General features: G+C 42.1%; 62 protein-coding genes, 1 pseudogene and 1 riboswitch (1 of these 64 cut by a window edge). Of the genes and pseudogenes, 49 read left to right on the top strand and 14 right to left on the bottom strand.

Annotated elements, in window-relative coordinates:
- From ACFPU1_RS00350 to ACFPU1_RS00310, 9 genes are all read left to right on the top strand, one after another.
- On the top strand, window positions 1-790 hold the 3' portion of the coding sequence (locus tag ACFPU1_RS00350; RefSeq protein WP_385938216.1) for an NAD-dependent succinate-semialdehyde dehydrogenase. It extends 632 nt beyond the left edge of the window; only the last 790 of its 1,422 coding nucleotides appear in the window; the start codon falls outside the window, past its left edge; it ends in the stop codon at window positions 788-790.
- Window positions 791-965: 175 nt separating this feature from the next.
- The gene (locus ACFPU1_RS00345) at window positions 966-2,420 is read left to right on the top strand and encodes an aldehyde dehydrogenase family protein (RefSeq protein ID WP_385937154.1); all 1,455 of its coding nucleotides are present in this window, start codon (window positions 966-968) and stop codon (window positions 2,418-2,420) included.
- Window positions 2,421-2,490: 70 nt separating this feature from the next.
- Window positions 2,491-3,855 (top strand): purine-cytosine permease family protein, encoded by a 1,365-nt coding sequence (locus tag ACFPU1_RS00340; protein WP_054636141.1) that lies wholly within the window; start codon window positions 2,491-2,493, stop codon window positions 3,853-3,855.
- Window positions 3,855-4,673 carry a carbon-nitrogen hydrolase family protein gene (locus ACFPU1_RS00335; RefSeq protein ID WP_385938213.1) on the top strand — a complete coding sequence of 273 codons (819 nt, stop codon included), beginning with the start codon at window positions 3,855-3,857 and terminating at the stop codon, window positions 4,671-4,673. The genes ACFPU1_RS00340 and ACFPU1_RS00335 overlap by 1 nt, the downstream gene beginning before the upstream one ends.
- A gap of 495 nt (window positions 4,674-5,168) precedes the next feature.
- Complete coding sequence (locus tag ACFPU1_RS00330; RefSeq protein WP_385937151.1) at window positions 5,169-5,396, top strand: hypothetical protein; 228 nt, start codon at window positions 5,169-5,171, stop codon at window positions 5,394-5,396.
- 143 nt (window positions 5,397-5,539) lie between these two features.
- Window positions 5,540-5,845 carry an antibiotic biosynthesis monooxygenase family protein gene (locus ACFPU1_RS00325; protein WP_054636145.1) on the top strand — a complete coding sequence of 102 codons (306 nt, stop codon included), beginning with the start codon at window positions 5,540-5,542 and terminating at the stop codon, window positions 5,843-5,845.
- Window positions 5,842-6,195, top strand: coding sequence for a hypothetical protein (locus ACFPU1_RS00320; RefSeq protein WP_385937148.1), 354 nt, complete (start codon window positions 5,842-5,844; stop codon window positions 6,193-6,195). The genes ACFPU1_RS00325 and ACFPU1_RS00320 overlap by 4 nt, the downstream gene beginning before the upstream one ends.
- 19 nt (window positions 6,196-6,214) lie before the next feature.
- On the top strand, window positions 6,215-6,874 hold the full coding sequence (locus tag ACFPU1_RS00315) for a cobalamin B12-binding domain-containing protein (RefSeq protein ID WP_385937145.1): 660 nt from the start codon (window positions 6,215-6,217) through the stop codon (window positions 6,872-6,874).
- Window positions 6,861-7,619: an STAS domain-containing protein gene (locus tag ACFPU1_RS00310; RefSeq protein ID WP_385937142.1), complete on the top strand. Its 759-nt coding sequence runs from the start codon at window positions 6,861-6,863 to the stop codon at window positions 7,617-7,619. Before ACFPU1_RS00315 ends, ACFPU1_RS00310 begins: the two co-directional genes overlap by 14 nt.
- 48 nt (window positions 7,620-7,667) lie before the next feature.
- On the opposite strand, the gene ACFPU1_RS00305 is transcribed toward ACFPU1_RS00310, so the two are convergent.
- The gene (locus ACFPU1_RS00305; protein WP_385937139.1) at window positions 7,668-8,552 is read right to left on the bottom strand and encodes an STAS domain-containing protein; all 885 of its coding nucleotides are present in this window, start codon (window positions 8,550-8,552) and stop codon (window positions 7,668-7,670) included.
- A 141-nt stretch (window positions 8,553-8,693) separates the two neighbouring features.
- Here ACFPU1_RS00305 and ACFPU1_RS00300 point away from each other — a divergent pair, with 141 nt between their 5' ends.
- Complete coding sequence (locus tag ACFPU1_RS00300; protein WP_054636150.1) at window positions 8,694-8,951, top strand: DUF2573 family protein; 258 nt, start codon at window positions 8,694-8,696, stop codon at window positions 8,949-8,951.
- Between the two features lie 109 nt (window positions 8,952-9,060).
- Here ACFPU1_RS00300 and ACFPU1_RS00295 read toward each other — a convergent pair whose 3' ends face one another.
- Window positions 9,061-9,396, bottom strand: coding sequence for a spore coat protein (locus ACFPU1_RS00295; RefSeq protein WP_385937135.1), 336 nt, complete (start codon window positions 9,394-9,396; stop codon window positions 9,061-9,063).
- Window positions 9,397-9,411: 15 nt separating this feature from the next.
- Entirely contained in the window at window positions 9,412-9,675 is a 264-nt protein-coding gene (locus ACFPU1_RS00290) for a YvdQ family spore coat protein (RefSeq protein ID WP_054636151.1), read from the bottom strand.
- A gap of 288 nt (window positions 9,676-9,963) precedes the next feature.
- Here ACFPU1_RS00290 and ACFPU1_RS00285 point away from each other — a divergent pair, with 288 nt between their 5' ends.
- From ACFPU1_RS00285 to ACFPU1_RS00180, 22 genes are all read left to right on the top strand, one after another.
- On the top strand, window positions 9,964-12,354 hold the full coding sequence (locus ACFPU1_RS00285; protein WP_385937132.1) for a 3-hydroxyacyl-CoA dehydrogenase/enoyl-CoA hydratase family protein: 2,391 nt from the start codon (window positions 9,964-9,966) through the stop codon (window positions 12,352-12,354).
- Between the two features lie 29 nt (window positions 12,355-12,383).
- Window positions 12,384-13,562 (top strand): acetyl-CoA C-acetyltransferase, encoded by a 1,179-nt coding sequence (locus ACFPU1_RS00280; RefSeq protein WP_385937129.1) that lies wholly within the window; start codon window positions 12,384-12,386, stop codon window positions 13,560-13,562.
- Between the two features lie 21 nt (window positions 13,563-13,583).
- A complete protein-coding gene (locus ACFPU1_RS00275) occupies window positions 13,584-15,368 on the top strand; it encodes an acyl-CoA dehydrogenase family protein (RefSeq protein WP_385937127.1) in 1,785 nt (594 codons plus the stop codon).
- Window positions 15,369-15,606: 238 nt separating this feature from the next.
- Window positions 15,607-15,966 carry an arsenate reductase family protein gene (locus tag ACFPU1_RS00270; RefSeq protein ID WP_054636152.1) on the top strand — a complete coding sequence of 120 codons (360 nt, stop codon included), beginning with the start codon at window positions 15,607-15,609 and terminating at the stop codon, window positions 15,964-15,966.
- 53 nt (window positions 15,967-16,019) lie between these two features.
- Window positions 16,020-16,403 carry a glycine cleavage system protein GcvH gene (gene gcvH / locus ACFPU1_RS00265; protein WP_054636153.1) on the top strand — a complete coding sequence of 128 codons (384 nt, stop codon included), beginning with the start codon at window positions 16,020-16,022 and terminating at the stop codon, window positions 16,401-16,403.
- Between the two features lie 239 nt (window positions 16,404-16,642).
- Window positions 16,643-16,752, top strand: a riboswitch (SAM riboswitch).
- A gap of 217 nt (window positions 16,753-16,969) precedes the next feature.
- Window positions 16,970-17,995, top strand: coding sequence for a methionine ABC transporter ATP-binding protein (locus tag ACFPU1_RS00260; protein ID WP_054636154.1), 1,026 nt, complete (start codon window positions 16,970-16,972; stop codon window positions 17,993-17,995).
- A complete protein-coding gene (locus tag ACFPU1_RS00255; RefSeq protein ID WP_054636155.1) occupies window positions 17,988-18,656 on the top strand; it encodes a methionine ABC transporter permease in 669 nt (222 codons plus the stop codon). The genes ACFPU1_RS00260 and ACFPU1_RS00255 overlap by 8 nt, the downstream gene beginning before the upstream one ends.
- A 16-nt stretch (window positions 18,657-18,672) precedes the next feature.
- Window positions 18,673-19,584 (top strand): MetQ/NlpA family ABC transporter substrate-binding protein, encoded by a 912-nt coding sequence (locus ACFPU1_RS00250; RefSeq protein ID WP_385937122.1) that lies wholly within the window; start codon window positions 18,673-18,675, stop codon window positions 19,582-19,584.
- Between the two features lie 256 nt (window positions 19,585-19,840).
- The gene (locus ACFPU1_RS00245; RefSeq protein WP_054636156.1) at window positions 19,841-20,218 is read left to right on the top strand and encodes a carboxymuconolactone decarboxylase family protein; all 378 of its coding nucleotides are present in this window, start codon (window positions 19,841-19,843) and stop codon (window positions 20,216-20,218) included.
- A gap of 569 nt (window positions 20,219-20,787) precedes the next feature.
- Entirely contained in the window at window positions 20,788-21,579 is a 792-nt protein-coding gene (gene sufC, locus ACFPU1_RS00240) for a Fe-S cluster assembly ATPase SufC (protein ID WP_385937118.1), read from the top strand.
- A gap of 11 nt (window positions 21,580-21,590) precedes the next feature.
- Entirely contained in the window at window positions 21,591-22,901 is a 1,311-nt protein-coding gene (gene sufD, locus ACFPU1_RS00235; protein WP_385937115.1) for a Fe-S cluster assembly protein SufD, read from the top strand.
- The gene (locus ACFPU1_RS00230) at window positions 22,901-24,127 is read left to right on the top strand and encodes a cysteine desulfurase (RefSeq protein ID WP_385937112.1); all 1,227 of its coding nucleotides are present in this window, start codon (window positions 22,901-22,903) and stop codon (window positions 24,125-24,127) included. Before sufD ends, ACFPU1_RS00230 begins: the two co-directional genes overlap by 1 nt.
- Entirely contained in the window at window positions 24,120-24,560 is a 441-nt protein-coding gene (sufU, locus tag ACFPU1_RS00225) for a Fe-S cluster assembly sulfur transfer protein SufU (RefSeq protein ID WP_385938210.1), read from the top strand. Before ACFPU1_RS00230 ends, sufU begins: the two co-directional genes overlap by 8 nt.
- Before the next feature lie 109 nt (window positions 24,561-24,669).
- Complete coding sequence (gene sufB, locus ACFPU1_RS00220) at window positions 24,670-26,067, top strand: Fe-S cluster assembly protein SufB (RefSeq protein ID WP_385937109.1); 1,398 nt, start codon at window positions 24,670-24,672, stop codon at window positions 26,065-26,067.
- A gap of 153 nt (window positions 26,068-26,220) precedes the next feature.
- A complete protein-coding gene (locus ACFPU1_RS00215) occupies window positions 26,221-27,099 on the top strand; it encodes a DUF72 domain-containing protein (protein WP_385937106.1) in 879 nt (292 codons plus the stop codon).
- A gap of 102 nt (window positions 27,100-27,201) precedes the next feature.
- Window positions 27,202-28,596, top strand: a complete 1,395-nt coding sequence (locus tag ACFPU1_RS00210) for a bifunctional metallophosphatase/5'-nucleotidase (RefSeq protein ID WP_385937103.1) — start codon at window positions 27,202-27,204, stop codon at window positions 28,594-28,596.
- A gap of 98 nt (window positions 28,597-28,694) precedes the next feature.
- Window positions 28,695-28,997, top strand: a complete 303-nt coding sequence (locus tag ACFPU1_RS00205; RefSeq protein WP_054636161.1) for a YunC family protein — start codon at window positions 28,695-28,697, stop codon at window positions 28,995-28,997.
- A 348-nt stretch (window positions 28,998-29,345) separates the two neighbouring features.
- A complete protein-coding gene (locus tag ACFPU1_RS00200; RefSeq protein ID WP_385937099.1) occupies window positions 29,346-30,140 on the top strand; it encodes a thymidylate synthase in 795 nt (264 codons plus the stop codon).
- A complete protein-coding gene (locus ACFPU1_RS00195; RefSeq protein WP_385937096.1) occupies window positions 30,137-30,622 on the top strand; it encodes a dihydrofolate reductase in 486 nt (161 codons plus the stop codon). The genes ACFPU1_RS00200 and ACFPU1_RS00195 overlap by 4 nt, the downstream gene beginning before the upstream one ends.
- 109 nt (window positions 30,623-30,731) lie before the next feature.
- Entirely contained in the window at window positions 30,732-31,583 is an 852-nt protein-coding gene (yunB, locus tag ACFPU1_RS00190) for a sporulation protein YunB (RefSeq protein WP_385937093.1), read from the top strand.
- Between the two features lie 581 nt (window positions 31,584-32,164).
- Complete coding sequence (locus ACFPU1_RS00185; protein WP_385937090.1) at window positions 32,165-33,694, top strand: sodium-dependent transporter; 1,530 nt, start codon at window positions 32,165-32,167, stop codon at window positions 33,692-33,694.
- A 5-nt stretch (window positions 33,695-33,699) separates the two neighbouring features.
- Entirely contained in the window at window positions 33,700-33,807 is a 108-nt protein-coding gene (locus ACFPU1_RS00180) for a methionine/alanine import family NSS transporter small subunit (protein ID WP_157049829.1), read from the top strand.
- A 28-nt stretch (window positions 33,808-33,835) separates the two neighbouring features.
- Here ACFPU1_RS00180 and ACFPU1_RS00175 read toward each other — a convergent pair whose 3' ends face one another.
- Window positions 33,836-34,831 carry a M23 family metallopeptidase gene (locus ACFPU1_RS00175; RefSeq protein WP_385937087.1) on the bottom strand — a complete coding sequence of 332 codons (996 nt, stop codon included), beginning with the start codon at window positions 34,829-34,831 and terminating at the stop codon, window positions 33,836-33,838.
- Window positions 34,832-35,048: 217 nt separating this feature from the next.
- Here ACFPU1_RS00175 and lipA point away from each other — a divergent pair, with 217 nt between their 5' ends.
- A complete protein-coding gene (gene lipA, locus ACFPU1_RS00170) occupies window positions 35,049-35,966 on the top strand; it encodes a lipoyl synthase (protein ID WP_385937085.1) in 918 nt (305 codons plus the stop codon).
- 39 nt (window positions 35,967-36,005) lie between these two features.
- Here the strand turns inward: lipA and ACFPU1_RS00165 are convergent, their stop codons facing one another.
- Entirely contained in the window at window positions 36,006-36,635 is a 630-nt protein-coding gene (locus ACFPU1_RS00165; RefSeq protein WP_385937082.1) for a YhcN/YlaJ family sporulation lipoprotein, read from the bottom strand.
- 184 nt (window positions 36,636-36,819) lie between these two features.
- Between ACFPU1_RS00165 and ACFPU1_RS00160 the strand changes: the two genes are divergently transcribed.
- A complete protein-coding gene (locus ACFPU1_RS00160) occupies window positions 36,820-37,101 on the top strand; it encodes a YutD family protein (protein WP_385937079.1) in 282 nt (93 codons plus the stop codon).
- A 236-nt stretch (window positions 37,102-37,337) separates the two neighbouring features.
- Here the strand turns inward: ACFPU1_RS00160 and ACFPU1_RS00155 are convergent, their stop codons facing one another.
- From ACFPU1_RS00155 to glpX, 3 genes are all read right to left on the bottom strand, one after another.
- Complete coding sequence (locus ACFPU1_RS00155; RefSeq protein ID WP_385937076.1) at window positions 37,338-37,508, bottom strand: hypothetical protein; 171 nt, start codon at window positions 37,506-37,508, stop codon at window positions 37,338-37,340.
- A gap of 176 nt (window positions 37,509-37,684) precedes the next feature.
- Window positions 37,685-37,954, bottom strand: coding sequence for a DUF3055 domain-containing protein (locus ACFPU1_RS00150; protein ID WP_385937073.1), 270 nt, complete (start codon window positions 37,952-37,954; stop codon window positions 37,685-37,687).
- A 34-nt stretch (window positions 37,955-37,988) separates the two neighbouring features.
- Complete coding sequence (glpX, locus tag ACFPU1_RS00145) at window positions 37,989-38,963, bottom strand: class II fructose-bisphosphatase (protein ID WP_100400118.1); 975 nt, start codon at window positions 38,961-38,963, stop codon at window positions 37,989-37,991.
- A 187-nt stretch (window positions 38,964-39,150) separates the two neighbouring features.
- On the opposite strand from glpX, the gene ACFPU1_RS00140 reads away from it, so the two are divergent.
- From ACFPU1_RS00140 to ACFPU1_RS00130, 3 genes are all read left to right on the top strand, one after another.
- Window positions 39,151-39,612 carry a DUF86 domain-containing protein gene (locus ACFPU1_RS00140; protein ID WP_100400117.1) on the top strand — a complete coding sequence of 154 codons (462 nt, stop codon included), beginning with the start codon at window positions 39,151-39,153 and terminating at the stop codon, window positions 39,610-39,612.
- The gene (locus ACFPU1_RS00135) at window positions 39,613-39,990 is read left to right on the top strand and encodes a tautomerase family protein (RefSeq protein WP_083465369.1); all 378 of its coding nucleotides are present in this window, start codon (window positions 39,613-39,615) and stop codon (window positions 39,988-39,990) included. It abuts the gene before it with no gap.
- 131 nt (window positions 39,991-40,121) lie between these two features.
- Entirely contained in the window at window positions 40,122-40,886 is a 765-nt protein-coding gene (locus tag ACFPU1_RS00130; RefSeq protein ID WP_054636169.1) for a TIGR01457 family HAD-type hydrolase, read from the top strand.
- Window positions 40,887-41,140: 254 nt separating this feature from the next.
- Here the strand turns inward: ACFPU1_RS00130 and ACFPU1_RS00125 are convergent, their stop codons facing one another.
- Window positions 41,141-41,635 carry a phosphatidylglycerophosphatase A family protein gene (locus tag ACFPU1_RS00125; protein WP_100400114.1) on the bottom strand — a complete coding sequence of 165 codons (495 nt, stop codon included), beginning with the start codon at window positions 41,633-41,635 and terminating at the stop codon, window positions 41,141-41,143.
- 160 nt (window positions 41,636-41,795) lie between these two features.
- Between ACFPU1_RS00125 and yutH the strand changes: the two genes are divergently transcribed.
- The 4 genes from yutH to thrB all read left to right on the top strand — a co-directional run bounded on the left by yutH (window position 41,796) and on the right by thrB (window position 46,402).
- Window positions 41,796-42,827 carry a spore coat putative kinase YutH gene (yutH, locus tag ACFPU1_RS00120; protein WP_385937067.1) on the top strand — a complete coding sequence of 344 codons (1,032 nt, stop codon included), beginning with the start codon at window positions 41,796-41,798 and terminating at the stop codon, window positions 42,825-42,827.
- 291 nt (window positions 42,828-43,118) lie between these two features.
- On the top strand, window positions 43,119-44,414 hold the full coding sequence (locus ACFPU1_RS00115) for a homoserine dehydrogenase (RefSeq protein ID WP_054636172.1): 1,296 nt from the start codon (window positions 43,119-43,121) through the stop codon (window positions 44,412-44,414).
- A gap of 1 nt (window position 44,415) precedes the next feature.
- Window positions 44,416-45,486 carry a threonine synthase gene (gene thrC, locus ACFPU1_RS00110; protein WP_385937063.1) on the top strand — a complete coding sequence of 357 codons (1,071 nt, stop codon included), beginning with the start codon at window positions 44,416-44,418 and terminating at the stop codon, window positions 45,484-45,486.
- Complete coding sequence (gene thrB / locus ACFPU1_RS00105) at window positions 45,476-46,402, top strand: homoserine kinase (protein ID WP_054636174.1); 927 nt, start codon at window positions 45,476-45,478, stop codon at window positions 46,400-46,402. The genes thrC and thrB overlap by 11 nt, the downstream gene beginning before the upstream one ends.
- A gap of 216 nt (window positions 46,403-46,618) precedes the next feature.
- Here the strand turns inward: thrB and ACFPU1_RS00100 are convergent, their stop codons facing one another.
- Window positions 46,619-46,858, bottom strand: coding sequence for a NifU family protein (locus tag ACFPU1_RS00100; RefSeq protein WP_054636175.1), 240 nt, complete (start codon window positions 46,856-46,858; stop codon window positions 46,619-46,621).
- A gap of 175 nt (window positions 46,859-47,033) precedes the next feature.
- On the opposite strand from ACFPU1_RS00100, the gene ACFPU1_RS00095 reads away from it, so the two are divergent.
- Window positions 47,034-47,348 carry a DUF1462 family protein gene (locus tag ACFPU1_RS00095; RefSeq protein WP_385937060.1) on the top strand — a complete coding sequence of 105 codons (315 nt, stop codon included), beginning with the start codon at window positions 47,034-47,036 and terminating at the stop codon, window positions 47,346-47,348.
- A gap of 59 nt (window positions 47,349-47,407) precedes the next feature.
- Here the strand turns inward: ACFPU1_RS00095 and ACFPU1_RS00090 are convergent, their stop codons facing one another.
- Together ACFPU1_RS00090 and ACFPU1_RS00085 are read right to left on the bottom strand one after the other, a co-directional pair.
- On the bottom strand, window positions 47,408-48,481 hold the full coding sequence (locus tag ACFPU1_RS00090) for an NAD(P)/FAD-dependent oxidoreductase (RefSeq protein WP_385938207.1): 1,074 nt from the start codon (window positions 48,479-48,481) through the stop codon (window positions 47,408-47,410).
- Window positions 48,482-48,883: 402 nt separating this feature from the next.
- Window positions 48,884-49,051: pseudogene (locus ACFPU1_RS00085) on the bottom strand (TetR/AcrR family transcriptional regulator); the annotation flags it as partial.
- A gap of 331 nt (window positions 49,052-49,382) precedes the next feature.
- Between ACFPU1_RS00085 and ACFPU1_RS00080 the strand changes: the two are divergent.
- The 3 genes from ACFPU1_RS00080 (at window position 49,383) to dapF (ending at window position 50,911) form a co-directional block, all read left to right on the top strand.
- Window positions 49,383-49,619: a YuzB family protein gene (locus tag ACFPU1_RS00080; protein ID WP_054636177.1), complete on the top strand. Its 237-nt coding sequence runs from the start codon at window positions 49,383-49,385 to the stop codon at window positions 49,617-49,619.
- A gap of 191 nt (window positions 49,620-49,810) precedes the next feature.
- Window positions 49,811-50,050, top strand: coding sequence for a hypothetical protein (locus tag ACFPU1_RS00075; RefSeq protein WP_385937057.1), 240 nt, complete (start codon window positions 49,811-49,813; stop codon window positions 50,048-50,050).
- A 9-nt stretch (window positions 50,051-50,059) separates the two neighbouring features.
- Complete coding sequence (gene dapF / locus ACFPU1_RS00070) at window positions 50,060-50,911, top strand: diaminopimelate epimerase (protein WP_385937054.1); 852 nt, start codon at window positions 50,060-50,062, stop codon at window positions 50,909-50,911.
- 170 nt (window positions 50,912-51,081) lie between these two features.
- Here dapF and mqnE read toward each other — a convergent pair whose 3' ends face one another.
- Entirely contained in the window at window positions 51,082-52,176 is a 1,095-nt protein-coding gene (gene mqnE / locus ACFPU1_RS00065; protein ID WP_054636178.1) for an aminofutalosine synthase MqnE, read from the bottom strand.
- Window positions 52,177-52,478: 302 nt separating this feature from the next.
- Here mqnE and ACFPU1_RS00060 point away from each other — a divergent pair, with 302 nt between their 5' ends.
- From ACFPU1_RS00060 to ACFPU1_RS00050, 3 genes are all read left to right on the top strand, one after another.
- Window positions 52,479-52,685 carry an aspartyl-phosphate phosphatase Spo0E family protein gene (locus tag ACFPU1_RS00060; protein ID WP_054636179.1) on the top strand — a complete coding sequence of 69 codons (207 nt, stop codon included), beginning with the start codon at window positions 52,479-52,481 and terminating at the stop codon, window positions 52,683-52,685.
- A gap of 123 nt (window positions 52,686-52,808) precedes the next feature.
- Window positions 52,809-53,159, top strand: coding sequence for a HesB/IscA family protein (locus ACFPU1_RS00055; RefSeq protein WP_054636180.1), 351 nt, complete (start codon window positions 52,809-52,811; stop codon window positions 53,157-53,159).
- Window positions 53,160-53,290: 131 nt separating this feature from the next.
- Window positions 53,291-53,485 carry a hypothetical protein gene (locus tag ACFPU1_RS00050; protein WP_385937049.1) on the top strand — a complete coding sequence of 65 codons (195 nt, stop codon included), beginning with the start codon at window positions 53,291-53,293 and terminating at the stop codon, window positions 53,483-53,485.
- A gap of 35 nt (window positions 53,486-53,520) precedes the next feature.
- On the opposite strand, the gene ACFPU1_RS00045 is transcribed toward ACFPU1_RS00050, so the two are convergent.
- Window positions 53,521-54,510 (bottom strand): NAD(P)/FAD-dependent oxidoreductase, encoded by a 990-nt coding sequence (locus ACFPU1_RS00045; RefSeq protein WP_054636182.1) that lies wholly within the window; start codon window positions 54,508-54,510, stop codon window positions 53,521-53,523.
- Window positions 54,511-54,929: 419 nt separating this feature from the next.
- Here ACFPU1_RS00045 and ACFPU1_RS00040 point away from each other — a divergent pair, with 419 nt between their 5' ends.
- The gene (locus tag ACFPU1_RS00040) at window positions 54,930-56,135 is read left to right on the top strand and encodes an NAD(P)/FAD-dependent oxidoreductase (RefSeq protein WP_385937045.1); all 1,206 of its coding nucleotides are present in this window, start codon (window positions 54,930-54,932) and stop codon (window positions 56,133-56,135) included.
- Window positions 56,136-56,251 lie beyond the last annotated feature (116 nt).

Raw genomic sequence — 56,251 nt, 5'->3', positions numbered from 1 at the left:
CAAACGAGTAAGAAAAGTTAGCTTTACTGGTTCCACGGAAGTCGGGAAGCTGTTAATGCGTGGGGCAGCTGATACGGTCAAAAAGCTTTCATTGGAGCTTGGCGGACAAGCCCCTTTAATCGTTATGGGGAAGGCTGATGTAGACACAGCCGTACAGGAAACAGTAAAGTCCAAATTCAGAAATGCAGGACAGACATGCGTGTGCTCAAACAGAATTTATGTGCATCGCTCTGTCGCGGGGGAATTTACTGAGAAGCTTAAGCTTGCTGTAGAGCAGTTAAAAGTAGGACCAGGATTAGAGGAAGGTGTTCACATTGGTCCCCTTATTAATCAGCAGGCACTAGAAAAAGTACAACGGCATGTAGAAGAAGCAAAAAATAGTGGAGCTGAAATTGTGACAGGCGGGGTATCGCTTTCTGAGCAATCAGGCTATTATTTTGCCCCTACGATTATTAAAGGTGCGACGGGGGATATGCTTTGCATGAATGAAGAAACATTTGGGCCGGTCGCACCAATTTCCATTTTTGATACAGAGGAGGAAGTAGTGGAGAAGGCCAATGATACTGACTTTGGCCTGGCTGCTTATTTGTTCACAGAGGATCTCTCAGAAGCGCTTCGTATCAGTGAAAACCTGGAATACGGTATTGTAGGGGTCAATGATGGTCTGCCATCGGTCCCTCAGGCGCCCTTTGGCGGCTTTAAAGAAAGCGGTCTTGGCCGTGAAGGCGGGTACTATGGAATTGAAGAATACCTTGAGATTAAGTATACCTCTTTATCTATTAAACAATAACAGGATGAGAAGCCTGGCTTGACCAGAGCCGGGCCCTTTCCTATCACTGGAAAAAGAAACTTCCAAAAGGGTATTCAATAGTAGATAGTGAGCTTTGTTTTATCAGATGTCTTCTATTTCTATATAAAAGACTGAAAAATCTAACAAATATTTCTATAAAAGGCAGGAAAAAGGAATGGGCCACAATTGGATAAACGGTGAGTGGGAACAAGGAAATGGAAAAAGGTTGGAAATTAAGAATCCAGCAACGGCAGAAATAGAAGAAACCGTGTTTGAAGCAGATGATCTTCAAGTTAAGAAAGCCGCTGAATCGGCATACCTTGCCTTCAGCAGCAATAGCTGGCGTTATAATTTTAAGTTAAGAAAAAAGGTTCTTGAGAAAGCTGCCAGTATTCTTGAGGAGAAGGCTGAAAAAGTCGCCACAATAGAATCAATTGATACTGGCAAGCCAATAAAAGAAGCGAGGGTGGACGTCGAAGACGTGGTCCATTGTCTCAGATACTATGCTGGTTTGATTCCTGACTCACTTTCCAAAACCCTGAAAATGGAGGATGGCACGGAAAGCGAGATAAAGAGTGAACCAATCGGAGTATGTGGTTTGATAGTCCCTTGGAATTTCCCTTTGCTGTTAGGAGTATGGAAGCTGGCTCCGGCATTGGCAGCTGGTAACGCAGTTGTTTTCAAGCCGTCTGAGTTGACCCCAATGAGTATGATAGAGTTCACAAAGGCGTTAATAGAAGCTGGAATACCCGATGGGATTTTTAATTTTGTGATTGGCGGCAGAGAGGTTGGACAAGCGATTGTTGAAAACCCAATGGTCAAAAAAATTTCCTTTACAGGAAGTGTGGAAACTGGAAAAAGAATTTACCAGAGATGTGCGGAGGATCTAAAAAAGGTTTCCCTTGAGTTAGGCGGAAAGTCACCGCTGATTGTTTGGAATGATGTTGACATAGAAAAAACAGCAGAATGGGCAGTGTTTGGGGCCTTGTTTAATCAAGGGGAAGTATGTGTGGCAGCTCCTCGTCTCCTCCTTCATCAGGATATATATGATCCTTTTAAAAAAGTTCTCCTTGAAAAAATCAGCCAGGTAAACATTGGAGACCCGCTGAAAGAAGGCACAGAATTCGGCCCGCTGATTAGTGAGTCGCATGTAAAAAAGGTCACTGCCTATATAGAAAAAGGGCTAGAAGGGGGAGCTTCCTTACTATACGGCGGAAAAGTATTAGCTGAAAAGAAAGGGTACTTCATAGAGCCTGCTGTATTTGAAGAGGTAGATCAATCAATGGAAATTGTACAGGAAGAAATATTTGGGCCTGTCATTACTCTTCAATCCTTTGAAACAAAAGAAGAGGCAGTAGAGTTGGCTAATGGCACAAATTATGGACTGGCGGCAGGAATCTTCACAGAAAGTTCCGAGCGTGGGAGGTGGATTGCAGAGAGACTGGAAGCGGGGATTATTTGGATTAACAGCTATCACACTCCGTATGTGGATGCTCCCTGGGGAGGAGTGAAGCAAAGCGGGATTGGACGGGAACTAGGTCCGGAAGGGTTGATAAGCTTTACTGAATACAAGCACGTTAATAAAAGTGTCAGTATTGATTCTCTTGGGTGGTATCAATTTAAAAGATAAATACAGAAAAAGGTTGAATCCAAAGGAGTAGTGTGTAGGAGAGGAATACTACAGACAGGATGGGATGAATATGCCAGAAAAACAAAAACGAATTGGATCCGATGACATCAGGCCATTAAAAAAGGCCGAACAAAGGGTGCCTTTTTGGGGGATTTTAGCAATATGGGTGGCAGCAAATTTTGTTATCACTACTATTTTAACGGGTATGCTGTTTATCCCTAACATTTCATTTGGCCAGGCTGTGATGGTGAGTATCGTCGGTTCTGCAATCGGTGCGATTCCTCTAGCTTTAATGGGAAGAATCGGCACGCGGACCGGTCTTCCTACCATGGTAATTACAAGAGGAGCTTTTGGCCAAAAGGGAGCAATTTTACCAGCGGTAGCTAATACTATTGTGCTTGTAGGGTGGTGCTGGATTCAAGCGTATATGGCTGGGTTAAGCCTGGATTATGCTGTTTCTACTATCACCGGCTATAGTAACATAAATCTTTTTACTATTTTGACACAGTTGTTAGTTATTTTTATTGTGATCTATGGGCTGAGGGGAATTGAGACCACCCAAAAGTTTATTTCTCTTGCCATGCTGACCTTAGCTTTTGTTGTTTTCTTTCAACTTTTCAACCTTTATAACGTAAATGATTTGATCCAAATGCAAATTAGTCAAAATCCTGAAATAACGGCAATCATAGCCTTTGATATTGTAGTAGCGACCGCTTTTTCCTGGATGTCGTCCGTCAGTGACTACAACAGAGGAGCAAGAAGTGAAAAAGGAGCTATGGCGGCCACATACGGAGGGTATGTTATTGCCTCAACGCTGGCTCTGGGACTTGGAGCGGCTGTTGGGGGATTCAGTATTCTGCAAGGAATGGAACAAACCTACGATCCTACTGTTTTACTGGCACAGCATGGGTTTGGACTCATCGCAGCCATTGTCGTATTCTTTTCAGTTCTTTCTACAAACGCAATGGCCTTATACAGCGCGAATATGTCCTTGCTAAACATTATCCCAAAGGTGGATTTCTGGAAAGCGGCTTTGGGCCTGGGAATAATAACTGTGTTAGGAGCTCTTCTCAAAGAGGCTCTAATGGCTAATTTCTTTGACTTTATATTGTTAATTGCCACTCTTTATATCCCGATTTTTGCTATTGTCCTAACCGATTATTATATTTTGAAAAAAGGACGATATGATGCCGAAGAAATTGTGGAAAATGAAAAAGGAAGCTACATGTATAAAAACGGAATAAATATCTATTCTTATGTTGCCTATATCCTTGGAGCTGGATTTGCTCTTTACTTCACTTATATTTCACCGCTTGCTATCGGCTCCACGATCTTGACCTTCCTTGTATCAGGTCTCCTTTACTGGGGGTTAATGAGAGGGAAGTATACAGTAAAAAATAGAACCGATTTTTCTGAAAGGAGCAAATCAGCGTGATGCAATCCTCACAAGTTGCATTGATTCAGGATTCCTTTTTTCTTGGTGATAAGGAAAAAAACTACAAGCTTATGGAGGAACGGGTACACGAATGTAGCAGAAAATATCCCCAGGCAGAACTTCTTGTTTTTCCGGAAATGTCTGCCACAGGATACTTTCTGGATGCTACGATTCTTGAACAAGGAGAATCAAGAGAAGGAGAAACCTTTGAAAAAGTATCTTCACTCGCTAAAAGGAAAAATGTATATATCATTTACGGTTTTCCAGAGACAGCAGAACCTGGGGAAAACAGACTCTACAATTCTATTAACGTAGTTACGCCCCTTGGGGAAAGGGCTGCCACATACAGGAAGGTGCATGTGACAGCTTTGGAGAAGGCTTATTTTAAACCAGGCTCAAACATACAGACAGTCGAAACAGAGTTAGGGACTTTAGGGTTAATGATATGCTGGGATTTAGCTTTTCCAGAAATGGCTCGACTTCTTCAAAAAAAGGGGTCTCACCTTCTTGTGGCTCCGTCTGCCTGGGAAATGCCTTATCAGTATGCTTTTAAACAGTTTGCTGCCGCACGGGCAATAGATCAGTCTCTTTTTGTAGCAGCGGTGAACCATACAGGTCAAAGTGAAGTTTTGGATTTCTTTGGTGAGTCAGTATTTTTTCTTCCAGACGGTCAACTTGCCAGCCAGGGGCCATTCAAGCAAACAGACATAGTAACAGGGCATGTAAACCGGGCGTTCCAGCGTAAATGTAAATCTGAATTTTTTTGCATGGATATAGAAAGAAGAACGGATCTCTATGATGTTATGGCTGTTAAATAATGAATATATGAAGAGCTAAAAGGCTTGGACTACACAGTTTAATAAAGGAAAAGATGGGTCCAATTATTGTAAGTTGATAATAGGGTCCTTTTTTTATTTATGAAACGATCGATTAAGCTTCCTGGGAGTGCCATTTTTTATCAACGATTAAAAGAAGTCACAAAAAAGTCGAAATATATTATTGACCTATATATAATATTCCTGTATTATTATTAGAAATAACTTAATTTTTTGTTCCGTTTTTTTCCATTTACACTCGATGGACAAATGAAAGTCTATGAACGATTTATCTCTACCAACAGATATCTAACCACAAAAAACCTCAAAATTATACTGATTTTTTAGAATATTAAAAATTCTATTAGTTTAATTAAGGAATATTTTGTTTTTAGAAGAAAAGGTTTAACAGATGCATTCTAAGGAAATATAAAATACATCTTTTTTGCAGAGAACAACTGTTCATATAATAAATTTTTGAAAGAAAGGATGACTACCATGAAAGAACAACCATTGTTTTGGGCTTTATTAATGATGATGTCGTTTGGTTTTTTATTTTTTATAGGTGCTTATCAGTTTACTGAAACAGCACAAATTATACTCCAATCTGTCGGATTTGGCGGCTTCGTATTTTCTATGCTATACGGTGTTCTGATTACACAGCACCTTGAACAGAGAAAGGCTAGTGAACAAGAGGAGCACTATATAAAAAGTCCGTTAAAATAGGGAAAAATAACCGGGGAGAAATCCTCGGTTTTTTTATGTGTAGATTTCTGCACAACTCCACGAAAGGGTTCTTTCTGCAACATATAGTATTACGTGATAGAATGGGAAATACAATAGAGAAGATAGAATAAAGGAGATTTTTCATGTACATTGTCACCTCAACTGTTACTGTACCAAGTGAAAAGGCTGATGAAGTAATAGATATCTATCGAAATCGCTCGCGAGCAGTCGACAAGGCTAAAGGGTTTCGAACATTTCAGCTTTTACAAAATGATAAGAAGCCAGGAGAGCTGACAGTCCATCTAGAATGGGAGAGTAAAGCTGATTATCTCTCTTGGGTAACAAGTGATGAATATAAGAAGATTCATGAACTGGAAAAGAAATATCCGGATAAAGAACTGGCTTCGATCGTTCCAAAAGTCGGCCAGTATAAGGTAGTAGCTGAATGAGCAACGAAACAAAAGAAAAGATTGTAAAAGAAGTGTCAGAGGCTATTTACCAAGCATACCCATATTTATGGGAAAAGTTTGGGGAACATGGCAGGATAAAAACAGAGGAAGACAACTATCATCACCTTGATCACTTAGAAACAACGTATGAATTAAGGGACATTACCGTTTTTCTTGACTACACCAAGTGGCTGGAAAACGTGTTAACCAGCCGGAATGTCGGAACTTACTTAATCATAGACAATTTTGAAAGGCTCGTAAAAGCAATTCCTGGAAAAGTGGATAAGGAAAGAGAACAAGCCTTTCTTATGTATCTGCAGCAAGCTATCCAATTGTTGAAAAACAGCTGAGAAAGCAGAGGTGACGGATGTGAGCCCACAACCAGAAAAGCTGGCCCAGCTGTTCCTGGAGGGAAAAGAAAAGCAAGCCCTGGAGTACTTGCAAGAATTATGTAACGATGATAATAAGCTTTCCCTTTATGAAGATATGATCACTCCTGCTATGTATCATATTGGCGAGTTATGGGAATTGAATAAAATATCAGTAGCTGATGAACACTTGGCTACCGGGATATGTGATATGGTTATCTCACAAATGGAAAATCTTTATTTCAGAGATAAAACAACCCTCCCTGACGAAAAAAAGGTTATGTTGTTAGGAGTAGAGGAAGAGCAGCATTATCTAGGATTGAAGATGGCTGCTTCCGTGTTTAAAGATCAAGGGTGGACGGTCCGGTATTTGGGTCCGAACCTCCCTTTACATCATGCGCTGCAGTTTATAAATGAATGGAAACCGGAAGTGATAGGCGTATCAGCTGCCCTTTCATATCGTCTGCCAAAGCTGAAAGAATTTTTACAAGCTTTTCAGGAAGTGGATTTTGAGCCTGTAATTATTATTGGCGGTCGGATGACAAAAAAGCATGACCTTGATTCTTATTCAGAAAAAAAAGTGATAGTGTTAGAAGATTTAAGAAGCCTGCAATATTGGCTTGATAATGGGAGAGAAGGAGACATGAATGCAACAAGTTAACGAGCAATTGCCGATTCCTATCTTTTTAATAGATAAAAACCTTCAAATTCTTGGCTGCTCTCCCGAAGCCGAAGAGCAATTCAATGTCAACTTCTCATTGCTGGATGTGATTGAGGGGGAGAGCAGAGATAAGGTGAAGCAGCAAGTGCACCCGGATCAGGGGAAAAGGAAGCTGGAAATAAACGTTATTAATCAGAAAGAACAAGTGTTGCTGGCTGATTTATATGCAGGCTGGGAAAGCGAGCTGCACGGGAAAGTCTTTATTCAAATAAAAGAAGAGTCGATAAGCAGGGTTACTGATATGCTGGCTGAGCTTAGAACTCGCCTTCAGGATACTAACTTTGAACTATTAAAGGAAAAAGAAAAGCTTGAGCAAGCATTGATTGAAAATGATAGGCTTTCAGCACCCTTTATAGAGGTTACCGAAGATTTGGCACTCATACCTTTGTATGGTGAGGTTCATGAGGACAAAATGAACATTATTCGAGAAAAAATTCTTACGGCTTCTTTCGAACGGCCAGTAACTAACCTCTTATTTGATTTTACAGCTATTGGAGAAATAAAGGGAGAGGGGCTGCTGGTGCTAAAAAACATGTTTCAGTCTCTTACTTACATGGGGAAGAAGGTAGTAATTACCGGAGTGACTCCTAAACAGGCTAAGCGGCTTCATGAGCTTGACGTTCATTTAAATATTACATTTATTCAGTCGTTGGAAGCTGCTGTGAAAAAAGAAAGCAAAAGCTGATTCGGCTGCAACATGCAAAAGGGTGGCCCACGGGGGCTCACCCTTTTTTCATATCGATGTCAGCTTGTAGCCTTTTTTTGCACTGAGATACTGAAGCCCAAGACGGAAATTTGAAAAAGTCTTGGCTTTAATCTGAACACCGCTTCCTACAATTTCCTGGGCCAAATGAGTGGAAAAGCCTACATAAATCGTTTCTACTCCCATTAAACCGAGAGAGGTGGTAATTAAATCAATCTGACGTGCAATTTCAACCAGTGAAAAGTCTTCCTGATCTTTTAAATGAATTCCTGTAAAGTCGATGATTGCAGTGTCGGCATTATAGGCTTTGATGTTGTTAACTACTTTCTCACGAATTTGTTCTATTCTTTCAGCGTTCAATTGCCCTGTAAGTGGGATAAGGATCGTGTTCGGAACAATTGATGGAATAATAGGAGCGGATAAATCTTTAATCAGCTGCTGGTCTTCCTGTATTTGGATAGTGGCTTTTTCAAGCTCTTCACTATAATAATTGATATATTGTTCGCTGTAAGCAATGGTAGTGATATCTATCAGATCACATATCATATCAGTGATTTTAAAAGCTAATCCATAGGACAGGTTGTTGTCTTTAATCTCTTTTTCTGCTTCTTTACAGATCACTTTCCGAAAGAGGGATAAGCTTGATAAAGCTTCGGACAAGGAGCGATCTTCCTGTACAGCCAGCATCCCTGCTTTGTCAGCCCACTCTCTTATATCGTTGTTTAATTCTTTTTTCGAAGCAACAAGGCCTTCAGCAATAAGGTTGATTAATTCGAAACGCACATGAAAGAGAGCGCTGGAACTGTCATTTGTTTCTATTGCTTTTTGCTTGTCAATTTTTTCAGTGATTACTTCTGCAAGGCCGTGGGCGTTATGCTGGAGCCTGCTTTTTAACCTTGAGAGCTCATTTTTCATGGTGTCTCCCCCAATAAAAAAAATAAAATCTAGCACTATTTTACCACAATTTTATAAAATTACAGAGAACTATTTGTCAGGTGTTTGAACAAAAGGTGTATTTAAGTGTGTAGAAAAGTAAAGTGAAAGGAGGAGGAGAAAATGGATAAACAATTTCAAGAACAGGTGGATGGATTACTAGAGAAATACACTGAACTCTTGCTTGGGGAAAGTACTCCGGAGCTTAAGAAAAAAGTGGAAACATGGGCCCTTTATATGCATATTTCTAAAAACATGCCTCCATTAACAAGACATTGGATTGAGTCTTACCCGGATGCAAAGGAAAACATGAGAGAATTGACTGGGGAAATCAAAAGGCTGAATGAAGCTAATAGAAAGAAAGGGAAAGAAGATCAATAAGCAGGACAGCCCTTCTTCCGCTCCCACCATACCAAAGAGCGATGCAGAAGGGCTGCTTTTGTCTGCATACAGTCTGACGTTCGCCGCTGTTTGCACGACTTTCTTTATCTTATTGAGTCAACCCGCCGCTAGGCAGCTGGTTGTTATAACCGGTGAACTGCTGAAAGCTCTGTTGTAATGAACTTTGCTGAGCGGCATCAAAGCTGTACCACCCTTTTTCGAACATCACATTGAATAAGTGGCGCTGTGAATCCTGAGTTTCATTCATAATGGCAGCCAGGTCCTGATAAAGAGATTCATGGCTTGCCTCATTTAAAGCGATACTGTATGAGGAAGTCATATACTTTTCCGTAGTCAAAATATCATTTAGGAAATCCCGGTCATTCATGGCAGGGGACTTAGGAACTTGAGTTTCCGGATTTTGTATCTTGCTTTGCTGTGTCATATGTGTACTGCCTCCTTATTGAGTAGGTTGAATAGGCTGATTGTTAGATTGAAGGTGAGAAAGAATTTGCTGATAGTGGCGTACGTGCATTTGTGAGACACTTTCGAGTGCGCTCTTAACATCAGTGTCCGTACACTGTTGAGCGAAATAATGGGACTTTTTGGCGGCTAAAAGATTCCATGACAACATGTCAGTAATGTAAATTTCGTCCTTTGTCGTAACGACATTCGGCGGCTGAGGCATTACCTGCTGCTGATTTTGTTCGCTTTGCTGCTGCATAAAACAACCTCCTTTTTATATAAACACGTATTTAGTTTGAGAAATGAAGGAAGAAGCTATACAAAAAAATTATAAAAGTGAATTAGAAACAATTTTCTTGATGATAACAAGAAAAACCACTTTCTTTGTTAAAGGACTCAAAAAAAAATAATTTTCTGTAAGCACAGTATTGATATAATCAGGAATATAATTTATAGTAAGGATAGAAATGAACAGCCATTCAGAAAGTGGTTAATTTTTTTGTCTATATTATGAATGAGTATTCATTCAAGGAGAGGGAGGAAGACGATGAAAGGCAGCATTAACAAAGTCGCTGTTCTCGGTTCAGGAGTTATGGGATCGGGCATTGCAGCACATCTTGCAAACATTGGAATACCTGTCCTTCTATTGGACATTGCGCCAAAGGAACTTACAAATGAAGAAAAAGAAAAAGGCCTGGAGATCGACCATAAACAGGTAAAGAATCGGTTGAGTGCCACAGCTGTGAAGAAGCTGTTAAAGCAAAAGCCCGCTCCCCTTACTGTAAAAGAAAATATTACTCTTATTGAACCCGGAAACATGGAAGATGATATGAAACGGTTATCAGAGGTTGACTGGGTGATTGAAGTTGTCGTTGAAAACCTTGATATTAAGAAAAAAGTTTTTGCTGAAGTAGAAGCTAACATCACACCAGGTACAATTGTCAGCTCAAATACTTCAGGAATTTCTATAGAAGCAATGTCTGAAGACTGCTCACCTGAGTTCAGATCTAACTTCCTGGGTACGCACTTTTTTAACCCCCCTCGTTACTTAAAGCTTCTTGAGATCATTCCTACGAAAGATACGAGTGAAGAAGTGCTTTCCTTTATGAAGGAATTTGCCGAAAATACACTTGGGAAAGGAGTAGTGGAAGCGAAAGATACCCCTAACTTCATAGGAAATCGTATAGGAACTTATGGGCTTCTTGTTACTGTTCAGGAAATGTTGAAATCCGGATTTTCTGTCGGGGAAGTTGATTCCATTACAGGTCCGGCAATCGGACGGCCGAAAAGTGCAACTTTCCGCACACTTGATGTGGTTGGATTAGATACATTTCTGCACGTTGCAAAAAATGTATATGACCAGGTGGAAGGAGAAGAAAAAGAAACCTTTGATCCTCCACAATTTATGAAAGATATGGCGGAGAGAGGCTGGATCGGAAGCAAGGCAGGGCAAGGGTTCTTTGTGAAGAAGAAGGGTGAAAAAGGCAGTGAGATATTAGAGCTTGAGCCCGAAAGCTTCGAGTATGTCCCAAGAAAAAAGCTGAAAACAGCAGCAACTGAACAAGCAAAACAGGCAAAAAAGCTCCCTGATAAATTGAAAGTCCTTGTATATGCAGATGATAAAGCGGGTCAGTTTATATGGAGTGTACTTGCACCAGTGCTTATATATTCAGCTGAAAAAGCTGATGAAATTGCAAATGATGTTCTTGCCATTGATCAAGCGATCAAATGGGGATTTGGATGGGAAATGGGTCCGTTTGAAACGTGGGATGCCATTGGTTTGGAAAAATCTGTTGAAAAGATGGAGGGAGAGGGAAGAAGTGTTCCTGCATGGGTGAAGGAGATGCTTCAGAATGGTCATACATCTTTTTACCGTGGCAAAGAAGAGTTTTACCATAACGGAGAATACAAACAGATCGTAAAGAATAAAAAAGCAATTAATTTGAAAACGCTTAAATCCGATGACTCAAATGTCATCATGAAGAATAATGGGGCTTCACTCATTGATATTGGTGACGAGGTAGCTTGTCTGGAATTCCATTCTCCAAATAATTCTATCGGTCCTGATGTGCTGCAGATGATTAACAAATCCATCGATGAAGTAGAAAAGAACTACAAAGGACTGGTTATTGGGAACCACGGGAAGAATTTCTGTGTGGGTGCTAACCTGATGATGATTTTAATGGAAGCGCAAGACGGCGGCTTTTTTGAAATCGACATGGTGATTCGCCAATTCCAAAAGACGATGGCAAGGATCAGGTATGCAAACCGTCCGGTTGTGACTGCTCCCCATGGAATGACTCTCGGAGGTGGAACGGAAATCTGTCTTCCATCAGCAAGCATTCAAGCCTCTTCAGAGACTTACATGGGTCTTGTTGAAGTTGGGGTGGGATTAATTCCTGGCGGCGGAGGTAACAAAGAGCTTTATCTCCGTGGAATTGAAAGCCTGCCGGAAGGTGCACAAATTGACTTACAGGCTGTGGCAAATGATACGTTTGAAAAAATTGCTATGGCGAAGGTTTCCACCTCAGCTGATGAAGCCAGAAAAAATGGATTTTTAAGCTCCCGAGATGGTGTAACTTTTAATGGAGATCATACGATCCACAATGCAAAACAGCATGCCATCTTTTTACATGACACGGGCTACCGTCCGCCGCAGCGTAAAAAGATTCCGGTAGTTGGGGAATCTGGGTATGCTGCAATGCTGCTCGGAGCAAAAACCATGCAGTATGGAGGAATGGTTTCTGACCACGACGTGAAAATTGCCCAAAAGCTGGCATTCGTGTTAGCTGGAGGCCGCATAGCCAAAGGAACTGAAGTAGATGAACAGTACCTGCTTGACCTTGAACGTGAAGCTTTCTTAAGCCTGGTGGGAGAGCCAAAAACCCAGCAAAGAATGCAGCACATGCTGACAAAAGGGAAGCCGTTACGTAACTAGACTATATATGAAGAATGGAGGGAAGGGTCTTGAAGGAAGCGGTGATTGTGGCTGGGGCACGTACCCCGGTCGGAAAAGCAAAAAAAGGAACACTTGCTACCATGCGCCCTGATGATTTTGGCGCTTTAACCATAAAGGAAACCTTAAAACGAGCAAATAATTTCGATGCATCGCAAGTAGAAGATGTAATTATTGGCTGTGCCATGCCTGAGGCGGAACAAGGTATGAACCTTGCACGTAACATTTCTGCGCTGGCCGGCCTTCCTGTTAACGTACCTGCGATAACTATAAATAGGTATTGTTCGTCTGGTCTGCAAAGCATCGCTTATGCCGCCGAGCGAATTATGCTAGGAAACTCTGAAACTATTATTGCTGGCGGTGCTGAGTCTATGAGTCTAATCCCGATGGGGGGGCACGTGATTTCTCCTAACCCTGCCATCGTAGAGGAAATGCCTGAATATTACATGGGGATGGGTTACACGGCAGAACAAGTAGCCAAGGAATTTGATGTCAGCCGTGAAGACCAGGATGAGTTTGCAGCTGAAAGTCATAATCGGGCAGCTCGTGCAATAAAAGAAGGGAAATTTGACGAAGAAATTGTTCCTGTGGAAGTCACCATGCGTTCAGTAGGGGCAGACCATAAGCTGCAGGAAAAAGCAGTGACATTTTCCAGAGATGAAGGTGTAAGGGAAGGCACGACAAAAGAAACGCTTGCGAAACTGCGTCCCGCTTTTCACCCAAAAGGCTCAGTTACAGCGGGGAACGCTTCACAAATGAGTGATGGAGCAGCTTCTGTCCTTGTTATGAATCGTGAAAAAGCAGAAGCGGACGGATTAACTCCGTTAGTCAAATTCAAATCTTTTGCAGTGGCTGGTGTTCGCCCGGAAATCATGGGAGTAGGGCCTGTGGAAGCCATTCCAAAGGCTGTAAAGCAAGCGGGACTTGACCTTTCCGATATTGGGCTGTTTGAGTTGAATGAAGCCTTTGCATCTCAGTCTCTCCATGTTATTCGCAAGCTTGGTTTAGACTACGATAAAGTCAACGTAAACGGCGGGGCAATTGCACTTGGGCATCCTCTTGGCTGTTCAGGTACAAAGTTAACATTAAGCCTTATTCATGAAATGAAACGCCGTGGTGAACAGTTTGGCGTTGTTACTATGTGCATTGGCGGAGGAATGGGTGCAGCTGGAGTCTTTGAGCTTATTTAATATATAGATGGGGGTATGAAAATGAGCAGCACTACAGAGTTAGGGGTTAAAGGCGGAGGATTTTTAATTGAAGAAGTAAGAGCTGACCAGGTATTCACACCAGAGGATTTTAGTGAAGAGCATAAAATGATAGCAAAAACGACAGAAGAGTTTGTTGTGGGGGAGGTTGTCCCTCACATCGATGAAATAGAGAATCACCAGTTCGACATTTCGCGCAACCTGCTGACTAAAGCGGGAGAGCTTGGACTGTTGGGAGCAGATGTACCCGAGAAGTATGAAGGGCTTGGGTTGGACAAAATCAGTTCCTCTCTTATCACAGAAAAATTCTCCCGTGCTGGAGCCTTTTCTTTAAGCCACGGGGCACATGTTGGAATTGGTTCTCTGCCTATCGTGTTTTTTGGAAATGAAGAGCAAAAGAAAAAATATTTACCTCCGCTCTCGTCTGGAGAAAAAATTGCAGCCTACGCTCTTACAGAGCCGAGTTCTGGTTCAGATGCTCTTGGAGCGAAGACCACTGCAGTATTAAATGAAGAAGGTACTCATTACATTCTAAACGGGGAAAAGCAATGGATCACGAACTCCGCTTTTGCTGATATCTTTGTGGTATACGCAAAAATTGATGGAGAAAAATTCACTGCGTTTATTGTAGAAAAAGAGTATGACGGGGTAAGCACCGGACCAGAGGAAAAGAAAATGGGGATTAAAGGTTCTTCTACGCGTACCTTAATTTTGGAAGATGCAAAGGTTCCGGCCGAGAATGTGCTTGGAGAAATCGGCCGTGGACACGTGATTGCATTTAATATTTTAAATGTAGGGCGTTATAAGCTCGGGGTAGGATGTGTAGGAGGTTCAAAACGCGGGATTGAGCTTGCGGCTGCCTATGCGAATGAGCGCAAGCAGTTTAAAACTCCGATCGGAAAATTTACTGCCATTCAGGAAAAGCTTGGAACGATGGCTGTGCAGACTTACGCGGCTGAAAGTTCCATTTACCGCACAGGCGGGCTTTTTGAAGAGCAGCTTGGCAAACTCACAGATGAAGAACAGGAAGACGGAGGAAAGGTTGCTACATCAATTGCAGAATACGCCATTGAATGCTCCTTGAATAAATTCTTCGGATCCGAGGTTTTGGATTATGTGGTTGATGAAGCTGTTCAAATTCACGGGGGCTATGGCTTTATGGCCGAATATGAAGTAGAACGTGCCTACCGTGATTCCCGCATCAACCGCATATTTGAAGGCACAAATGAAATAAACCGTATGCTGGTGCCTGGCACCATTATGAGAAAAGCAATGAAAGGAGAGCTGCCTCTCCTTGAGAAAGCTCAGGGGCTTCAGGAAGAGCTTATGATGATGATGCCGGAAGAGCCTGGTGATGCTGCTTTGGAACAAGAGAAATATCTCCTTGGCAATGCGAAAAAGATCTTCCTCATGGTGGCAGGAAATGGAGCTCAAAAGTATGCTCAAGACTTGGAAAAAGAGCAAGAGCTTCTGATAAATGTTGCTGACATTGTAAGTGATATCTATGCCATGGAGTCTGTCATCCTCAGAACAGAAAAAGCAATCAATAAAAATGGCGAAAGCAAAGAGGGCAACAAGCTTTTGCTAACCCAAGTGTTCTGTCAGGAAGCGATGAACCGGATTGAAGCCAATGCAAAAGAATCTCTGGTTCACATGGAAGAAGGCGATACGCTTCGGTCCATGCTGGGCATTTTACGGAAGCTGGTTCGTCATACTCCAATCAATGTGGTAACGAAAAAGCGTGAAATTGCTGAGCGTGTACTCAAAGAAGAAAAATACGTTGTGTAACTTTGTTATTCAATTTGGGGTTTTATAACCTCAATATAATATATCTCCTTTCTTTGAAAGGTAATCTCCTCTCTGCTAAGTGAGGCAAAGAAGTCCCTATGGGGCTTCTTTGTCCATTTAACAAGCTTTTTACTTAGTTCTTTTCCAGGTTCCTACATACAAACTTACTTATTTCTCTTTCTTTCAAAAGATAGGATATAATAAAGAGGGATTTTATCAAAAAGGGGAGAAAGTAAAAATGAGCCTGACGTATTATGGGTATCCTTCATGCGGCACATGCCGAAAAGCAAAACGTTGGATAGAAGAGCATGGTATCGATTATAATGAGTACCATATCGTCGAAGATCCTCCCAGCCGTGACCGGATCAAGGAGCTCTATGAAAAGAGCGGACTTGAGCTTCGGAAGTTTTTTAATACGAGCGGCAAGAAATACCGTGAACTTGGCCTAAAGGATAAGGTGAAGACAGCGGGTGAGGACGAGCTTCTGGATATTCTGGCTTCAGACGGTATGCTCCTCAAACGCCCAATTGTAACCGACGGAACAAAGGTGTCAGTAGGGTTTAAAGAAGAGCAATTTGAGGAATTATGGAAGAGGTAATGCCTGCCAGGGCAGCCTGCTTTCAAAAAAGAAGTTGAAATGGAGGGATAATTATGAATCTGCCAAAAGAATTAAAGTATTCAGAGGAACATGAGTGGGTAAAAGAGGAAGACGGCAAAGTCCGCATTGGAATTACTGACTTCGCACAATCAGAGCTGGGAGACATCGTTTTTGTAGAGCTTCCGGAAGAGGGAGACGAAGTAGAAGCAGACGAGCCTTTTGGAAGCGTTGAATCTGTAAAAACCGTATCTGAATTGTATGCGCCAGTAAGCGGAAAAGTAGTAGAGGTGAACGAAGACCTTGACGATTCTCCTGAATTTGTTAATGATTCACCTTATGAAAAAGCATGGATGATTGTTGTTGAGCCATCCGACAAAAGTGAGCTTGACCAACTTATGTCAGCTGAAGAGTATGAGGAAATGGTTAGCGAAGACTAATCAACGGTACATAAGCACCCTGTAAAAGGGTGCTTTTTTAATTGGTGTCAGGCACCAAGACCTTGAAGTAACATAAATCAGGCCTAACCCCTTAGATAGAGGGGGAAATATATTACAATAGGCTGTGGTGCCAGGCACCTGACCCGGTAAAATAACCCACCTTGTCATTGTATTGACACTCTCTATTTCCCGTGCTAATATTCAATTTAGTGTTGAATATTGTAGAAAATAATTTAATGCTCTTATCAAGAGTGGTGGAGGGAAAGGCCCGTTGAAGCCCGGCAACCGTCAATGTGAGTTGATAAGGTGCCAATTCCTGCAATGCCCGCTGAGCGTTGCAAGATGAGAGAAAGGCGCATATACAGGACCTTTCTGCTCACTGATAAGCAGAAGGTTTTTTTCGTTTCTGCGGTGTTTGTTACTTAAAAGAAAATTAATAAAGAAGCTGCAGAAAGCTTCTTCATTTAAGGTGCACTTGGTTCCTGGAAATCAAGTGCTTATAACGGAAAGGGAACTAAGTTTCCAGATAAGTGAAATAGGATTTAAAATACCCAAGGGTGGTCTATATGATTACGTTAAAAAACTTAAAAAAGATTTTTAGTACAAAAAGTGGAACGGTCACTGCGGTTGACGGGGTCAACCTTACAATAGAAGAAGGCGAAATTTATGGTGTCATCGGGTACAGTGGAGCCGGCAAAAGTACATTGATTCGGATGCTTAATATGCTTGAGCGACCAAGTGAAGGCGAGGTTACTGTGGCCGGCAATAATATGTCCAACTTAAAAGGAAGGTCATTAAGAAAAGCCAGGCAGGAGATCAGCATGATATTCCAGCATTTCAATCTGCTTTGGTCCAGAACGGTTGCCGAAAATATTGCTTTTCCTTTAGAGATTGCCGGAACACCAAAAGAAGAAAGGCGGTCAAGAGTTAACGAACTTATTAAGCTAGTTGGCCTGGAGGGAAGAGGGGATGCCTATCCTTCTCAGCTTAGCGGGGGGCAAAAGCAAAGAGTAGGCATTGCCCGCGCTCTTGCGAACAACCCTAAAGTGCTATTGTGCGATGAGGCGACGTCCGCTCTTGATCCAAAGACAACAGATTCTATACTGGACTTACTAGTGGATATTAATCAAAAGCTTGGCCTGACCATTGTCCTGATTACCCATGAGATGCATGTCATTCGAAAAATCTGCCATCATGTAGCGGTTATGGAAGGTGGAAAAGTGGTAGAAGAGGGCCCTGTTCTTGATGTATTCCGCAATCCTAAGCAAGAGATGACCAAAGAATTTGTAAAACAAATTACTGAACCTGAAGAAACAATGGAAGCAATTTCTGAACTGTTAAAGGGAACAGAAGGCGGCCCCATCCTAAAGCTTACCTTTGTAGGTGATGATGCCGAACAGCCTTTGATGACTGAAATCATCCAGAAGTTCCAGGTGAGTGTCAATATTCTTCAAGGAAAGATTTCACAGACAAGGGAAGGGAGCTATGGCACATTGTTTGTCCGTCTGGATGGAACGGAAAGCAATTTGCAAAGTGCTCTTCAGTTTATTAAAGAGCAGCAAGTGGAGGCGGAGGTGTTAACTAATGATTGAGACTCTGTTTCCAAATGTACATTGGGAGCGGATGTGGGATGCTACCGTAGAAACGATTTATATGAGTCTTGTATCGGTAGCAGCTACGTTTGTTCTTGGTATTTTACTAGGACTTCTCCTTTACCTTACGGGCAAGGGGAACTTGTGGGAAAACAGGTTTGTAAACAGCATTATTGCGGGTTTTGTAAATTTATTCAGGTCTATTCCTTTCATTATATTAATTATCCTGCTGATCCCCCTGACAACCATTATAGTAGGGACAATGCTTGGGCCAAGCGCGGCCTTGCCGGCACTTATTATCGGGGCAGCACCATTTTACGCCCGTATGGTTGAAATTGGACTCCGTGAAGTTGACAAAGGTGTCATTGAAGCGGCTCAGTCTATGGGAGCAAATCAGCAGCAGATTATTTTCAAAGTTTTATTGCCTGAGTCCATGCCAGCATTGATTTCCGGTATTACAGTAACAGCTATAGCTTTAGTAAGCTATACCGCAATGGCTGGAGTAATTGGTGCAGGAGGACTGGGAGATTTAGCTTTCCGGGAGGGTTTCCAGCGGAATAATCCCGATGTTACCTTAGTGGCTACCATTGCCATCCTGATTATTGTATTTGTTCTACAATGGATTGGCGATCGGCTTACACATACAATTGATAAAAGATAAAGGAGGAGAAACGTACATGAAGTATTTATTGCATGTTTTATCTGTGTTTGCATTAGTACTTGTTCTGGCAGCCTGCGGCACAGCCGAGGAGGACGATACTGCAGGAGATGGTGAGGGAGACGGCACAGAGGTTGATGTAGAAGAAGCAGAAGAGGGCGTTGAAGAAGATGATACTGATGCTACAGAGGAAGAGGAGCAGGAGCTCACAATTGGAGCTTCGAATGTCCCTCATGCTGAAATCTTAGAATTTGCATCTGATCAACTTGAAGAAGAAGGTATTACTCTTGATATTAGAACGTTTAATGATTATATCGTTCCTAACCAGGCGCTTGATCAAGAAGAATTGGACGCAAATTATTTCCAGCACATCCCGTACCTTGAGTCTCAAATTGAGGAGCATGGCTATGATTTTGAAAATGCCGGCGGAATCCATATTGAGCCGATTGGTGTTTACTCTCAGGAGTATGACAGCTTAGATGACCTGCCTGAAGGTGCTGAAATTATCATGAGCAGCTCAGTGGCTGACCATGGAAGAATCTTATCAATGCTTGAAGACGAAGGGCTTATCACCTTAACTGAAGGGGCAGGTGTGGAAGCTACCATTGATGATATTGAAGAAAACCCTAGAGACCTCAATTTTCGTGATAACGTAGAAGCAGCTATGCTTCCACAGGCTTTTGATAATAACGAAGGCGATGCTGTTCTTATTAACTCCAATTATGCGATCGACCACGGCTTATCACCAGCTGAAGATGCTATTGCTATTGAATCTCCAGATGATAACCCATATGTGAATGTGATTGCTGTGCGCAGCGGCGATGAAGATAATGAAGCAATTCAAACGTTAGTCGAAGTGCTTCGTTCTGAAGAAGTTCAAGATTTTATTCTTGAAGAATACGATGGGTCTGTTATCCCAGTTAACGAGTAATAATAGAGTGAAATGCCGGTTCCTTGAAGGAGCCGGCATTTTTTATTATTAATTTATTAAACGTATTCTTTTATTTTATATGTATGGTAAAGAAACGGTAAGGTCCTTCCTTACTCAAAAAGGCAGGGGCTGTATGTGCCTGAGAGTGAAGAATAAAGGGAAGGCACAGGCTTACAGAAAAAGAGCTCTTTGTGTATGAACATGGAATTTTTGTAAACCCTAAAGTTTGATATGGAGATTAAGGAGGAGAACGATAATGAATCAATCGCAGGATAACCAGGAAACATCACTTATTCAACAAGCATTGCATGACTACAAAGCGGGTTTAGGACACTTTACTGAGCAGATTCCTCATATTGCGCGTAAATATAATGCTTTTACTGAAGCGTGTTTTGAAGAAGGGGAATTGTCTCAAAAAGAAAAACAGCTGATTGCTCTGGGCCTGAGTGTATATTCACAAGATGAGTATTGTATTATTTATCATACACAGGGATGTCTCGATCAGGGATGCAGTGAAAAGGAGATATTAGAAGCCTTAGGAGTGACCGCTGCCTTTGGAGGCGGGGCTGCCATGAGTCAGGCAGTGACTCTCGTACAAGAAGCCATTCAGGACCTTCAGCAAAATACTCACTAATTTGAACGCCTTTTCTTGGCAGTCATGTTACAAGAAGGGCAAGGGGTGTCCCGGTTACATGTTTACTTGCGCAAAATTTTCAACACAGCCTTTTCTGTAAGGTGAAGGGTCCTAGGGAAAAATGGTTGTGAGAGTGAGCGTATAAACAGAACAGAGCGGCGGCGCCCCTCTGTTCTTTTACGTCCCTTTCTGCCTTAAACATGAAGGAACAGCTGACAGGTTTCTTAAACGCTTCTCTCCTTTTTTGCAAAGATTTGTTACAATAAAAAAATACGTGCTTATAAACATAGAATAAATCCTCACCTTCGGGCAGGAAGGCACATAGTGAGAACTTTTTTAAATATATTCAATCTTCAGGACATATGGTACGATGAAACTTCTTGGCCGCGATAGTTGTAACATAGTAGTTATTCAAGGTAAACTAGGTAAAGATTATGTTTAACAACACAGGGATAGTGGTAACTCCTTGAACTTAGTTTGGATTTGTTATAAAATTATAATGATAATAGATTGAGAATAAGGGGTATGCAAGTCACCCATTATATTTATAAATATGGAGGTATTTTTAGATGTCAGCACCTAACCTTAAGATCGAAAATCTTCATGTAGCTATTGAAGGAAAAGAAATTATTAAAGATTTTAACCTTGAAATTAACGGTGGAGAAATACACGCAATTATGGGACCTAACGGTACGGGGAAATCTACCCTCGCTTCTGCTATTATGGGGCATCCTAAATATGAAATTACGAGCGGTAAAGTCTTTTTAGGCGGAGAAGACGTTTTGGATATGGAAGTAGATGAGCGTGCAAGAGCCGGGCTTTTCCTGGCTATGCAGTATCCGAGTGAAATCGCTGGTGTAACAAATGCTGATTTCATGCGTTCAGCCATTAATGCTGGCCGAGAAGAAGGAAAAGAAATCTCTCTTATGAAATTTATCCGCAAAATGGATGAAAAAATGGACGTTCTGGATATGGACCAGGCTTTCTCCCAGCGTTACCTGAATGAAGGCTTTTCCGGTGGGGAGAAAAAGCGTAACGAAATTCTTCAGCTTCTTATGCTTGAACCAAAGATCGCTATTCTTGATGAAATTGACTCTGGTCTTGATATTGATGCCTTAAAAGTCGTTTCTAATGGAGTTAACGACATGAGAGGGCCTGAGTTTGGCTGTTTAATTATCACTCACTACCAGCGTCTATTGAACTACATCACTCCTGATAAAGTCCATGTCATGATGCAAGGACGTATTGTGAAAACCGGCGGGGCAGAACTTGCTGAGCGCCTGGAAGCAGAAGGCTATGACTGGATTAAAGAAGAGCTTGGCATTGAAGATGAAAAAGTCGGCCAAGAAACGCAAGCGTAGGAGGTTATATCATGTCAGTGGATACTAAGTTGACGTTCGACGAACAATATATCAGAGATTTTTCAAAAGGAAAGGGCGAACCTGAGTGGCTGACTGCACAACGAGTGGCTGCCTACCAGCTTGCGGAAAAGCTTGGTTTGCCAAAACCGGAAAAGACCAACATTACAAAATGGAATTTCACTGAATTTAAACATGAGGGCAAGCCTTCTGAAACTTTTGATAAAGTGGAAGACCTTGATGAAAATATTCAAAAACTTATCGATAAGAGCACTGGTGAACAAAATGTGATAGTTTATCGTGACGGAGTTCCGGTTTATAAAAATGTAAGCAGTGCTTTAGAAGAGCAGGGTGTCATTTTTACCGATATGCAGACAGCCGTTCAAAACCATGAAGAGCTTGTGAAAAAGTACTTTATGGGCAAAGCGGTTGATGTAGATGAGCACCGCTTAACTGCACTTCACGTAGCTCTTATGAACGGCGGTACCTTCCTCTATGTGCCAAAGAACGTAGAGATCACAGTGCCTCTTCAAACGATTAACTGGCAAGAGGACGGGGAAGCTGCTCTATTCAACCACGTGATTGTTGCTGCTGAAGATAACAGCAAGGTGACATTTTTAGAGAACTACGTGTCATTTAATAAAGAAGCTGCTGCTGTAGCAAATAATGTAGCAGAAGTATATGCAGGACCCGGATCCAACATTACATTCTGCGGCGTAGATAATTTTGAAAAAGGCGTGACCACTTACACAAACCGTCGTGGCCACGTAGAGAAGGATGGAAGAATTGACTGGGTGCTTGGCCAAATGAACGAAGGAAATACTGTTTCTGAAAATATTACTCTCCTCGTTGGAGATGGATCCTATGGAGACACGAAAACAGTGACCATCGGACGTGGGGAGCAGAGCCAGAACTTTGTTTCCAATATGGTTCATTTCGGCAAGAATTCCCGTGGGTATATCTTGACTCATGGGGTCATGAAGGATAAAGCAAGCTCAATCTTCAATGGGATTACAAAGATTGAGCATGGGGCAACCAAGTCTGACGGAGTACAGACAGAACGTGTTCTTATGCTAAGCGAGAAAGCACGGGGAGACGCCAACCCGATCCTCTTGATTGATGAAGATGATGTTACGGCAGGACACGCAGCATCAGTAGGGCAAATTGATCCAATGCAAATGTTCTACATGATGAGCCGCGGAATCTCCCGGACAGAAGCCGAACGCTTGATTATTTTTGGTTTCCTGGCACCTGTAGTAAACGAACTGCCTATTGAATCTGTAAGAAACAGCCTTACTGAACTTATTGAAAGGAAGGTTTACTAATGGATGTACGTGAAATCCGCAAGATGTTTCCCATCTTGGATCAGGAGGTCAATGGCCATCCTTTAGTATATTTAGATAGCTCAGCCACTTCTCAAAAGCCTGTACAGGTGATTGAGAAGTTGGATGACTATTACCGACGGTATAACTCCAATGTACACCGTGGTGTCCACACCCTGGGAACACTGGCTACTGAAGGCTATGAAGGAGCAAGGGAAAAGGTCAGGGCTTTCATTAATGCCAAAAGTACAGAAGAGATCGTGTTTACGAGGGGGGCAACAGCTGCCCTCAACCTGGTAGCTTCAAGCTACGCCCGCGACAACCTCTCAGAAGGCGATGAGATTGTTATTACACAAATGGAGCATCATAGTAATATCATTCCCTGGCAGCAGGCAGCTAAGGCTACAGGAGCGACTCTAAAGTATATTCCTATGCAGGAAGACGGATCCATTTCCCTTGAAGATGTAAGGGAAACGGTTACGGATAACACAAAGATTGTAGCTGTAATCCAGGTTTCCAATGTATTAGGTACAATCAATCCGGTAAAAGAAATTACGTCTATTGCTCACGAAAAAGGAGCAGTATCCGTAATAGATGGCGCACAAAGCATTCCTCATATGAAAGTGGATGTGCAGGATATTGATTGTGATTTCCTGGCATTTTCCGGTCATAAGATGTGTGGGCCAACTGGAATCGGGGTATTGTATGGTAAAAAGCAGTGGCTGAATAACATGGAGCCCGTTGAATTCGGCGGCGAAATGATTGATTTTGTTGATTGGCAGGAATCTACCTGGAAGGAGCTTCCGTGGAAGTTTGAAGGTGGAACCCCAATTATCGGAGGAGCCATTGGGCTGGCAGCAGCCATTGATTTTCTGAACGAAATAGGGCTTGATAATATAGAAGAGCATGAAACGAAGCTCGTCAATTATGCAATCGAAAGGCTTCAAAACGAAGTGAAAGGATTGCAGATATATGGACCGAAAAAACGGGCGGGGATTGTCACTTTTAATGTAGACAACGTCCATCCTCATGACCTGGCAACAGTTCTTGATTCTGAAGGAATAGCAGTCCGGGCAGGCCATCATTGTGCCCAGCCGCTGATGAGGTGGCTGAAAGCGACAGCAACTGCCCGTGCCAGCTTTTATTTATATAACACCGAAGAAGATGTTGATGCTCTAGTGAAAGGCCTAATAAAAACAAAGGAGTATTTCGGTGATGTCTTTGCATAGTAACAATCTAGATACCCTATACCGGCAAGTCATCATGGATCACTATAAGAATCCCCGAAACCGCGGAGGTATTGAGGGAGATACGTTAACAGTGAACATGAATAATCCTACATGCGGAGACCGCATCGAACTTCAAATGCAAGTGGAGGATGGAAAGATTTCTGAAGCTAAGTTTTCAGGTGAAGGCTGTTCGATCAGTTTATCCTCTGCTTCGATGATGACTGAAGTAATTAAAGGAAGACCTGTCGAAGAAGCGCTTGAACTAGCAGATATTTTCTCCAAGATGATGCAGGGAGAAGATTATGATGATGAAAAATTTGACCTTGGTGATATAGAAGCCCTTCAAGGGGTTCAGAAGTTTCCTGCACGAATTAAATGTGCAACCTTAGCATGGAAGGCCATGGAAAAAGGATTAAATAACGAAGAAGAATAGGAAGAAGGCGTTTTGTACCTGAAGAAGAAAGTTAGGTACAGAAGGCTGACTTCGGGACTTGTGATTTTATAAGCATGCATCGCATGCTACTTTTAAGGAGGGTTTTCACATGGCTAAGAAAATGCCTGAAATCGGCGAATATAAATACGGCTTTCATGACAAAGACGTATCGATTTATCGTTCAGAGCGCGGGCTTACTGAAGAAATAGTCCGTCAAATTTCAAAAATTAAAGAAGAGCCGGAATGGATGCTGAACTTCCGCTTGAAGTCTCTAGAGCAGTTTTACAAAATGCCTATGCCTCAGTGGGGCGGAGATCTTGCAGAATTGAAGTTCGATGAGATCACTTATTATGTTAAGCCTTCTGAGCGTTCCGAAAAGTCTTGGGATGAAGTACCGGAAGAAATTAAAAACACGTTTGATAAATTGGGGATTCCTGAAGCAGAACAGAAATACCTTGCTGGTGTTTCCGCTCAGTATGAATCAGAAGTGGTATATCACAATATGCAAGAAGACCTTGAAGCTCAAGGAATTATCTTTAAAGATACGGATACAGCGATGAAAGAGGACGAAGAAATTTTCCGTAAGCACTTTGGCACAGTGATTCCTCCATCGGATAACAAATTTGCTGCCTTGAATTCAGCTGTGTGGTCCGGCGGATCCTTTATCTATGTTCCAAAAGGTGTAAAAACGGATACACCTCTACAAGCTTATTTCCGTATTAACTCTGAGAACATGGGTCAGTTTGAGCGTACGCTTATTATCGCGGATGAAGACAGCTCTGTACACTATGTAGAAGGATGTACAGCGCCTGTATATTCCACAAACTCTCTGCATAGTGCAGTGGTTGAAATCATCGTTAAAAAAGACGCTTACTGCCGTTATACAACCATCCAGAACTGGGCACCTAACATCTTTAACCTGGTAACAAAGCGTGCAGTTGCTGAAGCTGGTGCTACCATGGAGTGGGTTGACGGTAATATCGGTTCAAAGCTGACGATGAAGTATCCAGCTGTCATTATGAAAGGCGAAGGAGCAAAAGGTACAATTCTTTCCATTGCCATTGCCGGGAAAGGGCAGCATCAGGATGCCGGTGCAAAGGTAATGCATTTAGCACCGAATTGCTCTTCAACCATCGTCTCAAAATCAATTTCTAAACACGGCGGTAAGGTAACGTATCGCGGAATTGCTCACTTTGGACGTAAGTCTGAAGGATCCAAGTCCAAGATTGAGTGTGATACTCTTATCATGGACAACGAGTCTACCTCCGATACAATTCCTTACAACGAAATTCTAAATAACAACATTACTCTTGAGCACGAAGCGACAGTTTCTAAAGTGTCAGAGGATCAGTTATTTTATTTGATGAGCCGCGGAATTTCTGAAGAAGAAGCGACAGAAATGATCGTAATGGGCTTTATCGAACCATTTACAAAAGAACTGCCAATGGAGTATGCGGTAGAGATGAACCGTCTTATCCGCTTTGAAATGGAAGGTTCCATCGGGTAAGTCCATTATGACGGCAGCCATGGAAAAGCGAACCCAGATGGGTTCGCTTTTTCTTATGTTCAAGACTTTCAATTTAAAAAAACAGGTGTATGTATTATACTGCTAAGGGAAAATGAGTGGGAACGATAATCAGCTAATTTGGAGGGGCAATCTATGATTTACGTTGGAGTCACAGGCTGGGGGGATCATGACACCCTTTACAGCAAGGGAACGCGCCCAGGTGAGAAATTAAAAGAGTACGGCAGTCATTTTCCTACTGTTGAAGTAGATGCATCTTTTTACGCGGTGCAACCGCAACGAAACTATGAAAAATGGGTGAGGGAAACACCAGATAATTTCAGATTTGTTGTGAAAGCTTATCAGGGCATGACAGGACATGAACGAAAAGAGATCCCATTTGCTTCAAAAGAGGAAATGTACGAAGCATATCTTGAGTCACTAGAGCCGGTCATTGAGAGCGGGAAGCTTGCGATGGTACTTTGCCAGTTTCCACCCTGGTTCGACTGTAATAAAGAAAATGTAGAGTTCCTCCGCTACACAAAGGATAAATTAGGAACACTCCCGGCAGCTTTGGAATTTAGGAATAATACCTGGTTTTCACCAGAATATTATAATAAGACCTTAGAGTTTATGGAGCGTGAAGAGTGGATTCACAGCATTTGTGACGAGCCGCAAATTGGAGAAGCTTCCGTGCCGACTGTTTTGCACCCCACTCATTCTGAAAAAACTCTTATACGTCTTCACGGAAGGAACCATGAAGCGTGGAAAAAGCCAGCCAAAGGAGATAAGTGGAGAGAAACTCGCTATCTTTATAATTATTCGAGGAATGAATTAAACGAATGGCTGGAGAATATTGATAAAATAAAAGACGAAACCAAAGATATTTATATGCTCTTTAATAATAATTCTGGCGGAGATGCAGCACCAAATGCAAAATCGTTTTTGGAGCTGGCTGGAATCTCTTATGAAGGACTGGCTCCAAAACAGCTGAGCTTGTTTGAAGATCATAAAGGAAGTGGGAAGAGTCCTTGAGAGCACTAATGAAAGGATGGCTGTTGTTTTGCTCTCCCTCTCATGACTCTGGCTAAGAGTGTAAGGGAAAGGGCATGATTTGAAAACGAAGGCGGTGAAGCTATGGCAGACTATCCAATTTATATTTACCATACTAACGATTTACACAGTCACTTATCTCAGTGGCCTTTGGCTGCGGGATTTTTGAATCATCAGGATAAGTATCATAAAACTCGTAAAGAAACAGCTCTATTCTTTGATATAGGAGATCACGCAGACCGGGTACACCCTATTACAGAAGGAACAAAAGGCAAGGGGAATGTCAGGCTGCTGAATAAAACGCCTATCCACCACGTAACCATAGGAAACAATGAAGGAATCACTTTTTCAAAAGAAGATTTGGATCATTTATATGATGATGCAGACTTCAATGTTCTCGCAGCTAACTTGTTTGAAAAGGATGGAAGTCGCCCCAGTTGGGCCAAGCCCTATGATTTCATAACTGTTGAAAATGATACGGTGATAGGCATTATTGGAGTAACAGTTCCGTTTTATCCATTCTACGACCAATTGGGCTGGCAGATAAAGGACCCGGAGACTCTATTACCATCGCTAGTGAGCGAGGTGAAGCAAAAGGCTGATATTATTATTCTCTTGTCTCATCTTGGCTATCATAATGATGAGAAAATTGCCCGGGAACATAAGGATATAGATGTAATCCTTGGCGCTCATACTCATAATCTTCTAAAAACAGCACAGAATATCAATGGCACACTAGTGGCTCAGTGCGGAAAGCACGGTTACTATGCGGGACAGATACGTTTGCTTGTTGACGAGGAAACAAAAAGGGTGAAACACAAGGAAGGAGGAGCCATAGAGGTCAGCCATCATCCTATGTGTGAAGAGACGCAAGTACTTATGGAAGAGCTGCAGATAGAATCAAGTAAGGTTATGGAAACTCCCATTGTTGAACTTAAGCAGCCATTGGAAATTTCATGGACAGAACCTTCACAGTTTGCCGATATGCTGGCAACAGGTGTGCGAGAATGGTGCGGAACTGAACTAGCGATGATTAATTCAGGGCTGCTTCTTGAATCATTATCTCCAGGTGTGATTACGAGAAGAGAGCTTCATCGGCTCTGTCCCCACCCAATCAATCCTTGTATCGTAAAAGTTAAGGGAGCAGTATTAAAGGAAACAATCCATGCAGCATTTACAGAAAAAATGATCCACCTTCCATTAAAAGGATTCGGTTTTCGCGGAGAGATGCTGGGGAGAATGGCTTTCAGCGGAATGGAAGTCCATACCACACCTGGAAGCAATGGGCAGACGCGTGTAGATGGTATCTACATCAATGGCAAAGCTATCGAATTACAGGAGTATTACTCGGTAGCGACTGCTGACATGTTTACGTTTGGTCCCTTGTACCCTGGACTGTCCCAGGCTGAATATAAGGAATACTTCATGCCGGAGCTAATGAGAGATATTCTGGCAAAAACATTAAAAGATTACGCATAGAACCTTTCTCTTTTGAAAACACCTTCTCTGATGGCACGAGAGATGAGTACTCTGCATATAGTAGGGGCGAGAGGTGTATAGGAGGGGGGCGTTAAATAATGATGAAAATGGAGCCTGTTGAAATACAAGGAAAACTCTTTAAAGCTGTCACTGTAGACTTACCGAAGACCAAACTAATGGCAGTGACGAATGAAAAAGGATATATTATGTGCGGAGCACTGGACGTAGGCTTATTAAACGCCAAGTTAAAAGATCGAAAAGTCATAGCTGGCCGAGCCGTGGGAGTCAGGAGCATAGAAGAGCTTCTGGAAGCTCCTCTTGAATCCGTTACAGTAGAAGCTGAAAAGATGGGCATTACAAAAGGTATGCCAGGTAAAGAAGCACTGCTTAAAATGGTATGAATAAAACTGACCGGTTTATTGAAACCGGTCTTTTCTTTTAGGAAAGCACGGTGGTTTCCTGTTTTGTTATGCCCTTTTAAAGAGGCAGGCATGACATTCGTTTCTCGCTTGTAACGGTTTCCTCTTGGCGGTGGACAAGCCTTTTTACGATCAACAAACGGACTCTCTTTGTCTGTCTGGTAAGCTGGATTTTTCTTTATTTACAGTAGGAGGCCTTCTTGCAAGCGTATGGGGTCTGACAAAATTCTGCGAGACTTTGTGTAAAACAGGGAGAGTAAGAGTAGGGAAAAAATCTCTGGCAGGTGTTACAATGGGAAGTAATGATTTAACAGAAAGGCGGAACAAGGCATGCAGCAATATTTGGACCTATGTCGGCACATCTTAGACAATGGAACGGAAAAAGAAGACAGGACAGGAACAGGAACAATAAGCACCTTTGGCTATCAAACCAGGTTTAATCTACAAGAAGGGTTCCCGGTTATTACAACGAAGAAGCTCCATCTCCGTTCTATCATCCATGAACTCCTCTGGTTTTTAAAAGGGGACACCAACGTGAAATATCTGCAGGATAATAACGTAAGAATTTGGAATGAGTGGGCTGATGAAGATGGTGAGCTTGGTCCTATATACGGAAAGCAATGGAGATCCTGGGAGGGAGCAAACGGACGGACGGTTGACCAAATATCTGAAGTGATTGACCAAATTAAGAATAATCCTGATTCCAGGAGATTAATTGTTAATGCATGGAACGTTGCTGAAATAGAGGATATGGCTCTGGCTCCCTGCCACTGCCTGTTTCAATTCTACGTTGTAGATGGCAAGCTTTCCTGCCAGCTGTATCAGCGGAGCGCCGATGTGTTTCTGGGTGTTCCCTTTAACATTGCATCATATGCTCTCTTAACAAAAATGATTGCCCAGGTTTGTGACCTGGAGGCACATGAATTTATCCATACCTTTGGGGATGCGCATATTTATTTAAATCATGTAGAACAAATTCAGCTTCAATTAACAAGAGACCCTCGTCCCCTCCCGACAATGGAAATAAATCCAGACGTAAAATCGATATTTGATTTTACTATTGATGATTTTATTTTAAAAGGGTACGACCCTCATCCACACATTAAAGGAGAAGTTTCTGTATGATTTCGTTTATTGTAGCGATGGACAAGCAAGGAGTTATTGGGAAAGACAATAAGCTGCCATGGTACCTGCCGGCCGATTTAAAGCACTTCAAAGAGACGACGATTGAATCACCTATTGTCATGGGAAGAAAAACCTTTGAATCAATTGGAAAACCTCTTCCAAAAAGGACAAACGTTATTTTAACCAAAGATGAGAACTATACAGCAGAAGGGTGTGAAATCATTCATTCCCCTGAGGACGTTCATAACTACGGAGATGATCATGGAGAGGTTTTTGTAATTGGAGGAGCCAAGGTGTTTGAGGAGCTCTTTCCGGAAGCTGAAAAATTATACCTTACAATAATAGATGAGAAATTTGATGGCGATACCTACTTTCCAGAGTGGAATGAGGAAGAATGGAAGCTTATCGAGGAAAAGGAAGGAACAGTGGATGAGAAAAATAAGTATCCACACCGGTTTCTGACTTATAAAAGGAAAGGCTAGGGTAAAGGGATTTCTTCCCTTTTATGCTCCACGGAAGGAACGAAAAAAGGATAAGTATATACCCCGTCCCCTCTTGCATACACATAAAGTAGGCAAAGGGGGCATTTTTATGGGGAAAAACAGAAGATGGAAAAGACAAAAAGGACCCCTCCCATTTCGGTATGTCTTTTTGCTTTCGTCAATAATCTTTATTGCGCTCACAATCCAGGGGTTGTGGCTGGTGGATCAGGGGATCCGTCCAACCTTAATTGCGATTGCAAAAACAGAAACACAAAAAATTGCCACTCAGGCTATAAATGATGCCATTTCAAAGAAAATTGTAGAAAACATTGATATGGAAGAGCTCATGGTCATTGAGAAGGATAACCAGGGAAATATTACGTCCGTAGGCTTTAATCCTCAGGTTTCAAACAGGGTGCTTTCTGAAGCTACGTTAAGGGTACAAAAGTATTTAAAAATGGTAGAAGAGGGCAAAATTGAGGATTTAGGTCTCCCGGATGGAATAGAGATGGAGTTTGATAAAGAAACTTTTACTGAAAACGGTATTATTCATATGATCCCCCTTGGGCAGGCGACTAATAATGCCCTGCTCGCTCATTTGGGCCCTAAGGTTCCTGTACGTTTTACAGCGATTGGTGATGTGAAAGCAACGATGACTGAGTCCATTTATGAGTCAGGGATCAATAACACATATATAAGGGTTTCCCTTGATCTGGAAGTAGACGTCAAAGTCGTTATCCCTTTTGCCACTGATGACGCGGTGGTTCCAACCTCAATTCCTATTGGCATGGTGTTTGTTTCCGGTCAGGTTCCGGATTTCTACAATCACGGGCAAGGTGATATGCCGGCACCGGCAATCATACAGGAAAAGGATCTTGAAGATATTATTCATCCTAGTGAAGAGAATGAGGAAGAAATTCTTGAAGTTCCTGATCAGGAGATGGAAATAGTCCCTGACTAAAAAGAAAACCATAGAAGATATTTTCAGAGAGTGTCCCAAAAGCGTAAGCTTTTGCGGAAAACTCTCTTTTTTTGGTTTTGATATCTGTTACCAGACGCTCCATAAGCATCTAAAGGTACAAGCGCCTCAGCCGCTCACGTGCTCTTCATTCGTATTCACGGTGCCTTTTAGGCCGCCGGCATGGCCTTAGATTCCTCGTAAAAACACCTTGGATAATCCTTGGAGCGAGCAATCTCACAGGCGTCTCTCACTTTTGCAATCAAATAACTTATTATTGCTTTCCTTTTTTTTGAAAAAAAAGAGGAAAGGTATTATTTACATAGAACATTTGTAAGGAGGAAGAGTAAGGTATATTTCACAAACAACAAGTGATTTAGAAAAAAACGTTTTGACAATAGTCCTAATAAAAAATATAATGAGATAACGAATTGTCAAAAAAAGTCGAAAAGGAGGGAAGTTCACAACTCAAACGCTGTGCAAGGGTGGAAAAAGAAGATAATACATCTAGTCTAACTTATATTTTTCTGAATATTCTTTATTGTAGTAACCAATCTAAAAAGAGATGAAGGGGGAAGGTTCCCATGAGAGAGCAGTGGGGAACTAGAGCAGGTTTTATTTTAGCGGCCGTAGGTTCGGCTATTGGCCTGGGCAACATTTGGCGGTTCCCGGCAGTAGCATACGAAAATGGCGGCGGAGCATTCTTTATTCCTTATTTATTTGCATTGTTAACTGCAGGTATTCCGTTGTTGATTCTGGAATTTACTATCGGTCATAAGTATCGCGGATCTGCACCGCTGAGTTATGCGCGGATGAACAGAAAGGCAGAATGGATCGGATGGTGGGCTGTATTTGTCTCGTTTGTCATTTCAACCTACTACGCTGTCATTATTGCTTGGGCAATGTCTTACAGTGTTTTCGCCATTAACCAGACATGGGGAGAAGATACTGAAGGATTTTTATTCGGGGACTACTTAAACCTTGCCGAGGTGCCCGGACAGGTAGGAAGCTTTGTCCCTGGTGTATTAATACCGTTAATTATTGTCTGGGTCGTAACACTTGGTGTGTTATTTAGAGGGGTTCAAAAAGGGATTGAGTGGGCTAACCGTATTTTTATTCCAACACTTGTTGTCTTATTCTTAATTATAGTTATTCGTGCGGTTACGCTACCAGGAGCGGTAGACGGTCTCCAGGCATTTTTCGAACCTAACTTTGAAACCATTACATCTGGAAGTGTGTGGGTCGCGGCATACGGTCAAATATTCTTTAGTTTGTCGATAGCCTTTGCCATTATGATCACGTATTCCAGTTATTTACCAAAGAAATCTGACATCACCAACAATGCTTTTATTACAGGATTTAGTAATTCAAGCTTTGAATTACTTGCAGGTATTGGAGTATTTGCTGCCCTTGGTTTTATGGCCATGCAGGCAGGTGTTGGTGTATCTGAAGTGGTAGCCGGTGGTATTGGCCTTGCTTTTGTGGTCTTTCCAATGATAATAAATGAGTTTCCGGCTTTAAACGGGCTGTTTGGCTTTTTGTTCTTTGCCTCACTTGTCCTTGCAGGTTTATCATCTTTAATCTCAATTTCTGAAACCTACGTCAAAGGGATCTCTGAGAAGTTTGGAATTTCCAGAGCAAAGGCTGTAACGATTGGCGGAGGGATTGCAGCATTGATCTCCTTGGTCTTTGCTACGCAAGGTGGATTGTTCTTCCTCGATGCTGCAGATTACTTTATTAACCAGTTTGGTGTAGCCTTTATTGGCCTCGTCCAGGTCATTGCTATAGCGTGGATCATGCGTAAGCTTAATGTGTTTCAGGATCACGCCAATGGTATTTCGGATATCCGTCTTGGTCTTTGGTGGAAGGTTTGTTTAGGCGTCATTACACCAGTTGTTTTAGGGTACATGATGTTTGATCTCTTCAGAACAAACCTGCTTGGTCTGTTTGATACAGAAACCGGTAACTATGAAGGATATTCAGATGCATTTATTCTTTGGGGCGGTTGGGCTGTAGCTGCTTTCGCAATCATTGCAGGGTTTGTCTTTATGGCAATCCGCTGGAGAAGTCGTGACATAATTGATGAAGTTGATTCGCAAGAAAGGGAGGGTTGATAGCTATGACTGGCAGCGCACTGTTTATGATGATTTTAGGGATGATGATTATCTGGGGCGGTATGGCAGGAAGCATAATCCACGCCCGCAGAGTATCAAAAAATAATCGTTAAAAAAGCAGGGGAGCTTTTCTCCCCTGCTTTATTTTTTTCTTCTTTCTTGTTTTTCCCAGGAACGAAGGTTTGGGTACGGGTCAAAAGACCATTCAGTGTAGCCATTATCCCTATACATCCCGTAATGGAGGTGAGGAGGGAATTTTCCCTGGGTGCCCGGCTTTCCGTATCCGGAGCTTCCAACATACCCAATAACAGTACCTGGTTCAACAAGTGTCCCTTTTTTAATGTCCTTTTCAAAACCGCTTAAATGTGCGTAGTAATGATACACATTGTTGTTGTCCCTGATTCCAATCCGCCAGCCTCCAAACCTGTTCCAGCCTTTTAGTTCCACGACACCATATGTGGTAGAGCGAACCGGCGTGTTGTACCCTGCAAAAATATCGGTTCCTTCATGTATTCTTCTTCCGCCCCAGCCTCTGCGATCTCCCCAAGTACTGCGGTAACTATAGTTATAGTTTAAAGGGACAGGGAAAACCCGATCATCGAGGTCAAGTTTTTGATGTTTCTTATATAGATCTGCATGGCCTTTAATGATATTGACTGCCTGGTCCCGCTGATAGTAATCCCACAAGCCGATTTCTATATTATCGTCATCATGGCCGTAAGAGGCTAAATAGCTGGCAAAGGTAAATAAGATATCCATGTCGTTTACCCGGGAAGCCTTTCCATCCTGATCTCCATCAAGACCAATCCCTTCAAATAAAGCTAATGAGTAAGGGTCTTCATCTTCCCAATCAGGGTTTAACGGCCCCGCCCACTCTTTGGGAGCATAAAAAATGCTGATAAGTCCTTCCGTTTCTTCTCTGTCTTTTCTGGCCCGCCGTATTCCTCTTTCATAAGCGTCCACGGCTGCCAGCCAGTACCAGGGAACGTAAGTAACAGCTTCCATCTGTTTATAAAGGGTCATACGTCCTTTATAAATATCATCAGCTGACATTTCTTCTGCTGCAATACCTTGATGGAGAGGCAAAGAAAGACAAATGATTATAGCTGATATAAAAATAAGGAAAAATCGTTTCATATCTAGACTCCTACCTTTCAGAAACGGTATCTGCTTGTTAGTGTGACCTATTTATATAAAAAAGATAAAGACAATCATTGGAAACAAACAGGATGTTTGGTAGAAAAGTTCTGAACGTGTTAAAGTATAAAAAGAACAGGAAGCAGAGAGTTCCATTACGTTTACATAGCGCTCTGCCTTTCCTCCAAAACAGTACAATTTACTGGAGTGATGAAGCTTGGCTAAGCAAGAAGAATACATTCGGAAACCAGAATGGTTGAAGATTAAGCTTAATACAAACGAATCCTATAAAGGCTTAAAGAAGATGATGCGTGAAAAAAACCTCCATACCGTGTGTGAGGAGGCAAAGTGCCCTAATATTCATGAGTGCTGGGCAGAACGAAAAACGGCTACCTTTATGATTCTTGGCGATGTATGTACAAGAGCCTGTCGTTTTTGTGCAGTAAAAACGGGCCTGCCTACTGAATTGGATTGGGATGAACCAGAACGAGTAGCAGAGTCTGTTGAGCAAATGGGGCTTAAACATGCAGTAATTACAGCAGTAGCCCGCGACGATTTAAAGGATGGCGGAGCAGCTGTGTTTGCGGAAACTGTCCGTGCAGTACGCCGGCGGAACCCATTCTGTACGATTGAAGTGCTGCCTTCTGATATGATGGGAATGGAAGAGAATTTAAAAACTCTAATGGAAGCACGGCCAAATATTTTAAATCATAATATCGAAACGGTAAGACGCCTTACACCAAGAGTAAGAGCACGGGCTACCTATGATCGTTCACTTGAATTCCTGCGCTACGCAAAAGAGCTGCATTCTGACATCCCGACAAAATCCAGCTTGATGATTGGTCTAGGGGAAACAAAAGAAGAAATTATTGAAACAATGGACGATCTGCGGGCACATGATGTGGATATTATGACAATCGGACAATATTTGCAGCCATCTAAAAAGCATCTGAAGGTTCAGAAATATTACCATCCAGATGAGTTTGCCGAGCTAAGAGAAATTGCTATGTCCAAAGGATTTAAGCACTGTGAAGCCGGACCGCTTGTTCGTTCGTCTTATCATGCAGATGAACAGGTTAACGAAGCACAGGTGAATGAAGAAGCTCAAAAATATCAGGCAGAACAGCAATTTTAAAGGGATTCCTTTTCTGTCTTGAAAAAGAACCGCTCCTATTTATTGAATGGGAGCGGTTCTTGCTAATTCTCCGTCTTCTTCTGCATCAAATCTGTTATCCAAATACTTTGTGGATGGTGGCTGTTCTGTTGATTCCACCATATCTTCAATTGTTTGGGAGAGGACTTTTTGAATATCTCTTGTTTGTGGGCCTACGGTTTGAAAACGCTCAATGTCTTCCATCATCGCTGGGTTATCTGTGATATAGACTTCATAATAGTAGGGCACCATTGCTTCTGCCACCATCTTGGTCTGCTGAGCTACAACATCCCGGTCGTCCCGTTCTGTGTCATATGCAACTAATACATGATGGTTTGTAACAAGAACACATGCTTCCTCTACCGGTGTGGTTTTGACAAGCATTTGACTAATCCCTTCAGCAGACTGCTGGCGATTTATATAATCTGTTGTTTTTGGCGTGTGTTCGAGTGCTTCTTCGTTTTTCTTATGCCTTACCATCCCAAAGTGCTGAGGATCTCCCTGGGTTTCGTCGGTGACGTAATTAAGGTGATTCTCCGGCTCATGTACCTGAAGAGGGTTGGGCTGAGCTTCTTCCCCGAACATTTGACCACAGCCGCCCAGCATAAGACAGCCAGATAAAACAGCAGCGGTTAAAACTCCTTTTTTCATCTGAAACACCTCCTTACTTGTAGTATTCTTCTCAGCTCAGAAAAACATGATGGTAAATACTAGGACTCAGCATTAATGAGGAGACATTGAGCTGTAATGGAAAGTTGCAATAATTAATGAAATCAAAAATTTTAGCAATGAATAGATTGTGGTACAATAGACAAAGGTAAGCGAGGTGAGAAGTGTGGTAAGCATTCAAAACCAGCAATATGAAGTGATTAATGATTTCAGGAACGGCTGGAATGAGGAAGAGTTTATCGGCCGGTACAGTGAAGTATTAAATAAGTATGACTACATCGTTGGAGACTGGGGGCATAGCCAGCTTCGACTGAGAGGCTTTTTTGAAGATACCCACAAAAAGGCGACATTTGATACAAAAATTAGTACATTAGATGAATATATATATGAATACTGCAATTTTGGCTGTGCTTATTTTGTCTTGAGAAAAATCCGGAACTCCGACTAGGGTCCGGATTTTTTTAGTTAGGCTCTGGTAAAGGAGAATTTTTAAAAGCCTTTTGATTGTAGATAAAAGCGCGAGACGTCTTCGGGGATAGCAGAGCTGGAGATCTCCCAGGGTTGTGTCCCCATGGCAGCTAAGACATGCTTGAGGTATAGAAAGACAGCGTGAATAATGGAATGAACCATGAATGGACATCGCGCTTGAACATTTAGAGGCAGTTGAATGTAACAAGCCTTTGGTTAAGAAGTGGCAGGGGGATGATTTGCTCGTTCATACTCAAGGTCTCTATATGGTTCATCCGGCCAGGTGCCCTTGCCTGTGCCCGCTTGTTCATCGGTTCGTTGTTTTTCATGGTTTGAGGGATCTGTATAATACGGGTCCCTCTTTTCAGAAAGCGATTGTTTCTTCATAGCAGCAGCCTCCTCCATCTTTTTATTCTTATTAGTTAGTCAGGATGAATGAAATTATTCATCAAGGTAAGGAGAGACTGATCCTTGGGGAATATAGGCCTTCCAAGGAGACACTTTTCTTATGTCAAAAAAAGAAGCCTTCAGCAAGTACTTGCTGAAGGCTTCGTTAACCTTTTTTATACAACTTCATATAAGAAAGAGCGGAGTTCAGAAGCTTCTTCTTCATTTAAACGGTAGGCGTACTCAATATATCCCGGTTCCTCTAAATCATCGGATCCAACAATGGCAAAACGGTTTGATTGCATATCAAGGACAATTTGTTTTCCGTAATGACGGCCGCTTGAAATGATTGCCAGGTCGAAGCGTTGGCTTTCACCCATGAAGCTTACAAACCTCGTTTTTGTTTCTTCGATATCGTCATATAGAAAAAATCTTTCTTCTGACATCTAATATCCTCCTTTATGAGGGAAAGAAGAGAATCTACTCTTCCTCCATAATAAGGTGAGGCTTATTCTCCAGGTGGTGATGTGCTTTAATATATCGGACTGTTCGGGTTTTGGCACGCATGACGATAGAATCTGTTTCGGCCAGGTCTCCACCTAGAAAGCGGACACCTTGCAGGAGTTCCCCGGATGAAACCCCTGATGCTGCAAAGATGGCATCATCACCTTTTACAAGGTCATTGAGCTGGAGCACCTGGGTAGGATCTTCAAGTCCCATATCCCGGCATCGCTGCTCTTCTTCTTCATTTGATGGTACTAGGCGAGCCTGCATGTCTCCTCCCAATGCTTTGATAGCGGCAGCGGAAATAACACCCTCAGGCGCGCCGCCTGTACCCACAAATAAGTCAATTCCCGTTTGGGGCAGGGCAGTTGCAATGGAGGCTCCTACATCACCATCTCCAAACAGCTTGACTCTTGCTCCTTTTTTTCGTACTCGTTCCACTATTTCATCATGACGTTCACGTTCTTGGATAATAACAGTAAGGTCACGAACACGCTTATTATTCATTTTGGCTATAATATCAATTGTTTTTTCAATAGGATCATCAATACGAACAAGGCCGGCAGCTTTTGGGCCAACCACGATTTTTTCCATATACATATCCGGAGCATGAAGAAGTGTTCCTCTATCAGCTACAGCAATGACCGCCATAGCGTTAGGGTGTCCTTTGGCAACAATGTTTGTCCCTTCAAGTGGATCAACAGCTATATCGACTTCAGGACCGTTGCCGTTTCCAACTTCCTCTCCTATGTAAAGCATTGGTGCTTCATCAAGTTCTCCTTCTCCAATCACAACTGTCCCCTTACAGCTGACAGAATCAAACATGGTTCTCATGGCAGTTGTTGCAGCGTCATCTGCTTCAATCTTTAATCCGCGGCCAAGCCATTGTGCTGAGGCTAAGGCAGCAGCTTCTGTAACACGTACAATCTCTAATGCTAACTCTCGCTCCACTTTGATACCCTCCGAACTTTATTTAATAAAATGGTTTATTTGTTAGTGAAAGAAGTCATGTCTATCCTACCATAATTTTGTCCCGCGTACGTAATGTCAATGAGCCGCTTGTATAAATGAGGGGGCTAGGTGAGCAAAAAAGTTATGCTATACTAGTACATAAATCAATAAGAGAGCGGGGGAGACAATGTATTTTGTGGATCGAAACCAAATTGAAAACAACCTTATATATATAGAAGAGTTACGTCAAGTGTTTCAATCAAATACCCTTACTGACTCTGAGGTTGGAAAATTAGCCTTAGAGCGTATTACTCATGGTTTCATTGAAGCTTTCATTGATGTAGGAAACCAGATGATTGACGGCTTTATCATGAGGGACCCAGGCAGTTATGAAGATATTTTGGATATATTAAACGACGAAAAAGTCATTCCTGAAAACGAGGCGGAATCGTTTAAAGAAGTGATACGGCTGCGAAAAGATCTCGTATCAAGCTACACAAAGATAGATCATCATCACTTTCAACAGGTGCTGGAGAAAAACATAGAAGTCGTGCATGCCTTTCCAGGCCACGTCAGGTCATACTTAGAAAAAGAATTAGGACCGGTTTCTGCTTTTCTCCCTGAAAATGAAAACAAGGAGGGAAAGTAAATGCCATATGTGAGCCTTGCATTAAAGGCGCAACATAACGGACTGTCTGTAAACAAAAAGAACCAGTTAATCAGAAGGTTTACAGAAGTACTCAAAGACACATTGGGGAAAAATCCTGCTACTACACTCGTTGTCATCCACGAAAATAACGAAGAGTCAGCAAATAGGGGCAACACCGCCCTTTTATATCAGGTGACAAGAGAAAAAGGACGCCCGACCGAGGATGAAAAAGATACCTTACGAAAAGAAGGTATTCGCATTTTAAAGGAAGTTCTTGGGCATGGAGATGAGCCGGTGGATATTCAAATTAATGAAATCAGCACCGATAATTGGGGGCTTGGCGGGGAAAGCATTACGGAAAAAAGAAAAAAAGAATAGAAAGGCTTTAAAACCAACAGCTTTTTTTATAGAGAGCTCTAGTGGGTATGGGAGCGCTGATGACTGGTGATGCAATTACTGGCCAGCTCCCATCAGGTTCGACACATAGCAGATCAGAAAGGAAGAGATAGATGACGGCATACAAGGGATACTTAATCGATTTAGATGGCACTGTGTACAGAGGAAAAGAGATCATACCCGAAGCAGTAGAATTTGTAAGCTCTTTAAAAGAGCAGAATCTTCCTTACTTGTTTGTGACAAACAATTCATCAGAAACTCCAGAAAGCGTAGCACAAAAACTTCAAAACATGGGCATTCCCTGTGAAACAAAACATGTCTTTACATCTAGTATGGCTACCGCATCTTATTTAACTGAGCAAAGGGAAAAACAATCCGCCTACGTCATTGGTGAAGATGGTATCCAAAAGGCTCTTGAGCAGGCGGGCATCACTTATGAAGAAGATCAACCAGGGTTTGTAGTGATGGGGATAGACCGGAGCATTACATATGAAAAGCTTGCCAAAGCAGCACTGGCTGTAAGAAATGGGGCTCGTTTTATTGCGACAAACAAGGATGTGTCGCTGCCATCTGAAAGAGGTCTGCTGCCTGGAAATGGTTCTTTTGTGTCAGTTATTTCTCTTTCCACAGGTGTAGAGCCGACAGTGATTGGAAAACCGGAATCCATTATTGTCGAGCAAGCCCTGGAAAGAATAAACTTGTCTAAAGAAGAGGTTCTGATGGTCGGTGATAACTATGATACCGATATCCTGGCAGGTATCAATGGAGGCATTGATACATTAATGGTGCACACGGGTGTTACGACTGCAGAGCAATTAAAGGAAAAACAGGAGCAGCCGACACATGTTGTTTCTTCCTTAAAGGAATGGAAGATTTAAAAAGACAGAGACATTGACAAAGCAAGGTTAAAAAATAAACATTTTGACACAGATCTGTCTTCATGAACCGCTAAAGCAGAAAACCGAACCATTCAAAAAATGGGTCGGTTTTCTGCTTTTTTGTACCAGCCTCGTTCCAACTTGTGCAGGAGGCCATACATTTAAGAGGTCCCCTTCACCGTTGCCATGATTGGAACCGGTGATCCCGGCTTGGCAAAATTAAGGGGTCCAGAAGGCTTCCGGCTTTTAAAAAATTATTCTACATTGGCTGCACGGTGGGCGAGTCTGCTTGAAGCTGCAGCTGCAATAGCCCCGACAATGTCATCGAGAAAAGTATGACATTCACCAGTGGATTTATCATTAAGTTTTTTCAGGATCCCTGGTTTCACTTTGTCGATATAACCGTAGTTTGTAAAACCAATAGAGCCGTAAACATTAACAATTGAAAGAGCAATAATCTCATCAATGCCATACAAGCCTTCGTCGTTTTCTAAGATTTCCTGCAGCGGCTCGGTTATTGCTTTTTTTTCAGTTAATCGATCCAGCTCTATCCCTGTAATAATAGCGTTTTGCACCTCCCGTTTTCCCAGTACATGCTCCACGTTGGCTTTGCACGCTTCCATCGTAAGTTCTGGGAAGTATTGAGATTGAAGAAAATGTACTAATTCAGCGATCTTATCCGTCGTGACTCCTCTTTCTTTTAGTAATGAAATTGCTGTTTCTTTAAGAGGATGGTGCTGATAAACCATTTATATCACCTGTCTTTTTTATTCTTTTGTTCTCCGGAATTTACAAGACTCTGCTCTCTTAGTGTGTCTTAAAGCAGAGAGGATATCCCTTCTTTGTGAAAGGTTTCCGTGTATGGGTCATAAACTATTATATGAACTAAAAAGGAGAGGTGACCGGGCTTTGTTTGAAAGGAATGTATATGACGGATACGGGCTGTACTGCAGAGAAAGGTTCCAGGCTGGTATGTACGAAGGGTTTTCAGCTGACAGCGGAACATACATTTTTGTGCCGAAACTGGAAACAGGAAGAGGAAGCCTGAAAGAAAAAATTTCCTGGGCGGAAATGCTGAAACAAAACGGCGGCATACAGGTTGCGCAGTTTGTTCAATCCGTTAATGGCCGTGAAACGATTCCGATTGATGGCGAAGAAAGAATGCTGTTTTATATTCCCGAGGAGGAAAGAACAGTCGGTCACATGACAGAAACCGGCTCTTCCCTGGGGATGTTTCATAAACAAGGGAGTCATCTGGGTAATGCTTCGGATTCCTCGACTGTATCGTTTGGCATGAGATGGAGTCAGTGGTGGGAGATGAGAATTGACCAGCTGGAAAGCTGGTACGCAAAAGTAAGCCAGCAAACTGACTTTACTTCCTTTGACCGCTGGTTCGTTTTAACGTTTCCCTATTACCTGGGATTAACTGAAAATGCAATTCAATGGCTTAGGGAGATGGAGAGCGGTCGGGAGTATTCAGCAAAAGAAGGTGGATCAATAAGCCACTTTCGTTTTACAGAGGGAACTTGGCTGACAGTGGACCCGGAAAGAACTGAAGTGAAACTGCCGTCCGAATGGCTTTACGACCACCCTGCAAGAGATGTGGCAGAATGGCTGAGAGAGGCGTTTTTTCAGCAGGAGCCAACTCAGCGAATAGAGTCCTTTTTACACCACTACCTTCAGCACAATGCGTTTACAGACCAGGATTGGATGATGGTGTTTGGGAGGCTTGTATTTCCTTATTTATATATTGAGCGGGTGGAAAAGCACTATATGTATGAAAGCTCCACTGTTGGCAAAGAAATGGAATGGAGTGTTGAGGAGATATGGGAACGAGAAGGTACTTACCTTGAGCAGCTCGGGAAACTTGGAAGGAACCTGGGACGGAATTGGCCTGGGAAAATAGATTGGATTCTTCAAAGAGAGGGACGGCTGCGATAGCCCCTCTTTTTTTATATGGCTCTTACATTACGTAGAGGAAAAGAAAGTGAGATAGAAATGGCCAGGATATTTTTAGTTAACAAAAAGTGAGAAAAGTGTCTACCCTCTTGTAAAAAGTACGGGAAAATTCTATAATGTCCATTATAGTGAGACAATTGTTCGTCTCTTATATACACTCTTTCCATTCCGCATAAAATTGACAATGATTTAAGTTATGTGTGATGATATAAATTATTTGCATCAATGGAAAAAAGGAAAGCAGAGATAGATGAAGTAAGGAGTGGGGAGACCATGAATAGCAGAGTTGGTATAGGATTACTTGGGTTAGGGACGGTAGGAAGCGGTGTGATCCAAATTATTAAGGAACACCAGGAAGAGCTTCAACACCAAGTAGGGAGTCCTATTACAATAGAGAAGGTTCTTGTTAAGGACGTAGAAAAACAAAGATCAATAGAGATTGACACAGATAAGTTAACCACTTCACCTGACGAGGTTATTTCAGATCCTGATGTGGATGTTGTCATTGAAGTGATGGGCGGTATTCATGAAGCCAGAGAATACATTCTTAAAGCCCTTCAGCAGAAAAAGCACATCGTAACTGCTAATAAGGACTTAATGGCACTTTACGGGCCGGAATTGTTAAAGGCTGCCTCGGAAAACCAATGTGACATTTTTTATGAAGCGAGTGTAGCAGGCGGCATTCCTGTTATTCGCAGCCTTGTAGAAGGCCTTTCCTCAGACCGCATTACAAAAATTATGGGTATAGTTAATGGCACTACTAATTATATTTTGACAAAGATGAGCCAGGAAGGCAGGTCTTATGAAGAAGTTCTTGCAGAAGCCAAAGAACTGGGCTTTGCCGAAAGTGACCCTACCTCTGATGTCGAGGGACTTGATGCAGCCAGAAAAATCACCATTTTAGCAAACTTAAGTTTTGCAACCAATGTGGATTTGGAAGATGTAGTGGTCAGAGGAATTACAACTGTTACTTTGGAAGACATCGAGTATTGTGAGCAGCTTGGTTATACTATTAAGCTTATTGGTTTAGCCCAGCGCGATGAAGGAAAGCTTGAGCTTACAGTACAGCCGACACTTATTCCTAATTCTCACCCTCTTGCTTCCGTCAATGACGAATACAATGCTGTCTACGTTTACGGAGAGGCTGTAGGTGAAACAATGTTTTACGGTCCTGGAGCTGGTTCACTGCCAACCGCTACAGCGGTAGTTTCTGACCTGGTTACCGTTGTGAAAAACATGAAGCTTGGAGTCAATGGAAGAAGTATTACCGGGCCTTTGCACAGCAAAGAAATGAAATCAGATGAAGAATCTAAAGCTAAATATTTCCTGCGACTTCATGTCAAAGATGAAACCGGCACATTTGCTACCTTGACTTCTTTATTTTCCAAGCATGACGTCAGCTTTGAAAAGTTACTTCAATGGCCGATAAAAGGAGAAGAAACAGCGGAAGTAGTGATCATCACTCATCAGACTACTCGTGCAACTTATGAAGAAATCTACAAGAAATTAGAGGAGCTTGATATTGTACTGGACGTTAAAAGTACTTATCGAGTTGAGGGAGGAAACTAAGATGAGCAGCTGGAAAGGTTTGCTTCACACATACAAAGATTATTTGCCGGTCAATGAAAAAACACCAACGCTTTCACTTAATGAAGGGAACACCCCGCTGATCCACCTTGAAACTCTTTCAGAGGAGTGGGGGGTAGAGGCATATGTGAAAGTTGAAGGAGCGAACCCGACAGGTTCTTTTAAGGATAGAGGGATGGTAATGGCCGTCGCTAAAGCAAAAGAAGAAGGCAGTAAAGCAATTATTTGTGCCTCCACGGGGAATACTTCTGCTGCAGCTGCTGCCTATGGTGCTCGTGCTGGACTGCGTTGTATTGTAGTGATTCCTGAAGGGAAGATCGCTTTAGGAAAATTGGCGCAGGCTGTGATGTACGGTGCTGAAGTGTTTGAAATTCAAGGAAACTTTGACAATGCTCTGGATATTGTTCGTTCCATCAGCGAAAAAGAAGCTGTGACTCTCGTAAATTCCGTGAATCCGTACAGAATTGAAGGACAAAAAACAGCTGCCTTTGAAATCTGCGATGTATTAGGGAAAGCCCCTGATGTACTTTCTATCCCTGTTGGAAATGCGGGGAATATCACGGCCTACTGGAAAGGCTTCAAAGAATATGATGAGCAAAAAGGGACAGGCCTTCCAAAAATGAGAGGATTTGAAGCGGAAGGTGCTGCAGCCATTGTGAAAAATGAAGTTATTAAAGAACCTGAAACCATTGCAACAGCTATTCGGATTGGGAACCCGGCCAGCTGGTCCCAGGCAGTAAACGCTGCAGAAGAGTCAAATGGTGAAATTGACATGGTGACCGATGAAGAAATTTTAGAAGCCTACCAGCTCCTTGCTCAAAAGGAAGGAATCTTTGCTGAACCAGCTTCATGTGCCTCCATTGCCGGCTTGACGAAGAAAATTAAGAGCGGGGACGTAAAGAAAGGTTCGCAGGTTGTATGCGTGCTGACTGGAAATGGCTTAAAAGATCCAAGTACAGCCATTGATACGGTAACTGTAAAACCAACTGTTCTTCCAAACAAGGAGGAGGCATTTTTAGAACATATTAGAGGAGGTGTAGCTCATGGAAAGTGATATGCTGGTGATTAGAGTACCTGCCAGCTCTGCTAATCTCGGGCCTGGATTTGATTCGATTGGATTAGCTGTTGACCGCTATATTACGCTAGAAGTTGAGAAAGCAGATGAGTGGCATTTTTCCACGGAATCAAAGGTGCTTGAAGGCGTCCCAACCGGCAAAGATAATGTGATTTATGAAGTTGCAGAGTATGTGGCACGGAAAATGGACCGTGAGCTTCCCCCTTGCCATGTTCATATGATCAGCGATATTCCTTTAGCCAGAGGACTTGGAAGCAGTGCCGCAGCTATTATTGCTGCTATTGAACTTGCTGATCAAATGCTTGGAACAGAACTGACAAAAGCTGAAAAGCTTCGCCTTGCCAGTCTGTGGGAAGGCCACCCTGATAATGTAGGCCCTTGTTTGTATGGCGGTTTAATCGTGGGAACTCATTCTCCGGACAACACTGATATTGTTCCTTGTGGAGTTCCGGATGTTGATATCGTCCTTATGGTTCCCGATAACGAGCTGATGACAAAAGAAGCCAGAGGTATTCTCCCTCGCCAGCTGGAGTTTCATCAAGCGATTAAGGGTAGCAGCTTAAGCAACGTCCTGGTAGCTGCTTTATTAAAAGAGGATTGGGCTCTGCTTGGTAAAATGATGGGCAGAGATGTGTTTCACCATCCATACCGTTCCAAGCTTATTCCGGGACTCACTGATATACTGAAAAATGTCAAAGACTACGGAGCGTACGGAGCAGCATTAAGTGGTGCAGGTCCTACAATTATTTGTCTTGCTCCTTTCGGAAAGGGAGCTGAAGTTCAAAGAGCTTTACAAGAGGATTTTCCGCAATTTAATGTTGAAACAGCTAGGCCTGCCCCATTTGGTTCAACTGTTAAATACGTAAAAAACCGTAAAAACATCACAGTTTCTTAATAAACAAAAGACCAGCTGTCAGGGTAGACAGCTGGTCTTTTGTGTTCAGGGTGCCTGGCACCTCAGTTGCGTGTAACAAAGGAGAAACAGACAGAAGGCTTGGTGCGGCAAGGGGGAAGAATCAATGATAAATGTTTCAAAGGCCGGATGTTCTGCGAGGTGCCAGGCACCAAAAAAAGGCCAGGCCTTCTCGGCCTGACCTTTTCTGTTCATATATTAAAATACTTGCTCGATCTCTACTACCCCAGGTACTTCTTCAAGAAGGGCACGCTCAATACCGGCTTTCAACGTAATTGTAGAAGAAGGGCAAGATCCGCAAGCACCCAATAGGCGTACTTTAACAATTCCATCCTCAACGTCTACTAGTTCCACGTCACCGCCGTCACGAAGCAAGAACGGGCGTAATTTTTCTAATACTTCTTGCACTTGTGCGTGCATGTCAGTTGTTTCTGGCATTAAGAACAACTCCTTTCTATACTTCTATTATAATATCCACAGATGAAAAAATCTATGAGCTGAGTGACTTATAAAACATTTTACTATCTAAAGATGTTAGATACAATAAAAAAGGGTTAAAACTTTATAATCATTCCTTTTTCAGAAAAAAACGTTTAGGGTGAGGGGAAATCATATGAGCAAAGTTCTTACTATTAAAGTGTACGGTGCCGAAAAGAAATGTCCAAGCTGTATTAATATGCCTTCTGCATTGGAGACGAAAGAGTGGCTTGAAGCTGCTTTAACAAGGAAGTACCCGGAGCGGGACTTTGAATTTTTCTATGTTGACATTGAAAACCCTGGGGAAGGGATAGACAAAGAAGTCGCAAAGCAGATTTTTGAAAATGACTTATTGTACCCTTTAGTAACAATTGAAAATGAAATTGTTGCAGAAGGGGATCCACGATTAAACCGAATTTCTAAAAAGATCGAAGAGCTGTACCAGTCCTAAAGTAAAAAAGACATGGCAGAGAAGCCATGTCTTACTTTATCCCACTAAACCAGGCTTGATTATACTCCGGAGTGATGCTTATACATCCAGAGAACACCGCTTTTTAACAGACGCGCAACTCTTCCGGTTACTGCAGCCTTATCACCCATAAGCCCAAATCCATGCTTTTTCCCCAGGGAGCCTAAAACCCCTTTTAGTTTGATAGTTGGCAAGGTTTCAGGGATGGACTCATTGTTCCATCTCTTTTTCAGTACCATGGCAATCTGTTCTCCCTGGCCTTCAGCAAGCTGGGCGCTTGGGGCATGAGGGAGGCTTGCACAGTCTCCTACCACAAAGACGTTTTCATCCTGTGGCAAGTGATGATGTGGTGTTAAAACAACTCTTCCCGATTTATCCTTTTCAGTGTCAAGCTCACGTACAACCTTACCAGGCTGAATGCCGGCAGTCCATATAATGGCCTGGGACTCAATCCGGTCCTCATGATTGTATAACGCTCCTTGTTCAACGCGAGTAATGTTAGAGTTACTAATAACCTCCACATCATGTTTAATAAACCAATTTTGCACATAAGTACTTAGACGTTGAGGGAACATAGGAAGAATTGTATCGCCCCGGTCAAACAATTTAATATTTAAGTCGGAACGGCTCTCACGCAACTCACTCGCAAGTTCTACTCCGCTTAATCCTGCACCGACAATGGACACATCAGATCGTGGAGGAAGATTACTCAGAGCTTCGTAAGTTCTCCGCGTTTCCTCCATACTTTGGATGCTGTATGTATAGTCCTCTGCGCCAGGAACACCGTGATATTTATCTTCACTTCCAACGCCAATAATTAAGTAATCATATTCCAGCGTATCATCGCCCTCAAAGTGTAGGACTCTGTTCTGAAGGTCAATGGATTCAACAGTGCCATAGTGGAGGTTGAGCCGTTCGTGATCTGGAAAAGGCACACGTATCTCCTGGTCCGATTCAGTACCCGCTGCCAAGGCATAATATTCGGTCTTCATACAGTGATACGGCAGTTTATCTATTAAAATTAATTCTACATCGTCAGGTAAATCATTTGGTAATAACCGTTGCATTATTCTCATTCCACCATAGCCACCGCCTAAGATGACAAGCTTTTTCATAGACTGAACTCCCCTTTTCTCTGTAATGGCTTTTAAACTTGTTTGCATAAAGGGAATAAGCTGATTCAGAAACTTTTCCCTTGTAGGCTCTTCACATGTCGCTAAATGATAATAAAAATGACTATTAATAATATGGCTCCATCTCGACACGTTTATGGAGGTGTTTAATTCTCCGCGTTTCATTCCCTGCTCAAGAAGCTGTTCCCATCTTCTCAATAATAACGAATCGCTTTCCACAACGTGTCTCCAGACTTGCCGGGTCAGTACTGGATTTATATTATAATCCCCTAATAAATAATTTAGATGAGCCCTTATTTGAGAGGATAAGGACATACGGTACAATCCGTACCTATGTATATATTGATCCACCTGATCGAGGCGCTGCTCTGCCAAAGCCTGCATTACTGATTCTTTAGTTGGAAAATGGTTAAAGAAGGTGCCTTTTGCCACCTCTGCTGCTTCCGTGATTTCCTGGACGGTTGTTTGCTCGAAACCCTTCTCACGAAAAAGATTCACAGCTTCTTTAATTATTTTCTTTCTTGTCTGTTCTTTTTTCTCCGAACGTTTCATTGGTATATCTCTCCATTCCCATTCCAGGCAAAAATAAAAAGGAAAACGGTAAAATTTTTGAGGCGTTTTCACAAAAAGCCTAAAAGGTATGTTGAGGTAAAAAATAAATGATTTCAGTTCCAGTCTTTATTCCCAATCCTTCTTGCTATGTAAAAAGTGACCTTAGTCAGTTAAATTATAACGATTTTATGTCAATTTTACAACAAACTTCGTAACTTCTTGCTCCTTAGATTCTTACGTCTTCTTCAAATTAAGGAAAAGGAGAGATGGATTGACTTATTCTTGACCTAAGGGTAGGATAATTTGAGAGTAGTAAAGAGGTGAGTATAAATTGAGACCAATTATAGAATTTTGTTTAAGTAATTTGGCCAGCGGTACTCATAAGGCGATGGAAGAGCTGGAAAAGGACCCTAACCTTGATATTATAGAATACGGCTGTCTTGGAAACTGTGGACAATGTGCAATGGACATGTTTGCTTTAGTGAATGGAGAAGTAGTGACAGGAGAAAGCACTACTGAATTAGTCCAAAATGTTTACCAGTATTTAGAGGAAAATCCAATGTTTTAATTTAGGCGCCCTTCGTATAAGAAGGCGCTTTTTTTTGACAAAGTTCCTCTTTATGCTGCAAAACAGGCGTTCAGCGACAGGGTAAGCAAAAAATACGGAAATTAGTATGGAATTACTCTAAGCACCGGCGCTTCCCCTGTTGGCACAGTTTATTTTCTCCGTTATACTTTCAAGAAAAGGAGGGCAGGAAGATGAAGCTGATACCTTTTGAAAATACGTGGCCTTATGACAAAATGATGGAGGATATTTATCTTCATGAGTGCCCTTATTGTCACCAGCACAACGTCCTCACCCATATGAGTGAAGAGGATTTAGAACGGGCAAAAGAGGAAATCAAAACAAACATGGTTCTGCCATGCTGTCATACAAAAATGATTATCCTGAAAGCGGATGAGGATTATTTCTGGACAACTGACCACTTGCGGAAATGAGGAATGAAGATGAAATTTACAAAGATGCACGGGCTGGGAAACAGTTATATTTATGTAGATCTTTTTGAAGAGGAACTGGAGGAGGATAAGCTTTCTTACCTTGCCATTGCAGTTGCTGATAAAAATAAAGGCATCGGTTCAGACGGTTTGATACTGGTTGGCCCCTCTGAGAGTGCAGATGTGAAAATGCGAATATTTAATGCTGATGGATCCGAAGCCAGAAATTGTGGAAATGGCTTAAGATGTGTAGCTAAGTTTGCCTTTGAAAAAGGCTATGTAAGTGAAGAGCAATTCACGATAGAAACGTTAGGAGGTCTTGTTAATGCTGAAGTTCATCAAAAAGACGGAACGGTGGAGTTAGTAACGATTAACATGGGACCTCCCCGTCTGAAAAAGAAGGATCTTCCTATGACAGGTAATCCTGAAGAAGAAACGATCAATGAAGAAGTAGAGGTTATGGGCAGGAAAGTGTACATGACAGGCGTGTCCATGGGAAATCCTCATGCCGTCTTTTTTGTGGATGACATTAATGAAGCTCCTGTTGAAACAATTGGACCAGCCCTTGAAAAGGACTCCATGTTCCCGGAATGGGCAAACATTGAATTTGTAGAACAAGTGAGTGAAAATGAGATCCATTTCAGGGTATGGGAAAGAGGATCCGGTATTACACAGGCCTGCGGCACCGGGGCATGTGCAGCTGTCGTTGCTTCCGTCTTAAATGGTAAATCTAAAAAAGGAGAAGAAGTAACTGTGCATCTTTTGGGCGGTGATCTCCAAATAACCTGGGCGGAGGACGGACACATCCTGATGACAGGACCCGCGGTTACAGTGTGTGAGGGAACTTATAGTACAGCTATTTAAAAAGGACGCTGCATAAGCAGCGTTCTTTTTTTGGCTGCTCTCTTCAGAACTAATAATACGAGCCGAAAAGAAAGTCGTACATATGGTTAGTAAGCAGCTGGGTATTATCCCCCCCGGTATTAAAAAGAGGGCGACCCATAAGATAAACTTTAGGGACACCCTCGATAGGCTTAATATTCTTTAATCACATTATAGAAGGTATCACGTTCAATCGGCTTTTTGTTGGCCCCTTTAATGAAGTGAACCAGTTCTTTTCTTGTTAGTCCTTGAGACGTTAACGCTCCTACAGAATGAGAAATACGTTCTTCAATTAATGTTCCGTGTATATCATCAGCTCCGAAGGTAAGAGCCATCTGAGTAAGCTGTGGACCAATGTTGATCCAGTACGCTTTAATGTGGTCAAAGTTATCAAGCATTAAACGGGAAATAGCAACGGTTCTCATATCATCAAAAGCAGTGGTTCTTCTTGTCCAGCTGGCATTCACTGTTCTTGGCTGCATGGCAAGAGGAATAAACACCATAAAGCCATTGGTTTTGTCTTGAAGCTGGCGCAGACGGTCCATGTGAATCAAGCGTTCTTCAAAGGACTCAATAGAGCCGTATAACATAGTTGCATGAGTTTTCATTCCGAGTTCATGAGCAATCTCATGGGCCTCCAGCCACTGGTCAGTGGATGCCTTGTCAGGGCTCATTTTTGCACGGTAACGCTCCGTGAGGATTTCTGCTCCTCCTCCTGGAAGTGTATCTAAGCCGGCCTTTTGTAATTCCTGAAGAACTTCACGCATTGAGAGACCGGAAATTCGTGAGAAAAACTCAATTTCAGCACCTGTATAAGCTTTGATGGCTGCCTGAGGGTAATGTTTTTTAAGAGACCTTATGGTGTCAAGATAATAATCAAAACCGACTTCGGTGTTGTGACCTCCGACAATATGAAACTCTTGAATATTGTCGTTCCACCGTTCCTCCACATACTTAAGTAAGGCTTCTTCATCCATTGTATAAGCGCCTTCCTGTCCAGGTTTGCGCTTAAACCCGCAAAAACCGCAATTAGCTTCGCAAACATTGGTCGGGTTAATGTACATATTTTCAATAAAGTAGACGTTGTTTCCGTTTTTCTTTTCTGTTACCTGGTTTGCAAGCTGAGCTACTCCAAGCAGGTCTGGAGTATCGTATAAGTAAAGGCCATCTTCTATAGATAAGCGTTCACCACTATGAACTTTATCGGCAATTTCTTTCAAGTTGGTATCATTGAGGATGAGAGACATGATAAACCTCCGTTTTAAATAAAATAAAAAAGATATATTCTTATGCAATGTATAGAGATAATAAATAAGGTATATAACAATGAGATAGTATAATAAGATGTATAAACACATTATACATTTCAAGGCAGGGAAATAAAAGAGAGATGAGTAGAGATACGAAATATTACTTTATGGAAATTCGTAAAAACAAACGTCTCCTTCCCAATTTTATAATTGTACTTTTATGGAAATTAATATAAAATTAGTGTATTAGTGGATAACTTTGTTAACAGAAAGGAAGATTAATGAAGGGGTGAGAGTAGATGAAAGAAAAAGCCAGTTACGAAAAGCAACAAGTTCAATTGGAAAAGTTGCGTGAGAAGATGGTGAGCGCTGCTCTTACACATGGAATTCATCACCCCATTGTTCTTCATTACAGCAAACAAGTTGATGCAAAGCACAATCTGCTGATGGAAATGGCAAAAGAACAAAAAGTAAATTCAAATTTAACTGATTGTCAGATGGTATAAATCGTTTGGGTTGAATCTGTTATCTAAAAACGATACACTTACCTTAATCATATATGTGTTAAGAACTTTGGTTTTCAAAGCTTGCAGTAAAAGCAGCTGGAAATCCTTAAAGGAGGGTATCCATTGATTAATATTTCAGAAGCAGCAATTAACCGTGTTAAGCAAATGATGGAAGAAGAAGGCGAAAGCCTGAAGCTCCGCATCGGTGTTAAAGGTGGCGGATGCAGCGGTTTATCTTATGGAATGGGTTTTGACAATGAAGCCCAAGAAGGAGATACTGAGCTTGAAATTGATGGCTTGCAAGTACTTGTAGATGAAGAAAGCGCGCCTGTTATTAAAGGCTTGCAGATTGATTATAAAGAAAACATGATGGGCGGCGGATTTACAATAGATAATCCTAACGCCATAGCAAGCTGCGGCTGTGGAAGTTCTTTCCGGACAGCTGCTAACGCGGGCACACCTGAAGATTGCTAAATATGGTGTGAAGATGAGGCAAAAGAGATCTGAAGCCTTTCAGCAGAACAGTTCTGTTGAAAGGCTTTTTTACTATGTATGGTTGAGAAATTAACTGTTTAACTAAATTGTGAAGACAAGGAGGGGTAGATGTGAACGAACAGGAAGCAAAAGAAGAGCTAGAGAAAATGCGGACAGGTGAGAAGGAAGAACTTTTAGTTACAAAGGAACATTTTCTGTCATTTAGAGAAGTCCTGGTAGCTCAGGATGACTTTCAGGCATTTCGTGGAAGAGCCGGGCACTACGGGAAAGTCATTTATACATATGAGCCTGGATGGACAAAATAAAGGATCCCGCTTTAAGGCGGAATCCTTTATTTTATTTAGAACATATGTGAACTGTGTCCAGGCTGAACCTTAGCCCCTGGATCCATATATGCTTTAGCGTTGTTGACTGCTGTGGGAGCTTCTCCAAAGCCGGAAGCAATAAGTTTGACTTTCCCATCATATGTCGTCACGTCTCCTGCAGCGTATATTCCTTTAAGGTTTGTTTCCATTTTAGTATTAACTTTAATGGCATTCTTTTCGATTTCTAAGCCCCATTCTTTAATTGGGCCGAGAGAAGAAATAAAACCAAAATTAACGATCAAAACGTCAACATCTACAGTTTGTTCTCTGTCTCCTTTAACTTCTTTTAAGACAACCTGGTTGACTTTGCCTCCTTTTCCCTTAAGCTCTTTAATAGCAAATGGCGTTAAAATATTAACTCCAGAGTTTTCGAGCTCCTGAACACTATGTTCATGGGCGCGGAATTTGCTTCTGCGGTGAACAAGAGTAACGTCAGCAATCGGATCGAGCATATTAGCCCAGTCAACAGCAGAGTCTCCTCCGCCGCAAATCATTACTTTTTGACCTGCGAACTTCTTAATATCCTGGACGAAGTAATGAAGATTGGATCCTTCATATTCTTCAGCCCCATCAACTTCAAGCTTTCTTGGCTTGAACGCTCCCACCCCTGCGGTAATGATGATAGTACGAGTGTGATGGATTTCTTTATCTGTTTTCACTTTGTATGTCTTATCGCCAAGCTGTTCCACGTCTTCTACTGCTTGTTCAAGGACGACTGTAGGATTAAATGGATTCATTTGGGCAATAAGGTTATCCACAAGTTCCTGTGCACGGACTTTTGGGAAGCCGGCAACATCGTAAATATATTTTTCTGGATAAAGAGCCGACAGCTGACCGCCTAATTGAGGCATGCTTTCGATAATTTTCACTTTTGCCTGGCGCATTCCACCGTAGAAAGCTGTAAAGAGTCCTGTTGGCCCGCCTCCTATAATGGTTATATCATATAGTTCCTGATCTTCTTTCACAATTGCCACCTCCGCTGACGATTCACAAATCTTTTCTTTCTATTGTCATACTTATTGCCATTATAAGCGTATAGACCTTTTATTAAAAGGAAGACGCACAATAGAAGGCTTAAAAGAGGAACGATACGATAGAAGTCAAATATGAATGGTTTTAGTGTTAGCACTTGAGAACAAAAAAATTAGAGAATAGTGGAAGTTTAAAAAAACGGTTGAAAAAAGCCCGAAAAACAAATATCATATTAGGTGTGATTTGTGACCATTTTGCGAAAAATTATCTTTTTGCGCTTTTGTACGTGAAACGATTCACAAGTGCGAAGGATAAGACTTAAAAAGAGAGATCAACCCTATACTTACATGTAATATGGGCAGAGAGAGCAGAGTAATGAAAATATTCATAGGAAAATGGAGATGTGATCAAAGTGGCACGTAAACCAAATATCGTAATTTTAGGGGCGGGATATGCTGGGATGATTACAGCAACTCGCTTGAACAAAGAGTTAGACGCTAACGAGGCAAACGTGACTTTAGTTAACAAGCATGACTACCACTACCAAACAACCTGGCTTCATGAACCGGCAGCAGGAACTCTTCACCCTGAAAAAACACGCATGAAAATCAGTGACGTTCTTAACATGAGCAAAGTGAATTTCGTGCAAGATGAAGTGGTGGAAGTAAAGCGTGAAGAAAAGAAAGTGGCTTTAAAAGGCAAAGGTGACATTGATTATGATTATCTAGTTATCGGATTAGGAGCTGTACCTGAGACTTTTGGAGTACCGGGAGTGTTTGAACACGCTTTCAGTAAATGGACTGTTGATGGTGTTCGCCAAATTAAAGATCACATTGAGTACCAATTTGCAAAATATAACAATGAAGAAGAGCCGGATGATTCAAGCTTGACGTTTATTGTAGCAGGAGCTGGGTTTACCGGTATTGAGTTTATCGGGGAGTTAAGTGAACGTGTGCCCGAGTTATGCCAGGAATACGATATACCTAGAAATAAAGTAAAAATGTATGTCATTGAAGCTGCACCAACAGCACTACCAGGCTTTGACCCTGAGCTTGTTGAGTATGGCATGAATCTTCTTGAAAACCGTGGCGTAGAATTTAAAATTAACACTCCTATCAGTGAAGTGACTTCTGAAGGCGTCGTCTTAAAAAGCGGAGAAGAAATTAAAGCAGGTACGGTCGTGTGGGCTACAGGTGTACGCGGAAACCCTGTTATCGAGAAATCCGGCTTTGAAGCTATGAGAGGCCGTGTGAAAGTTGAAAAGGATCTTAGAGCACCGGAACATGATGATGTCTTCATTATCGGTGACTGTGCATTAATTATTAATGAAGAAATTAACCGTCCTTATCCTCCAACTGCTCAAATTGCAATGCAGCAGGCTGCAGTAGTCGCGAAAAACCTTAAGGCACTTATTAAAGACGATGCTTTGCATGAGTTTACTCCGGAAATTAAAGGAACCGTCGCTTCATTGGGTGGAAAAGAAGCCATTGGAGTTGTAGGGAATAAAAAACTGTACGGCAATTCTGCTAATTTCATGAAAAAAATGATTGATAATCGTTACTTGTTCCTTCTTGGCGGACCAGCCCTAGTCCTCAAAAAAGGAAAGAATCCATTCTAGGATCAGAATGAAAGAGGAGTTTACCGAGATTCTTGGTAAACTCCTCTTATTGTGTGCCCGGCATGGGTATAAACTCTAGGGTTAAAGTCCCGAACGGTGAAGGTCGTTGTAACCGC

Source organism: Thalassorhabdus alkalitolerans, assembly GCF_042656525.1.
Classification (GTDB): domain Bacteria; phylum Bacillota; class Bacilli; order Bacillales; family Marinococcaceae; genus Thalassorhabdus; species Thalassorhabdus alkalitolerans.
This window is presented reverse-complemented; position numbering and strand designations above follow the sequence as displayed.

Coding starts and splice junctions, on each gene's coding strand:
- ACFPU1_RS00275 (WP_385937127.1), top strand. CDS start 13,584: ATGAGCAGCACTACAGAGTTAGGGGTTAAAGGCGGAGGATTTTTAATT.
- sufD (WP_385937115.1), top strand. CDS start 21,591: ATGTCAGTGGATACTAAGTTGACGTTCGACGAACAATATATCAGAGAT.
- ACFPU1_RS00180 (WP_157049829.1), top strand. CDS start 33,700: ATGACTGGCAGCGCACTGTTTATGATGATTTTAGGGATGATGATTATC.
- ACFPU1_RS00310 (WP_385937142.1), top strand. CDS start 6,861: ATGCAACAAGTTAACGAGCAATTGCCGATTCCTATCTTTTTAATAGAT.
- ACFPU1_RS00060 (WP_054636179.1), top strand. CDS start 52,479: ATGAAAGAAAAAGCCAGTTACGAAAAGCAACAAGTTCAATTGGAAAAG.
- ACFPU1_RS00345 (WP_385937154.1), top strand. CDS start 966: ATGGGCCACAATTGGATAAACGGTGAGTGGGAACAAGGAAATGGAAAA.
- ACFPU1_RS00125 (WP_100400114.1), bottom strand. CDS start 41,635: ATGGTTTATCAGCACCATCCTCTTAAAGAAACAGCAATTTCATTACTA.
- ACFPU1_RS00250 (WP_385937122.1), top strand. CDS start 18,673: ATGAAGTATTTATTGCATGTTTTATCTGTGTTTGCATTAGTACTTGTT.
- ACFPU1_RS00320 (WP_385937148.1), top strand. CDS start 5,842: ATGAGCAACGAAACAAAAGAAAAGATTGTAAAAGAAGTGTCAGAGGCT.
- ACFPU1_RS00090 (WP_385938207.1), bottom strand. CDS start 48,481: ATGAAAAAGCTTGTCATCTTAGGCGGTGGCTATGGTGGAATGAGAATA.
- sufB (WP_385937109.1), top strand. CDS start 24,670: ATGGCTAAGAAAATGCCTGAAATCGGCGAATATAAATACGGCTTTCAT.
- ACFPU1_RS00195 (WP_385937096.1), top strand. CDS start 30,137: ATGATTTCGTTTATTGTAGCGATGGACAAGCAAGGAGTTATTGGGAAA.
- ACFPU1_RS00300 (WP_054636150.1), top strand. CDS start 8,694: ATGGATAAACAATTTCAAGAACAGGTGGATGGATTACTAGAGAAATAC.
- ACFPU1_RS00115 (WP_054636172.1), top strand. CDS start 43,119: ATGAATAGCAGAGTTGGTATAGGATTACTTGGGTTAGGGACGGTAGGA.
- ACFPU1_RS00130 (WP_054636169.1), top strand. CDS start 40,122: ATGACGGCATACAAGGGATACTTAATCGATTTAGATGGCACTGTGTAC.
- yunB (WP_385937093.1), top strand. CDS start 30,732: ATGGGGAAAAACAGAAGATGGAAAAGACAAAAAGGACCCCTCCCATTT.
- mqnE (WP_054636178.1), bottom strand. CDS start 52,176: ATGTCTCTCATCCTCAATGATACCAACTTGAAAGAAATTGCCGATAAA.
- ACFPU1_RS00075 (WP_385937057.1), top strand. CDS start 49,811: ATGAAGCTGATACCTTTTGAAAATACGTGGCCTTATGACAAAATGATG.
- ACFPU1_RS00165 (WP_385937082.1), bottom strand. CDS start 36,635: ATGAAAAAAGGAGTTTTAACCGCTGCTGTTTTATCTGGCTGTCTTATG.
- ACFPU1_RS00200 (WP_385937099.1), top strand. CDS start 29,346: ATGCAGCAATATTTGGACCTATGTCGGCACATCTTAGACAATGGAACG.
- ACFPU1_RS00150 (WP_385937073.1), bottom strand. CDS start 37,954: ATGTCAGAAGAAAGATTTTTTCTATATGACGATATCGAAGAAACAAAA.
- ACFPU1_RS00095 (WP_385937060.1), top strand. CDS start 47,034: ATGAGCAAAGTTCTTACTATTAAAGTGTACGGTGCCGAAAAGAAATGT.
- sufC (WP_385937118.1), top strand. CDS start 20,788: ATGTCAGCACCTAACCTTAAGATCGAAAATCTTCATGTAGCTATTGAA.
- ACFPU1_RS00305 (WP_385937139.1), bottom strand. CDS start 8,552: ATGAAAAATGAGCTCTCAAGGTTAAAAAGCAGGCTCCAGCATAACGCC.
- ACFPU1_RS00215 (WP_385937106.1), top strand. CDS start 26,221: ATGATTTACGTTGGAGTCACAGGCTGGGGGGATCATGACACCCTTTAC.
- thrC (WP_385937063.1), top strand. CDS start 44,416: ATGAGCAGCTGGAAAGGTTTGCTTCACACATACAAAGATTATTTGCCG.
- ACFPU1_RS00185 (WP_385937090.1), top strand. CDS start 32,165: ATGAGAGAGCAGTGGGGAACTAGAGCAGGTTTTATTTTAGCGGCCGTA.
- ACFPU1_RS00155 (WP_385937076.1), bottom strand. CDS start 37,508: ATGAAGAAACAATCGCTTTCTGAAAAGAGGGACCCGTATTATACAGAT.
- ACFPU1_RS00135 (WP_083465369.1), top strand. CDS start 39,613: ATGCCATATGTGAGCCTTGCATTAAAGGCGCAACATAACGGACTGTCT.
- ACFPU1_RS00245 (WP_054636156.1), top strand. CDS start 19,841: ATGAATCAATCGCAGGATAACCAGGAAACATCACTTATTCAACAAGCA.
- ACFPU1_RS00175 (WP_385937087.1), bottom strand. CDS start 34,831: ATGAAACGATTTTTCCTTATTTTTATATCAGCTATAATCATTTGTCTT.
- dapF (WP_385937054.1), top strand. CDS start 50,060: ATGAAATTTACAAAGATGCACGGGCTGGGAAACAGTTATATTTATGTA.
- ACFPU1_RS00255 (WP_054636155.1), top strand. CDS start 17,988: ATGATTGAGACTCTGTTTCCAAATGTACATTGGGAGCGGATGTGGGAT.
- ACFPU1_RS00270 (WP_054636152.1), top strand. CDS start 15,607: ATGAGCCTGACGTATTATGGGTATCCTTCATGCGGCACATGCCGAAAA.
- ACFPU1_RS00260 (WP_054636154.1), top strand. CDS start 16,970: ATGATTACGTTAAAAAACTTAAAAAAGATTTTTAGTACAAAAAGTGGA.
- gcvH (WP_054636153.1), top strand. CDS start 16,020: ATGAATCTGCCAAAAGAATTAAAGTATTCAGAGGAACATGAGTGGGTA.
- ACFPU1_RS00335 (WP_385938213.1), top strand. CDS start 3,855: ATGCAATCCTCACAAGTTGCATTGATTCAGGATTCCTTTTTTCTTGGT.
- ACFPU1_RS00330 (WP_385937151.1), top strand. CDS start 5,169: ATGAAAGAACAACCATTGTTTTGGGCTTTATTAATGATGATGTCGTTT.
- ACFPU1_RS00100 (WP_054636175.1), bottom strand. CDS start 46,858: ATGCCAGAAACAACTGACATGCACGCACAAGTGCAAGAAGTATTAGAA.
- ACFPU1_RS00325 (WP_054636145.1), top strand. CDS start 5,540: ATGTACATTGTCACCTCAACTGTTACTGTACCAAGTGAAAAGGCTGAT.
- ACFPU1_RS00205 (WP_054636161.1), top strand. CDS start 28,695: ATGATGAAAATGGAGCCTGTTGAAATACAAGGAAAACTCTTTAAAGCT.
- ACFPU1_RS00290 (WP_054636151.1), bottom strand. CDS start 9,675: ATGCAGCAGCAAAGCGAACAAAATCAGCAGCAGGTAATGCCTCAGCCG.
- thrB (WP_054636174.1), top strand. CDS start 45,476: ATGGAAAGTGATATGCTGGTGATTAGAGTACCTGCCAGCTCTGCTAAT.
- ACFPU1_RS00340 (WP_054636141.1), top strand. CDS start 2,491: ATGCCAGAAAAACAAAAACGAATTGGATCCGATGACATCAGGCCATTA.
- ACFPU1_RS00295 (WP_385937135.1), bottom strand. CDS start 9,396: ATGACACAGCAAAGCAAGATACAAAATCCGGAAACTCAAGTTCCTAAG.
- ACFPU1_RS00230 (WP_385937112.1), top strand. CDS start 22,901: ATGGATGTACGTGAAATCCGCAAGATGTTTCCCATCTTGGATCAGGAG.
- ACFPU1_RS00210 (WP_385937103.1), top strand. CDS start 27,202: ATGGCAGACTATCCAATTTATATTTACCATACTAACGATTTACACAGT.
- ACFPU1_RS00140 (WP_100400117.1), top strand. CDS start 39,151: ATGTATTTTGTGGATCGAAACCAAATTGAAAACAACCTTATATATATA.
- ACFPU1_RS00285 (WP_385937132.1), top strand. CDS start 9,964: ATGAAAGGCAGCATTAACAAAGTCGCTGTTCTCGGTTCAGGAGTTATG.